The sequence below is a fragment of the Methylocaldum sp. RMAD-M genome, assembly GCF_017832375.1.
GTDB lineage: Bacteria > Pseudomonadota > Gammaproteobacteria > Methylococcales > Methylococcaceae > Methylocaldum.
On record NZ_JAFIBZ010000004.1, the window covers coordinates 229078 to 283259 of the forward strand.

Here is a 54182-nt window from a genome sequence, read left to right on the forward strand (position 1 = left end):
GGCCTATTGCATAGGACATCCCTGGGCGGCCTACCAACTTTTGCGGCCTTACAATCCCGCGCCGTTCAGCGCCTATCTCAACTTCCCGCAGGTTCAGGTGCTGAGTTCCTCGCCGGAGCGCTTTCTCAAAGTGACCAACGGCATCGTTGAAACCAAGCCGATCAAGGGCACCCGCCCTCGGTCGCAGGACCCGCACGCGGACGCCGCCAAGGCGCAGGAACTTCGGGACAGCGTCAAGGACCGCGCGGAAAACCTGATGATCGTGGATCTGCTGCGCAACGACATCGGCAAGAACTGCGAGCCGGGCTCTGTCCATGTGCCTAGTCTGTTCGAGATCGAAAGCTACGCTACCGTGCATCATTTGGTGAGCACAGTCCGCGGTCGATTGTCCGAAGGACATAGCGCCGTGGATCTCTTGCGCGGCTGTTTCCCCGGTGGTTCCATTACGGGAGCGCCGAAGATTCGTTCCATGGAAATTATCGAGGAGCTCGAACCGCATCGGCGGGGCGTCTATTGCGGCTCGATCGGCTATGTCGGCTTCGACGGCAACATGGACAGCAACATCGCCATCCGTACCTTGGTGCACTCGGACGGTACGATCCGCTTCTGGGCCGGCGGCGGTATCGTGGCCGATTCAGTCCTGGACCAGGAGTACCAGGAGTGCTACGACAAAGCTACCGCCCTCTTGCATCTGCTCGAGCAATTCCAAGTCCAGAGGACCGGTGCCGATCACATGGGTCGTTAAGCTGGGCGGCAGCCTGGCCGACTCGGATACTCTCCCGTTCTGGCTGGATGCTTTGGCCGATGCGAACCTCGTCATCGTGCCGGGAGGCGGGCCTTTCGCCGACCAGGTCCGGTCGGCGCAGCAACGCTGGTCGTTCGGCGACGAGGCGGCTCACGCCATGGCGCTCTTGGCCATGGGGCAATACGGTTTGATGTTGAGCGGATTGTGCCCGAAGCTCGGAATCGCGAGCGATGTCCCTGCGCTTCGAACTTTGGTGGAATCCGGCCGCTCCACGATTTGGCTGCCCGGTTTGTCCCTGATGAACGATCCGGGCATTCCCGCATCTTGGGAGGTCACTTCGGACAGCCTCGCGGCTTGGCTGGCCGGACGTTTGAATGCCGCGAATTTGCTCCTGGTCAAATCGGTGGCGATCTTTTCAGACGATACTTCGTACGGCGGACTTGTCGCGCAAGGCGTGGTCGACGCCGCTTTCGAGCGCTTTTCCGCCAAGGCCGCGTTCGCAGTCTGGCTCGGTCACCGGCAAGATCACCCGCGCGTGCGGGCAGGTCTGCGAGAGCCATCCCATGTCTTTACGCGCGTTAATCGCTCCGCCGGATAAAAAAGTTCCGGGTTTGATCGAAGTAAAAATGAATGCCCGTGGAAAGTGTGCACGCGGAACAGCCGGAATGTGCCGAGCGAACGAAGACCGGCGTGTTCCGTTAGGGATCTACTTTCTTTGCGCTCAGTAACACGATGGCGGCTCTTGGATGGTTTTTGGTGAAGACAGAGATTAAATCGCATGTCGATTAGAGTGCGTTATTTCGGAAGCCTCCGGGAAAAAATGGGGCGAGTGGACGACAGTCTTGCCGCGGAAGACATCGATACGGTAAGCGACGTGTGGAAAGCGGTGAGCGAAGGCCAATATCTGCCGGATCGTATCCTCTGTGCGGTGAATATGGACTATGCCGATCCGGACGCGCCGGTCAAGGACGGCGACGAAGTGGCTTTTTTTCCGCCGGTGACCGGGGGCTGAAGTGCTGATCGAGCTGCGCCCGACCGGAATCGACCCTTACTCGGAACTACAGCGCTATCAAACGGAAACACTGGGCCACACCGGAAAATACGGTGCGACCTGCTCATTTGTCGGCACCATGCGCGACTTCAACGAAAATGAGACAGTCCGGCACATGTTTCTCGACCATTATCCCGGCATGACCGAGCGGCAGCTCGAGAAAATCGTCGAAGAAGCCCAGACCCGCTGGTGTTTTTTGGATGCGCTCGTCATTCACCGTGTAGGCGAGATACTTCCCGATCAGCCCATCGTGCTGGTCGCGGTGTGGTCCTCCCATCGCGGCGCGGCCTTCGACGCCTGCCGCTACATCATGGAAGAGCTGAAAAGCCGCGCGCCGTTTTGGAAAAAGGAAACCCTGAAGGAAGGCGAGCGCTGGGTGGAAAAGAATACCAGCGGCTATTGACGAGTTCCGCCGGATGCGCGGATCGTAGGTCGGCAATCCTTTGTCGACGCCCAGTCATGTTTTTCCAGCCGCGTCATGTCGGGAAAGGATTCCCGACCTACATATCCGGATCCCTTACACTGAATCGGAAAACGCTCTACCGGCCGGAATTCGACAGCGGAGCGGCCAAGACCATCGCCCAATAAGGCGAGCCTCCGCCGCCGCTGCTCGCACAGGCGACACCGACTTCGTCGAAATCAGCCTCCATGATGGCGGAACAATGCCCGGTGCTGTCGAGCCAACTCCGCATGACTTCCCCCACCGTGCGCTGCCCCTGGGCGATGTTTTCGCCATAAACCTCCCAGTCATAGCCGGCTCGGGTAATGCGGTCCCCCGCCTTTCGTCCATCCCGGCCTCTGTGCGAGAGTCGGTCGTTGCGGCTCATCTCCTCGGCCTGTTTTTTCGCCGCTTCGAACAGCTTTTGATTCCACCGCAGCGGCTTGGCGGGTCGAAATCGCTTCCGGCCGCAGTATCTCGGCTTGGCACGAACGGCTTTTAGTTCCTCGAGGATTTCGCGCCTGATGGTGTCGGCGGAAGGGCATCGGGCTGTTGGAGCTTCGCGGGCGAAGACGGGCAGTACCAAACCAGCGGTCAAAATCAGGCTAAGGACGAGTCGTGTCATATCGGTTTTTTGGGCTGCGCCATCTCCAAATACTGTTGTTCGATGTTCAGAAAAGCCGTTCCCAGTTCGCCTACGGCTCGATAGAAACGAGCGGACCGGGCTTCTTTCAGATCGCTGAAGAAGCGCATGATCCAAGGCGCCAAGTGTTTAGCGAAAAAATCCGCCTCGCGTCCGTCTGCCTCGATAATCAGAAGGCTCATCGCTTCGCACAGCGCGGCGACATGATCCTCGGGTTCTTTCGCCGATGCCTGCCGTTCTAAACCTAAGCTCCGAAGCTCGTCGCGCAAGGCGGCCAGAGGCTTTTCCATGAGAAAGCCGGTGAGATACCAGGAAGCATAGGGTAGCAACTCGCCGCGGGTCGGGCCTATGAACGCCGCTTGATATTCCTCGGCGAGCTCGATTTCGCCGGCGTCGCGGGCGGCAACCGCCAGCCTTTTCCAGGCTCGCGCCAGCGGTGGGTCGTTGGGACTCTCCTCGCATGGAATGGCGGCGATCCGTTCCAGCAGTTCCCTATCCGGTGCGGCAGCCAGAAGCCGGGCCAGCAGAGCGTAGGTTTCCGCCCGCCATCGATCTTCTTCGGGAATAGGCGAGGGCATGGTGTCGTTCATGGTTTTTGCGACAGGTGTTCGAAATGGGCCTTGACCCGGCAGTCGTCGCACATCAGAAGCCGACGGAGGTTCGGCCCCTGAAACATCGGGTGGTGCTGCAAGCGCTGGGTGATGGTCTTGATCATGGCGGCGGTCGCGAAGGGCTTTCCGCACTCGACGCAGCGGAATACCGCCTCCTCATGCAGCAGGCGCACACGCCGCGCCTCCTGCTGATCGAAGAGATAACGCGGCGCCAGCGAGATGGCGTGTTCCGGGCAGGCTTTCTCGCACAATCCACATTGGACGCAATTGGCTTCGATAAACTTGAGTTGCGGGACGTCGTGTCCGTCGGCCAAGGCGCGTTCCGGGCAGACCGAGACGCAGGCGAGGCACAGCGTGCATTTTTCCTTATCCACCCGAATCTCGCCGAACGGCGCTCCGGCGGACAGGACTGTCGATTCCGGCTGCGACGGCGCTTGCCGGTATAGATGCTCGATCGCGAGGCGGATGACGGTGCGCTTGTCATCGTCCGCGGCGAAACGGGCGTGTGTCCGGCATGGCGAAGCAGGGAGCGGTTCAAGAGCACTCGGCCAATCCTCCGCGCAAATCAGGCGTATCGAATCGGACGGATAACCCATGCCGGACAGGATTTCGCCGGCGTAACCGATTTGCTCGGCCAGAACTCGCCGGGTCGGCTCGGTCAGTTTTCCGGCCGCCAATAAAGTCACGCGCTCGAAGCCGTAAGCCAAGGCGGACAGCCAAAAGTCCATGCCGCTCGCTCCCAGAGCTTCCAACTCATAGGGCAGAACATTCTCCGGCAGTTCGGATTCGTACTCGGCTATCCAGGTCGCGCCCGCGCTGCTGTCGTGCAACAAGAGTTCGGGTCGGTCGCCGCCCGCCTCGAAAAAAGCGTCCAGCATGAGCCGCAAGCACTTCAAACTGTCTATCCGGCGCGGATACAGGTAATTCATCGCTCCCGAGGGACAAACCGTGGCGCACTCGCCGCAGCCCTGGCAGCGATAGGGATCGACCGAGACGCGATCGCCGCGGGATTCGATAGCCCCGGTTCCGCAGGCATCAAGACATGATCTGCAGCCCTCGATGCGGCTCGCGCCGTGAGCGCAGAGTTCGGGCCTATATTCGAAAAACTTGGGCTTGTCGAACTCGCCGACCATTTCGGCCAGCGCATTCAGGGCCTGTTCCCGCTTTTCCGCGTCTCTGCCCGGTGCGAAATAGCCGATCGGCGGGACGGGCAGATCGATAGCCGGTGGGTTTTGCAGATCCAGGATCAGATCGAAAGCGGTTTCCGGCGGCAGCAGCGCAACTCGGGCATCGATGCGTATCCCGCCACAGCGTGTTTCCACCCGAAAAGCCCCCAAATGGCCTTCGATGTTTATGTCCGCACACGGCTCCAAATAGGGAATTTCCCGGCTTTTCAACGACTCGGCCAGCGGCTCTGGCGGACTATCGGTAAACAGGACAAAGCGGCGCAGCATGGCCGGAAGGCGTTCCGTTACCGGGACAACGGCATCGCTGTCCCCGATGATCAGCAGGCGTCCGTTCGACCGGTACGATACCCATGTAGTCGGTTCGGTCTCGTAAGCGGATGCTTGCCGCGGATTCGGCCGGCAACTGTCGGGTGATTGGGGCATTCGGGAAGAAAAATCAGCTTGAAGATTCCGCCTGGTCGGTGCTGTTCGGAGCGTTGTCCGCCATTGCCGTTGCAGGGGACGATTCCGGGGAGCGGGCAGTATCGGACGTGGTCGCCTGGGCGCGTTCCAGGGCCCAACGCATGTCGGAGGTCATGAATTCGCCGCGGGGCTCGAAAACGGTGTAGTCGCCGTCGTAGTCGTCCAGCCCGTCGCGCACGGCAAATTCCGGCCGTCGAAACAATTCGCGCAGGGCGAAAGCGTCGAACGACGCGTTTTCCGCAGCCTCGGCCGACCCATCGCTAGCGACTTTCGGCAACTCGGCCACATCGTTATTCTTTGTCGCGTTAAGCTTCGCTTCAGCCCAACGCCTGAAGAAAGAATCGTGTTTCTTCATTTCGGCAAACTGCGGTTAATTCGGTTTTCGGAACTGCGTTGGAGATCTGTTTCTGTCCCCTGTGACAAGGCGGAAGATCGGAACCGTGAACATTACCACCGTAGCCATGGGCCTGGAAAGAACGTGTTCGGACCCAAGCCTGTTGCTTGAATCGTAGGAGTTCGCTTCATGCCGCCGTTCGGCAAATCCGTCGCCCGGAACGTTTATTTCCACGTAAGCCTGCTGGACACATTGGAGCCGGAATCGCGCGACGCGATTCACGCCGCCGGCCGCGTTGCTCAGATCCATCCGGGCGAGGACTACAACGTCGTCAAGCTGAACCGGGAGCAGAACAGCGTTTCGCTGCTCGATTATTCGGGTTTTTTCGAAGAAGGCTTTCCGGTTCTACGCCGCTACTGGACGGTCGACCTCGAAAAGCACACCGTCCGCTTCCGCACCTACGAGAACTCCCTCAACCCGCCGATATTGCATCGCAAGGAACTGCTTCTGCCCGCAAGCCATCCGCAACGGGAAATGTTCGAGGCTTTGACCTCAGCTGCCGAGCAAATCGGCCTGTTCGACGACCCTTGTCGCATCGGGTTCAAGCAAGCCTGGGAAATCCTGCTGGCACAGCGCGGGTTCAGATTGGCCGGGCATGAACTGGTGCCTATCGGTAATGACGAATCGGATTCCCCTGGTCTCCTTACCTCTATTCCCCCCTTTGGAAAAGGGGGGCTAGGGGGGATTGGCGGCATCGCCCGCCACCTCACTGCGCTCACCCGCTACGGATTCTCCGCGCCGATCCAAACCCTCGCCCGGTTCGGCTTTCTGGACGGTTCGAAAACAGTGTTCGACTACGGCTGCGGACGGGGGGATGACGTGCGCGGACTCAGGGAAAACGGCATCGAAGCCGCCGGTTGGGACCCCTATTACGCGCCCGAGGAAACCCGGCGGAACGCCCATATCGTCAACCTGGGGTTCGTGATCAACGTCATCGAGGACATGGGCGAGCGCGTCGAAGCCCTGCAAGGCGCCTATCGGCTGGCGGAGGAACTGCTGGTGGTTTCGGCCATGCTGGCCAACCCGGACGCCGTGCGCGGCACGTCTTACGGCGACGGCATTCTGACTTCGCGAAATACCTTTCAGAAATACTATACCCAGTGCGAACTCCGCGCCTTCATCGCCGAAGTATTGGACGAAGAGCCTTTGCCGGTCGGCCCCGGCATCTTTTACGTCTTCAAGGACAAGGACGCCGAGCAGCGTTTCATGGTCGGACGGCTGGAGAATCGGCGGAACATCCTGCGACTCTCCCATCTCTCCCGCCCGGCAAAGCCGGCAAAAATCGGCAAGGCGGAAGCCAAGTATGAAGAACATCGCGAGCTCCTGGATTCGCTGTGGGAAAGCTGCCTGAAGCTCGGCCGCGACCCCGATCGCAGCGAGTTTCCACATTCGGGCGCCGTCGCCGCCCAGTTCGGCTCGCTGCCGGCGGCCTTGCGCTTCGTCAAGTCCCGCAAGGAAAACGCCGATGCCATCCTGGAACAGGCCCGGCGATCCCGCATCGACGACCTTCGCGTCTACTTTGCCTTGTGGCAGTTCGAAAAGCGGAAACCCTACCGCCATCTCGAAACCCGCTTGCAAAAGGACATCAAAGCCTTTTTCGGCGACTACCGGACCGCCCTCGAATCGGGCCGGGAACTCCTGTTCGCCGCGGCCAGCCCGGAGACCATCGAACGAGCCTGCCGGGAAGCCGCCGAGCAAGGCATCGGCTGGCTGGAGGAGGGCGAATCGCTGCAACTTCCCACGCGGCTGGTGGTGCAACTGCCCGCCATCCTGCGCGCCTATGTCGGCTGCGGCGTTCTTCTCTACGGCGACGTGAGCAGCGCCGATCTCATCAAGATTCATATCCGTTCCGGCAAGCTCACCCTGATGAGTTTCGACGATTTTTCCGGCAAACCGCTGCCGCGAATGCTGCAACGGATAAAGATCAACCTTCGCACCCAGGAGCTCGACATCTTCGATTACGGCGAGCCGTACGAACCGCCTTATCTTTACCGGAAATCCCGCTTCATCAACGAAGAGTTCCCCAATTACGCCGAGCAGCTGGCTTTCGACGAAGCGCTGGAAAACCTGGGAGTAGTCGACTTCAGCGGCTACGGCCCCAGCCCCGCGGAATTTCACGGTCGCCTCGAAGCCGCCCGCTGGACCATCGACGGCTTCCGCCTCGTCCGCAGCGGCAGCATTCCCAATTTAAACGCCCCTTGCGGACGTTATTTCACCTACCGCCAACTGATCGAATGCGGCGAGACTCAAGCCCGCACCGGCTTACCCAACCTGCCCAAGGAACCCGACAGCTATTCCGCGCTGTACGATCTCGCCGTCAACATTCTCGACCCGGTGATCGGCTATTTCGGGATGATCGAACTCACTTACGGTTTCTGCTCGCCGGAACTCGCCAAAGAGATTCCGGCCCGAATCGCCCCGGAATTGGACCAGCACGCCGCCCACGAACTGAACCGGAAAGGTAGACCGATCTGTCCTCGGCTCGGCGCGGCGGCGGACTTTTTGGTGCGGGACGAAAACACGGAAGAAGTCGCCCGCTGGATCATGGCGAACCTTCCCTACGACCGGCTGTACTACTATGGCCCGGACAAGCCGGTGCACGTCAGCTATTCGCAGAGTCCGGCGGGGGAAGCGTACGAGATGAGAGTGGTTGGAGGAAAAAGGGTGCCTAGAATTTTTGAGTGACGAAGTGTCAGATTCGTAGCGCTGTCCTGAGTACCTTTCCGTGGTACTATGCCTCCAGCTAGACTAAGGTTAGTCCACCTGCCGGGAGCACAGCATGCACCACGTCAACATTCACGAAGCGAAAACCCATTTCTCCAAGCTGGTGGATGCGGCAATGGCCGGCGAGGAAATCGTGATCGCGAAGGCCGGCAAGCCTGCCGCTAAGCTTGTCCCTTATCGCACCGAGACTCGAAAAACCATCCGATTCGGCGTGATGAAAGGCGAGATCGAAATTGCCGAAGACTTCGATGCCCCCTTGCCCGATGAGATCGCCGCTGCTTTTGAAGGTAGCGGCCAGTGAGATTGCTGCTCGACACTCATGTGCTTCTGTGGGTATTGGCCGATGATGCTGCCTTATCCAATACGGCGCGTGCCGAGATCGATCGGGCAGAGGCGGTTTATGCAAGTGCGGCTTCGATATGGGAAATCAGCATCAAATCAGCTTTGGGAAAGCTCAAGATCGATCAGCGTTGTCTGCCGGATCGTCTGATCGAGGCGGGCTTTCTCCCATTGCCCGTCACCTGGGAGCATGCCAATGCCGTGCGGAAACTTCCCAATCTCCATCGCGATCCGTTTGACAGGATACTCATCGCCCAAGCGATTACCGAACCCTTGCGGTTCATGACCGCGGATCGGGCCTTGGCAGGCTACTCTGAACTGGTCGTTCTTATATAGGTCGGCCGGCTCGGTCGTTTTCGATTTCCGATACTACGGAGACAAACGAATTTCTCCGTCCTTGAAAACCGCCATCATCAGAGCGGCTCTTGCTCTGCAATTCCTCGGTGCTCAGCCCCACGTCACAACCCAACCGCAACATAGTGCCGATGCCAGGACAAGCGGCCAAGGTCCGGCCATAGGGCTTGGTCCTTTGGCCCAATGATAGGACGACCCGCCAAAGTTATGAGGAAACCGGCGGCGTTCGGGGCAGCAGTCATTTGCCGGGACGTTAAAACTCTGTAGTCACCGTCTACGCTCATTAGGCCTTCATCGAAAGCCCAATGGCAGAGGCGGCATAACGCCATCCCGTTTTGTACATCATCGTCCTTGAACTGACTCCACGGTTTGATATGCGCGGCTTCCACCGCAGTATGGCCGTCTGGCGTCACGATACGCACGCCACACAGCGCGCAGCGATGGTCATAACAGTTCACGATCACTCTTCGGAATCCTTGATCCCGTACGGCGTCGGCATAGGGCACTTCCGTGGATGGCTCTTTGATTTTGTGCGCTTTGGCCTCCAGCTCCAAGCTGTATCGAAAGGCTTGGTGTTGCACACCAAGCTCCGCCATCAGGATGGTTTGGCCTTGATCCGACAAACAGGCACGCAGGAGGGCGTCAGTCAGCTTGGTGCGACTCTCCGCGTACGTCATGTAGCGAAATAAGTCTTCATCCAAGTTAGCCCCCAAAGCCAACTGACGTAACTGCGAAACGCTAGAGACGCCATTGATAGCCTCGCGGCTGATTTGCCTTCCTGGCAAAGGTACCAATTCCCAAAATGGCTCACTGTGCAGGCGGGAGAATGGAAAAGCGATACTGCTGGTTTGGGTAATAGGCATCAGCGCCCGCCAGTAAGCGGAAAATAAGTCATTCAGCTCGGTAATTTCATCGGCAATGCTGATGAAGCGGGAAGTAATCTCTCCTCGCGCGATCATCTCCATGATGGCCAAGAGCAAAAGTGGTTTGTGCGGCGCTTTGTGGCGCGTAGTTTCCGGAAAGATTCGGTTCGGGGCACGCTTTAACTGGGCAAACTGGCGGTAGTAGTCTTCTAGTTCCATATCACTTTTTCCAATACGCTGCCTTGTCCGGCAGTATCCAGCGCACACCACCGCGCGGGTCGGCTTGGTCCCCTAGGTAGCGGGGGATGAGGTGGACGTGCAGGTGGAGGACGGTTTGGCCGGCAGCAGGCCCGTCGTTGATGCCGATGTTGAAACCGTCGGGTTGGAAGTGACCTAAAACGTCTTTCTTAGCCAAGTCGAGGAACTGCAACAGGCGCGCGCGCTCGTCGGCAGAGGTTTCGAAGAATGAGCCCACATGACGCCGTGGCATTATTAGCGTGTGGCCGGGGGAAACGGGATAAGCATCCCGGATTACGACACAGAGATCGTCACCTACGATTATGCGTTCAGGCGACAATTGGCAGAAAGGGCAGTCTTCGCTCATGGATTTTTACTCAAACGCTTCGGTGGCAACTATTGCCACTTAAAGTTTCCGCTAGGACTGAACCGCCTGCGCAACAATCAGCCAATACTTGACGACCGAGGCCATATCCCTGCCGACCCCGAGCCGAACCTTGGCCTTGTCTTCGAGCACGTTTGGGTTCTCGCACCAGGCTTGATAGCGTTTAGTCAGCGAACCGAAGCGCACGGGAATGGTTTCATGGCGTCCGAGGGTATATCTATCCGGGTTAAGCGGGATCATCTTTGTGGTACCGGTCATAGTTGCTTCGGATCTGCCTGCAATGTCCCCAAAACGACCTGGAGCTGTTTGATCAGGGGCGGCAGGTCGACGCGGATCAGGGCTTCGACGATGTCGTAGTCGACATCAAAATACTCGCGGATGATACGGTTGCGAGTGTCGGCTATGTCTCGCCAAGGCACGACCGGATGCTTGGCTTGGGTTTCCTGGGTCACGTGTTTGGCCGCCTCGCCCAGGATCTCCAAAAGCCGCGTTAAGGCCAGGGCGGTCTCGCAGTCGGGGTCGAGACGGCCCACCTCCTTGCCTTGGGCCAACTCGCAGGCCCGGCGTGCTGCATCGAGCATATGACGTATGCGGGCCGTGTCGTCGAGCTTAGGGCGTTTGCGTTCTACGCTCATACTGCACCTCGGCTTCTCTTGCCACTTCATCGCGGAAGTAACGGCTCAGACTCCGGTAGGTGTGTAGGTCCACGGGGCGCCCCAACAGATCGGAGAGATTGCGCTGTAACCGAACGAAACCCAAGCCCGGCGTGTGTCCCGGCTCGAATTCCACCAATACGTCTACATCGCTTTCTGGCCCGAAGTCCTCGCGCAGCACCGAGCCGAACAGGGCGAGCCGCTGCACGTGGTAACGCCGACAGAGGGATTGCAGAGCCTTTTGGGGAATTTGTATATGAACGGTCATTTGCCTATCCCGTACAGCGTAAACGCGAATACTCCAACAACCTCCAGCGGCACTCGGTCCACGGCTCCATTCATGAAAATTTTAGCGGTCTTGGGCATAGGAGATCCCTGTTTCGATATAAAACAAGCGTATACCGCAGATGTGGGACATTCACAACTTCAGGACGACAACACGAGCGGAAGCACGCCGTATCAGAACTTCCGTTACTCGTCGGCGGCAAACCTTCATCTTCTACCATGGAGGAATGGCGGGGCAGAAACTTGTATTCGCCTTTCGGCGGGCCGGACGGAAACTGCACATCGTCCTCGTCGAACCGAGATCAATCGGGATTCGGTCTGCAACAGCGGCGAAAATACTTGACAAGCACGCTCGGAATTTGACCCGGTGTGCCGCAGATTGTTTAATTGGCACACGTTTACAGCTTTCCTTGAGGCTTGTTCATGAGCGATTCGAACCCTATTCCCGCATCGAAACCGCGGCGAAGTTTCATTCGGAGAATGACGGCTTTGGTCGGGGGGCTGTTTGGTGCGTTTGTGTCGCAGCGCAGCGCTTGCGGCGGGGAGATTGAGGCTCCTGGGAAACCGGCGGTCGACTCCGCCAAAAAAGGCTATCGGGAGACCGAGCACGTCCGCGCCTATTATGATGCAGCGCGGTTTTGAGCCCGGTTTGCTTCGTCCAATTTCCTCTAAGAATTAAAATTCGATCATGAAACTGTTCAAGCGGCCCGCTTCCGAAAACGATTCGTCTTCCAAGTCGCAAACCTCGGGGCACGGCATTGACCGCCGCGAGTTTCTGCGGCGGTCGGGGCTGTCCGTGGGCGGCGCGGCCTTGGCGGGAGCCGTGCCTCTATCGATGATGAAAAAGGTCGATGCGACGGGCGCTCCCGCGCAGCCGTCAGGGGAAATCAAGAAGGTCAAAAGCGTCTGCACCCATTGCTCGGTGGGCTGCGGGGTCATTGCCGAGGTGCGGAACGGCGTGTGGATCGGCCAGGAGCCGGCTTTCGACCATCCGTTCAACCTGGGGGCGCATTGTGCGAAAGGGGCGTCGGTGCGGGAGCACGGCCATGGCGAGCGACGGCTCAAATATCCGATGAAGCTGGTCGACGGCAAGTGGCAGCGCATCGGCTGGGATCGGGCCATAGACGAGCTGGGCGACAAACTTCTTGCCATCCGCGAGCAATACGGTCCCGATTCCGTCTATTGGCTCGGATCGTCCAAGCACAACAACGAGCAGGCTTATCTCTTTCGGAAATTCGCCGCCTTGTGGGGCTCCAACAATATCGACCACCAGGCCCGCATCTGCCACTCGACCACGGTCGCCGGCGTCGCCAATACCTGGGGCTACGGGGCGATGACCAATTCCTACAACGACATCCACAACGCCAAGTCGATTTTCATCATCGGCGGCAATCCGGCGGAGGCGCATCCGGTGTCGATGCAGCATATCTTCCGCGCCAAGGAGCGCGGCGCGCCGCTGATCGTGGTCGATCCGCGCTTCACCCGCACCGCCGCCCATGCCGACTTGCACATCCGCATTCGGCCCGGAACCGACGTGCCGTTCATTTGGGGCCTGTTGTGGCACATTTTCCAAAACGGTTGGGAGGACAAGACGTTCATCGAGCAGCGGGTGTTCGGGATGGACGAAATCCGCAAGGAAGTGGCGAAATGGACGCCGGCAGAAGTCGAGCGGGTTACCGGAGTGCCGGAAGAACTCGCTCATAAGGCCGCGCGGATCATGGCGCAAAACCGGCCCGGCACCTTCATCTGGTGCATGGGCGGGACGCAGCACACGATCGGCAACAACAATACCCGCGCGTACTGCATCTTTCAGCTCGCGCTCGGCAACATGGGGCTAGAAGGCGGCGGCACCAACGTGTTTCGCGGGCACGATAACGTGCAAGGGGCGACTGACGTAGGCCCGAACGCCGACAGTCTGCCGGCTTATTACGGTTTGAGCGAGGATGCCTGGCGGCACTGGGCGAAAGTGTGGGACATCGATTTCGACTGGCTCGCCGCCCGCTTCGACCAAAGCGAGTATGACGACGGTGCGGGGAAGAAGATCAAGCCGATGTTCAACAACGGCATCCCGGTTTCCCGCTGGATCGACGGCGTATTGGAAGCGGGCGAGAACATCTCGCAGCGGAATCCCATCAAGGCCATGGTGTTCTGGGGCCATGCGCCCAACAGCCAGGTGCGCGGCCCCGAGATGAAAGCCGCGATGGAAAAACTGGACGTTTTGGCCGTAATCGATCCGTATCCGACGGTCACCGCCGTGATGCACGACCGCACGGACAACGTCTACCTGCTTCCGGCCTGCACCCAGTTCGAGACTTACGGTTCCTTGACCTCGTCCAACCGGTCGATTCAATGGCGCAGCCAGATCATCGAGCCCCTGTTCGAGTCGCGGCCGGACCACATGGTCATGTACCAGTTCGCCCGCAAGTTCGGGTTCGAAAAGGAGTTGACCAGGAACATCCAAGTCGAGAACGACACGCCGCTGATCGAGGACATCCTGCGGGAGATCAACCGGGGCGCCTGGGCGGCGGGTTATACCGGCCAAAGCCCGGAGCGGCTCAAGGCCCATCAGGAGAACTGGCACACTTTCCACACCACGACCTTGAAGGGGCAGGGCGGCCCTTGTGACGGCGAGTATTACGGCCTGCCCTGGCCGTGCTGGGGTACGCCGGAAATGAAGCATCCCGGTTCGCATATCCTCTACGACACCAGCAAGACGGTGGCGGAGGGCGGTTCGCCGTTCCGCGCCCGTTTCGGCACGGAATACCAGGGCAAGAACCTTTTGGCGGAAGGCTCCTCGAACAAGGGAGCGGATATCCGGGACGGCTATCCCGAATTCAGCGCCGAGCTGCTGAAGAAACTGGGCTGGTGGAAGGATTTGACCGAGCAGGAAAAGAAACTGGCCGAGGGCAAGAACTGGAAGACCGATCCTTCAGGCGGCATCATCCGGGTCGCGATCAAGTACGGCTGTGCGCCTTACGGCAATGCCAAGGCCCGCTGCATCGTGTGGAACTTCCCCGATCCGGTGCCGATCCATCGCGAGCCTTTGTACACGCCGCGCCGCGATCTGGCGGAGAAATACCCGACCTACCAGGACCGCAAGCGCTACTGGCGTCTGCCCACCCGTTACGTCTCGATCCAGCAGCAGGATTTCAGCAAGGATTTTCCGTTGATCATGACTTCGGGACGCTTGGTCGAATACGAGGGCGGCGGCGACGAAACCCGCTCCAATCCCTGGCTGGCAGAGTTGCAGCAGGAGATGTTTGTCGAAATCAACCCGCGCGACGCCAACAATGCCGGGGTGCGGCACGGCGAACAGGTGTGGGTCGCCGGCCCCGAAGGCGGAAGGATTAGAGTCATGGCTTTCGTCACCGAGCGGGTCCGACCGGGCGTGGTCTTCATGCCTTTCCATTTCGGCGGGCACTACGAGGGGCAGGACTTGCGGCCGAAATACCCGGAAGGCAGCGCGCCGTATGTGCTGGGCGAATCCTGCAACATCGTGTTCACCTACGGCTACGATTCGGTGACGGCGATGCAGGAGACCAAGGTGTCGCTGTGCCGGATAGAGCCGGATTTAGTGACTGAGAAATGAAGTTTGAATGGGATGAAGAGAAAGCTGCCACCAATAAAGCGAAGCACGGTGTCTCATTTGAAGAAGCCTGCACGGCTTTCAGCGATCCTTTATTTATCGACTTTTACGATCCAGACCATTCCGAAGACGAACATCGTTATATCCTCGTGGGGGAAACTCAAAACGGGCGTTTGTTATTGGTGTCCTATACGGAACGAGAGGATAGTATTCGCTTGATTAGTGCGAGAGAGGCAACCAAAGCGGAGCGAAAAGCGTATGAGCAAGGTGGATACGGAACTGAACGATGAACTTCGGTCGGAGTACGACCTGAAGAGTTTACGAGTAAGACGGTTCGGGCCGAAACGAAAAGCGTTTGGTGACGTGGTTCGCTTGGAACCTGATGTAGCGGAGGCGTTCCCAAATGCCGATGCCGTAAACGAAGCGTTGCGCCTCTTAATCGAGATTGCCAAGCGTTCGGAGCGTCCGACCAAACCAGAAGTAGATTGACATGACTCAGGGTCACAGCGCTGCTGTGCCGACGTCGTATGAATGTCTGCTCGCCTTGCCGGAAAATCTGGTCGGGGAAGTGCTCGGCGCTCGGTTGTATACCGAAACCCGCCCCACAGGCCCACAGCATCTGGTGAAAGGTGGATTGCTCTGCTCACTCGTACCTCCTTTTTGCAAAACTCGAAGCGGCTCCGGTCGTTGGCAGATTCTTCCGGAACCCGAGGTCCACTTCGTCCGAGATACCGAGGTCGCCGTGCCCGATCTGGCCGGCTGGCGGCGCGAGCGGATGCCGGAGATTCCGAGAGACCATCGCTTCGAAGTGGTGCCCGATTGGGTGTGCGAAATCCTCTCGCCCGGCACCGAGAAAAAAGATCGCGCCATCAAGCTGCCTTTGTACGCCCGCTACGGCGTGGCTCATGCCTGGCTGGTCGACCCGCTCGAGCGGACCCTGGAAGCGTTCGAGTTGCGCGAGGGCTTTTGGGTGCTGCTGGCTACGCTGAAAGACGAAGACCCTGTATCGATGCGGCCGTTTGACGCCATCACTTTTTCGTTGGCGGAGCTATGGACGTAAGGACTCCGAGGGGACGGGTTTTGAAGGGGTAAAGTAAAAGGTCAATGCCTTTAAGTTGCGGGTATGGCTGAAAACAACGTTCCGATTCGTGTTGTAGGGTGGGTTAGGCGCGCATCGCACGGAACCAGTAAAGTTCCTGTGGTGCTTTCGCGCGCCGTAACCCACCACGCAAGGCCGCGGAACCGGTGGGTTACGGCGCGCAGAGGACCGGTGGCCGCGAAATGGTTCGCGGCAGTGCGCGCCTAACCCACCCTACTCTCGAATTTATTGTATCCAAACGTATTTGAACCATGGCCCGAATGAAGTTTCTTTGCGACGAAGAGCGCTGCATCGAATGCAACGCCTGCGTCACCGCGTGTAAAAATGAGCACGAAGTCCCTTGGGGCGTCAATCGTCGGCGGGTGATCACGCTGGACGACGGATTGCCTGGAGAGAAAACCATTTCCGTCGCGTGCATGCATTGTTCCGATGCGCCTTGCCAGGCGGTCTGTCCGGTGGACTGTTTTTACACCACCGAGGACGGCGTAGTGCTGCACGACAAGGACCTGTGCATCGGTTGCGGCTACTGCTTCTACGCCTGTCCGTTCGGTGCTCCGCAATACCCGCAGGACGGCGCTTTCGGCGCGCGCGGCAAGATGGACAAGTGCACGTTTTGCGCCGGCGGTCCGGAACAGGATCATTCCGAGGAAGAGTTCAAGAAATACGGCCGGAATCGTCTAGCCGAGGGCAAGCTTCCCCTCTGCGCCGAAATGTGTTCCACCAAGGCGCTGCTCGCGGGCGACGCCGACATGGTGGCAGACATCTTCCGCGAACGGGTGGTTCGCCGCGCCGGCAACGACAATCCGGATTTGCAGCGCCAGCCGCAGGGCAAGCCCTGGGGCTGGGAGACCGCTTACAAGGAAGGGTAGGCAGCATGAGACGGCTTGGCCTGTTCTTGCTGATCATTCCAATCCTGCAAGGCTGTTACGAAGATCCGGACGTGACTCTGCACCGGGCTCATGAATATAAAGGCAAGGAAGACCGCCACATGGGCGATGCGGGCTACCGGCGGGAACAGTTGAGATTGCGCTTCAAGACCGTACAGAGCGACCGTTAGCATGATGACTCAAGTTCAAAAAGCGTCGTTTTGGCGGATTTTGTCGGCTTTCGCGCTCATGCTGGTTCTGCTGGCGATCTCTGGAACGCTGCGAGCCCATGAAGGCGAGAGACACGAACTGCACAAGGCTGAATCGGTGGTGAATCCCAGATCCGACTATTGGCGGCAGGTGCGGGAAGGCGTTCAGGGCTACACCGCGGTCAAGGGACAGGAGACGAACGTTCTGATCCAGGGCGGCGGCCAGAATTGGCGGCGGCTCCGGAACGGCCCCATAGCGAGCTACGGCGGCGTTCTCTTGGGAGTTGTGGTTTTCGCGCTCGGAGCGTTTTATCTCTGGCGCGGACAGGTAAAGCTCAGCCAGCCCCGATCCGGCGAAACCCTGGTGCGCTGGACGCTCGCCGAGCGGGTTCTGCATTGGTACGCGGCGCTGCTGTTCATTTTTCTGGCGATTACCGGTTTGAGTTTGCTCTATGGTCGAGCGCTGCTGATTCCGCTCGTGGGGCATAAGGCCTTTTCCGTCTACGCCGAGATTGCCAAGCTGCTGCACAACTTCATCGGCCCCTTGTTCATCGTCGGTTTGTTGCTCATGTTTGTCGCGTGGGTCAGGGACAATCTTCCGAGCCGGATCGATATCGACTGGCTCAGGGCCTTCGGAGGCATGGTCGGCGATCGCCATCCGTCCGCCGGACGCATGAATGCCGGCGAAAAAATGTGGTTCTGGATTTTGGCGGGCGGCGGGCTGGCGGTGAGTGCGAGCGGTCTGCTGCTGGATTTTCCCAATTTCGGCCAGGAACGTTGGCTATTGCAACTGTCGCATCTGATTCATGTCGTTTTCGCTTTGGTTCTGATGGCGGGAGCCTTGGGACACATCTATATAGGCACGATCGGGACGGAAGGAGCACTCGAAGGCATGGTGCGCGGAAGAGTCGACAAGAGCTGGGCGATTCAGCATCATGATTTGTGGTGCGAGCAACTCGCCGCGGACGAATCCGGCTCTTCGGTTCCCGACAGGCCGCCCCTTCCGGAGACGAGCCACATCGCCTCGTGATGTCTCTTTATTTTCTTACCTGAAGGAGTGATGGCTATGACGGACCGTGTCTATAAACTGATCGAAATCGTCGGGACTTCGCCGCACGGAACGGACGAGGCCACCCGAAATGCCATAGAAAAAGCATCGAAAACGGTCAAGAACCTGGACTGGTTCCAAGTTGTCGAAACGCGGGGGCAGATTGCCAACGGCAAAATCGCCCATTATCAAGTGGTCTTGAAGGTCGGATTTCGGATCGAAGACTGAGTCAACCGCTACATTCGTATGGACGTCCAAAATCGCCCTTCGTGGTCGAAGGCTTTCTAATTTTCGGGAATTCACATGGTTTTCAAGCCCAGATTCTATTTTCTCGTTGGTTTTCTGTTTTGCATGGGGCTGCTCGCGGCCGCTCTTTATTTCCAATTTTCCGGCGGGCTGGAGCCCTGTCCGCTATGTGTGTCCCAGCGCATCATGGTTTTCGCCGTCGCATTGGTGATGCTGGTTGCGGTTCTGCATAATCCGAAGAGGACTGGGGTCAAGGTCTACGCGATTCTTGGGTTCGTCATGGCCGTGCTGGGCGGAACGGTTTCGGCCCGGCATGTCTGGCTGCAGCATTTGCCGCCGGAGGAAGTGCCGGCCTGCGGTCCGGGATTGGAATACATGTTCCAGTATTTTCCCTTGACCGAGACCCTCAAGGCGATGCTGAACGGGACCGGAGACTGCGCCAAAGTCGATTGGACGCTGCTCGGGCTCAGTATGCCCGCCTGGGTGTTGATCAGCTTCTTCATCTTGGCGCTGCTCAGCCTTACCCAATTCTGGAACAGTTCGGCTGTGCGTGGAGATCAACGATATTTTTCGACTAAGAGCGAACTGCCGTTTCGCTGAAGGCGTTAACGCGAAGCATTAAGGCATCATTAGATAATGATGGCGAGATTCGACAGTTGTGGCTTTGCCGATACACATGTCACGGAAAGGTCACATTTGCAACGTACATTGAACGATTATCCGAAGGAGTGAGTATCGAGAATGTCCGTGATAAACGTGCTCGTTGTCGAAGATGAAGATGCGATTCGTGAAATGCTTGGTTTGGTCCTGGAACAGGCCGAGTTCGCCGTCAGGGCCGTTGCGGATACCCACCAGGCGCAATCGGCCTTGAATGAGTCGGTTCCCGATCTGATTTTATTGGACTGGATGTTGCCCGGCTTGAGCGGCGTCGAATGGGCTCGCCGTCTCAAGAAAGACAAACAATATAGCGAAATTCCCATCATCATGATCACCGCTCGCGGCGAGGAAGAAGATAAAATCCGGGGGTTGGATGTCGGGGCCGACGATTATGTCACCAAACCGTTCTCGCCGCGCGAATTGATAGCGCGGATCAAGGCGGTTCTTCGGCGTAGCAACAAGTACGGCAAGGGCGGAAGAATCGAGATTGGCGGGATCGCGTTGGATGTCGACGAACATAGGGTTAGCATTGCCGACAGCCACGTTATTCTGAGTCCGACTGAGTACCGATTATTGGAATTCTTCCTCACCCATCCCGACAAGGTCTACAGCCGTAGCCAGTTGCTCGACCAGGTTTGGGGACGAAGTTCATTCATCGAGGAACGCACCGTCGATGTCCACATCCGGCGCCTGCGCAAGATCCTGGCCGAACATGACCGCGAGGAGGTTATCCAGACGGTGCGCGGTTTCGGATACCGTTTTTCTGAGAACTTGTGAAAAACCTACTGCGCGGTTCGAGTCCGCACCTGCGATGCTCAACGTACCCCTTTGTACGCCTGCGCTTTTCATGCCGGACCTCCGTGTCCGGCACCCTGTGGGCGGCAACTGCCGTGCAAATCGGCATTCCTGCCGATTTGTCGGCGCGGACTCGAACCGCTCGCGACGGTTTTTTTACAACCCCTGACCAAACCTGATTCATGTCGAGCCCCTGGCGATCGGAATTTTCCTTTCTCTTTTTAACACTGTTAGTTGGCACTTTCCTCGGTAAGGTCCTGAACAGTTTCGCCGTCGTGCTCTGGTTTTGTCTGCTGGCCTATCTGGCGAGACAGCTTTTTTATGCAAATCGGCTGCTGGTTTGGCTGCGCAGCGGCAGATCCGGCCAGCCGCCTCAGGGCAACGGCGTCTGGGAAGAAATCTATTACCTCATCTATCGCTTGAGGCGACGCAACAAGCGTCGCAAAAAGCAGCTCATCCGGATGCTCGAGCGTTTCCGCACGGCGACGGCGGCATTACCGGATGCAACCGTGGTGCTGGGGCCTCGGGATGAAATCGATTGGTTCAACGAAGCGGCCGAGCGCCTGCTGGGGCTGCGCCGTGGCGATATCGGCCAGCAGATCGGCAATCTGCTGCGCCATCCGAAGCTCAGCCAATACCTCCAGACTGCCGATTATCGTGCTACGGTCAGCATTCCATCGCCCCTCACCGAAAACATGCAGCTTGAAATTCGCATCGTGCCTTATGGAGAAGATTTGCGCCTTCTGGTCGCGCAGGATGTGACTCAACTGCGATTTATGGAGCGCGTGCGCAGCGATTTCGTGGCGAACGTGTCCCACGAACTGCGCACGCCGCTGACGGTCTTGAAAGGTTATCTTGAAACCTTGGGCCAGGTGGATGGATCTCTGCCGGAATCGCATCTGAAAGTGTTTCAGCGCATGGAGGAACAGACGGCCCGGATGGAAAGCTTGGTCGACGGCCTTCTTGCACTGACGCGATTGGAGTCGGCGGCGCATCAGACGGTGCAAAAGCGGATAAACGTTCCGGCGATGCTGCAAGACATTTGCGACGAGGTCAAGCTCTTGGCCGACGAACACCCCGCCATCGAGCTGGTCCTCGAAACCGACGCCCATTTGCTGGGCGCCGAGCAGGAATTGCGCAGCGCGTTTTCAAACCTGATCGTCAATGCGGTGAAATATACGCCAGCCACGGGCCGGGTTACCGTGCGTTGGCGCTGCGAGGGCAAGGGAGCTAGGCTGGACGTCGAGGACACCGGGCCGGGCATCGCGCAACACCATCTGCCGCGGCTTACCGAACGGTTTTACCGGGTTGCCGTTGACGGATGTAAGAATAAAGGCGGGTCCGGGCTTGGATTGGCTATCGTCAAGCATGCGCTGTCCCGGCACGGCGGAGAGCTCAAAATTGCGAGCACGCTCGGGCGGGGCAGTTGCTTCAGCTGTAGTTTCCCCGAAGATCGAATCGTGCGGGTCGACTCCCGCACCGATGCCAAGCTCGCGCAAAGAATGTGATATCCAGAGCGGATAGACGAGTTGCCGGTTCCGTCCGTCTCGGCTCGCGTGGGCAGCCGAGCCGTCGGTTTTCGGGTTTGATACGGCAGGGAATTCACCTCTTTCTCGCTGCGGTGCTTTTGGCTGGAGGCGCCGGTGCCGTCTACGGATCATCCGAAGGGGCGGAGACCATCAGCGGGGATGCCGGCAGCGACGAGCTCGGGGCGAGTGACCTCGGCAGGCTGATCCGGGATTGGACCAGCGCGTTTCAGCGAGATCATGCCGGGGCTACGCTTCGCTTGCGCCCGGCCCGCTCGCTCGCTTCACCGGGCGCATTCGACGAGGCGCGCGGCGATGCGATTTACGTCGGCTATCGGCTGAACCGCGAGGCAATCGATGGTTTTTCGCGAAAACTCGGTTACAAGCCAACCCCGATTCGAGTCGCTCTCGATGCGGTAACGATTTTCGTACACCGGGATAATCCGATCCGAGGCATGACGCTGGCCCAGGCCGGCTCAGTTTTCTCGCGTTCGCCGATGTGTCGAGGTGCTCAGTACCTGGCGACCTGGGGAGCGTTGGGCTTGATCGGGGAATGGCGAACCCGGCCGTTACAGGTATTTGCGATCGGATCCGCCGACGATGTGTACGATTATTTTAGCGAGCAAGTCCTGTGCGGAGGCGCACTGGGTGAATTCGTTCAGGTGCGGCCCGATTCCGGATCGGTCGCCGGTGCCGTGAGTGAATCCTTGAATGCCATCGGTTACGGCCGAGGCGACTCAACAACTGTATCCGTGAAGCCAGTACCGCTGGCGGTAGACGCGAATATGCCTTTTGTTGCGCCGAGCGAGCGCAATGCCGTTAGCGGTGCTTACCCGCTGACGCGGTTTCTCCATATATATGTCAATAAGAGCCCGAATAGACCGCTAGCGGGTGTGCAAGCGGACTTCGTCCGATTTGTGCTGTCGGCGGAAGGTCAGCAAATTGCCAGCCGCTACGGATACATCCCGGTTACCCCGGATGTTGCAAAAAAGGAACAGAAATTGATTGGCACAGGGCAACCCTGAGGTTGGGCCGAACTATTGAATTGAGCATTTTCCTTCAATTCAGTTGCGCCGCGGCTGATCCGCGACTAAGATTGTGCCTGTTGTAAGTTTTCAAATCTTGTTGGTATTCCAACTACAGGGAGATGGATATGTTGAAAAAATTTCTAATTGCTTTGGGCATAGCAAGCGTCGCGGCGACAGCAGTGCAGGCCGAGGAGCATTTTATGGATGATCGGTGGTATGTCGCCCCGTTCGGCACATACTTCAATCCGGGCGGCGACCGTAATGCGAAAGACGATTGGGGCGCTGGCTTGGGAATCGGTAAGATCATCAACGAATATTTCAATGCCGAGGTCAGAGGTTTTTGGCAACACCTGAATGGCAAGGGCTATAACGGCGATCTTACCGGCGGCACCGTGGACCTGCAGTATTACTTCATGCGCGATGTGTTCTCGCCGTATGCGGTTATCGGCGCCGGTGGCATGAATACCAGCGCAGCCGGCAGAAGCGGCGCATCGTTCATCGGCGAGGCTGGCGTCGGTGCGACTTATGAGTTGCACGACAACTTCCTGCTCCGCGGCGATGTCCGTTATCGCTACGTCTACGAAGGAAATGGCGGCGTATACCGGAACGAAGACGATTTCCACGACATGGTCGTCAATCTCGGCTTTGTTGTTCCCTTCGGCGAGAAACCGAGAGCCGTGGCAGAAGCAGAACCTACTCCCGCGCCCGCAGACGATTGTGCTGCCCGCGACTCTGACCGTGACGGCGTGAACGATTGCGACGACAAGTGCCCCGGCACCATGGCTGACTCGAAAGTCGACGACCAAGGCTGTCCGATCAGAATCGAGCTTAAGGGCGTCAACTTCAAATATAACTCGGACGAGCTCACCGAGAACGCGAAAAGCATTCTGGACGGTGTTGTTGAGCAGCTCGTTGCTTCAAACGAAATGCGCGATATCGAAGTCCAGGGACACGCCAGCAGCGAAGGAAGCTCTCAGTACAATCTGAAGCTTTCGCAGCGCCGTGCTCAATCGGTGGCAGATTACCTGAAGTCCGCAGGCTTGAAGAACCGACTGTATGCGAAAGGTTACGGCGAGGACTATCCGATCGCCGACAACAGCACGGAAGCCGGTCGCGAGCAGAACCGCCGCGTTCAGCTGGTCTTTATGGGTGAATAAATACACCGCAATATCAAGCGGCATGGTTGCCTAATAGCAACCGCCGTCAATCAAAAACCCGCTCCCCGGAGCGGGTTTTTTCTGCTCGTTTTAATACTAAAATGTCGTGGAACTAGGCTATTGTGCTGGTTCGTTCCTCGTGCAACCCGTCCGCAGGTAAATTGTGAATAAGCGTGTTAATTTTTTCGCTGCATTGTTTGCAGCGCCTCTGATGATGCAGGCTGCATCCGCTGCCGAAATGCGCGGCTTTGTGCATATTAACGGCTCGAATGTTGTTAGGCCGTTTGCCGATGCAGTGGCCGACCGAATCAGCAAGTCCGGCAAGATCAAACGGCCATGGGTCGAGTCGAACAGTACCGGCGGTGGAATTCAGTTGTTTTGCGAGCCCGAAACCGGCGAATCTCCCGATATCGTCAATGCTTCGAGGCCGATGAAAAAATCGGAATTCGAAGCCTGTCAGGCATCCGGCATAAAGAACATCGTCGAGGTAAAGATCGGATATAGCGGCCTAGTGCTCGCGCACTCCAAGAAGGTGCCGGCGCTGGATATCACCCGGAAAGAGTTGTTTTTGGCTTTAGGAAAAAAGGTGCCTGATCCTAAATGCAAGAATTGCGACACGCTGGTCCCGAATCCCTATAAGACCTGGAAAGACATCAATCCGTCGCTGCCCGATACGAAGATCGAAGTCGTCGCTCCGCCGATCGGTTCCGGCATACGTGAATTGTTCGAAGAGGCCGTCTCGAAGGCTGGGTGCGAGAGTTTTCCCTTCATTGCCGCTTGGAAGGAAACGCAGAAGGCCAAGTATAAGGAAGTCTGCTTCACCGCCCGCAGCGATGGCGCCTATATCGAAGAAAGCGGAAATGCGATAGCGGCCATGTTGGCCAAGAACCCCGGGCTGTTGGGGTTTGTGTCGTACAAACAATATGCGGGCAATACCGATCGGCTGAATGCCGCTCGTATCGACGGAGCCGTCCCGAGTGTCGAGAGCATTGCGGCAAACCGTTACCCCATCGCCAGACCCTTGTTCCTCTATTTCAAGGCGGATCATGTCGGCAAAGTGAAGGGGCTGCAACAATATCTCGCCGAGTTTACGAATGACAAAGCGTGGGGCGAGAAAGGCTATCTTGCTCAGCTGGGATTGGTCCCGATGTCCGCGGAAGAACGTAAACTCTACGCAGCAGATGTGAAGAAGCGAAAGCCGATGTCGGCACCGATCGACACGGTCGCCGCAAGCCGAAGCTTGCCGGATGCGCAGCGCGTGGCTCGCTAAGGTCGTGCTGTTCGCCTTGACGGCGTTAGCACTGGGTCGAGGAGGTTCCATGGCTTCGTCGAGAATTTCAGATTGTCCGGATAGTCCCAATTGTGTGTCCAGTCTCTCTCGGGATCAGGATCATTACGCGAGTCCCTTTCGCGTGGACATAGCGCCTGACGAAGTTTGGGCGGCCCTGAAGCGCGTATTGGGGGCGGAACCCCGCACCCGGGTTGTCGAGGAGGACAACGAGCGATGGTATCTCCGCGCCGAGGCCACGAGCCGTCTTTTCCGATTCGTGGACGACGTGGAATTCCAGCTTATTCCGGAGGAGCACCTCATGCACGTTCGCTCCGCGTCGCGGGTCGGCTATTGGGATTTGGGCGTCAACCGCCGGCGGGTCGAGCGCTTGCGCGAAGCGCTGAAGCGTGAGGGCTTGTGGCGATAACCGCGACGCGGTGGAAGTGACGATGTATCCGTTGGATTTAAGCGAAATCGACCGTTTCTTGGAAGAGGATGTCGGTTCAGGCGACTTGACCGCTCCGATTGTTCCGAAGCACGCAACGGCGAGAGCGCGCGTGATCACCCGCGAGTCCATGGTGCTGTGCGGGCAGGCCTGGTTCGCCGCCGTTTTCGCCCGGCTCGGCGGTTCGGTTCAAATCGATTGGCTGGTGACGGAGGGCGAACAAGTCGAGGCGGGCGCCGAGCTGTGCGCGATGCGCGGCCCCGCCCGAGCGCTCCTGACCGGCGAACGCTCGGCGCTCAATCTTCTACAGACTCTGTCGGGCACCGCGACCTTGGCGCGTGCTTATGCCAAAGCCGTGGACGGCACCAAGGCGAAGGTCCTCGACACTCGCAAGACCATTCCCGGCCTCAGGAAGGCACAGAAATACGCCGTCCGCTGCGGCGGCTGTGATAACCATCGGATGGGACTCTACGACGGCATTTTGATCAAGGAAAACCATATCCTGGCTTGCGGGTCCATCGAAAAAGCCGTGCACGCCGCGAAAGCCCTGGGCGCTAACGTGCCGATCGAAGTCGAAGTGGAAAATCTCGATGAATTGAAGCAAGCCTTGGCGGTCGGCGCCGAGCGGATTCTTCTGGATAATTTCACGATTGCGATGATGCGGGAAGCGGTTACCACAACCGCAAGTCGTGCCAAGCTCGAGGTATCCGGCAACGTGACCCTGGATACCATCCGGCAGATCGCCGAGACCGGGGTGGATTATATTTCGGTCGGTGCCCTGACCAAGAATGTTCGAGCAACCGATTTGTCGATGCGGATCTCGATTACCGCCTGAGCTCTGCGAGTCAGTCGGCCAAAGGCAAGGTTTTGTCGGGATTCAAAATGCCGTTCGGATCAAATTGACGTTTGACGGCGCGCATCAATTCCAGGGCGCCGGTGTCGATTTCCCGGTCAACGTAATCCCTCTTTTCGAGACCGACGCCGTGCTCGCCGGACAAGGTACCGCGCAGCCGCAGCACCAGCGAAAAGATCTCCCCCAGGCATTCGTGGGCCTTTTCGGTTTCGCCGGGTTTGGCGGGATCGAACAGCAGGTTGACGTGAATGTTCCCGTTTCCCGCATGGCCGAAGTTGACGATCGCCAAGTCATACCGTTGCGACAGCTCGTTTAGTCCGGCGATCAGCAAAGGCAACTCGGTGACGGGCACTACCACGTCTTCGTTGATTTTCTTCGGCGCGACCTTCCGCAGCGCCGGCGACAGTGCCTTGCGCGTTTGCCATAAGGCTTCGACTTCATCGGCGGTCGCCGCAACGCGAAACTCCAGAAGCCCCTCGTTTTGAGCAGCGCGCCGCACGCTCTCGATCTGTACCGCCATTCCCTCGGCAAATCCGTCCACTTCGACCATTAGTAAAGCACCGGCGCGCTCCGGCAAGTCGGCGCGAGAGTAACGGCGAATCAGTTCGATTGCGTTTCCATCGATGAATTCGAGGGCGCAAGGAACCGCAGGTTGAGCCATGATTCGGGTGATGGCTTCCGTAGCATGGTCCAAATCGGCATAGATCGCCCGCATGGTGCGTTTGGCTTCGGGCAACGGCGTCAGCTTGAGCGTCGCCTCGGTAATCAGCGCAAGCGTTCCCTCCGAGCCCAATAGCAGCCGGGTCAGATCGTACCCGACGACGCCCTTGGTGGTGAAGACGCCCGTACGGATCTCCGTCCCCAAACCGGTCACAGCTCGCAAGGCGAGGGTGTTTTCGCGGGGAGTGCCGTATTTCACCGCGCGTGGGCCGGCGGAATTGTAGGCGAGATTCCCGCCTACACTGCAAAAGGCGGCGCTGGTCGGGTCGGGCGGCCAGAAGAAGCCGTGCGGTTTGAGAAAGTCCTGTAGCGCCTGATTGGTCAGGCCCGGTTCGACGACGATGTAGCGGTTGCCCGGCGAGAATTCCACAATCTGGTTCATCCGCTCGAACGAAGCCACAACTCCACCCCGTAAAGGCACTGTCGCGCCGGTCGTGCCGGTGCCGCGGCCGCGCGCGGTCAAAGGCACCCGATGCTCGTTGCACAAGCGGGCCAGTTCGACCGTCTGGGTGTGGCTGGTCGGGAAAACGACCGCTTCCGCCAGAGCTTGACGGCGGCTGTTGTCGTAGCCGTAAGCCCAGCAATCGGCGGGGTCCGTGTAAAGCGAGCCGGGTGGGAAAATTTGCGCCAACCGGTTCAAAAAGGCGCTGGGTAAAGCCAAGAAATCAGTCCCCGAACAATTGGTGGTCTATCAAATCGCACAGGCAGTGCGTGATCAGCAGGTGGACTTCCTGTATTCGGGCCGTCGTCTCCGAGGGTACGCGGATCTCGATATCGGTTTCCAGCAGCAAGGGCGACAGCGCTCCGCCGTCCCGGCCGCTCAGGGCCAGCACCGACATGTCCCGATCATGGGCGGCAGTAACCGCGCTCAAAATACTGGAGGAATTGCCGCTGGTGGTGTAGACGACGAGAAGATCGTTGCTGTGGCCCAAGGCTCTGATTTGCTTGGCGAAAACGTCGTCGAACCGATAATCGTTGGCAATCGAGGTCAAGGTCGATGTGTCGCAAGTGAGCGCGATAGCGGGCAGGCCGGGGCGCTCCCGCTCGAAGCGATTCAGCATCTCGGAAGAAAAATGCTGCGCTTGCGCTGCCGATCCGCCGTTGCCGCAACAAAGAATTTTGCCGTCGCTGAGTAAACACTGAGCCAGCCTGACTCCGGCAATTTCGATGATCTCTCCGAGCCTGGCCAGCGATTCGCGGCTTGCTTCAACGCTGGTCTCGAATTGACGAAAGACTCGTTCTTGTAAATTCATGCCCTGCTATCAAGGTTGCGTAGCGAAAACCTTAAAATCGGTTAAGTCGCCTGAAAAGCATCTTTCACCCATTTTACAGCAAGCCCGCCGTTTGCGGGGGCCAGCGCCGCCACATCGAAACGAGCCGGCCGATCTATCCGCTTTTCCCGAAGAAAGTGGGCGGCGCTTGCCAACAGCTTTGCTTGCTTGCGCCGATCCACGCTCTCCAGTGCACCGCCGAACTGGATACTTCCCCTATAGCGGACCTCCACAAACACGATGGCGCACCCGTCTTCCATAATCAGATCGATTTCACCGTATCGGCAGCGGTAATTGCGCTCTATCAGCCGCAGGCCATGGGTCTGCAAAAAAGTCAGCGCTTCTTCCTCGGCGATACGCCCTTTGGCCTGGCCAAGGGTGGTCATTTCAGCGCCTTTACCGGAGCCCCGGAGCACTATCGCCCGGTTTCAGAAGCGGTGCGATTCCCCGTGGTTGCGGAACTCCGTCTTCAAATTGGGCGCAATGGAGCTGGCGCTGAATGCGGTTGCCGGTGCCCAGCGAGAGCGTGCCGGTCGCGCCGGTGTACCGAAACTGCGGTTCTGTCTTGAATCGTTCGAGTTCCGGAAGCAAACGGTAAGCATCGATCCCCAGCGCGACAAGTCTCACGTAATCCGACGGCGTTTGTTGAATCTGCTTGCTCAGCGCTTGATGGGACAGTGGACCACTTTCGGCCGGATCGAGTAACCACGGAATGTCGCAGAAAATCAGTCCGTTCAAATCTCGATCGGCTTCCGAGTCGGCCCTGCCGCCGTACACGTGAGAAGTAGCGTAGACCGGGAGATGCTCGCCATTGTGAAAGGCGATTTGAGGCAGAATCAGATGAGCATCGCGGGCGTCGCTGATGAGAAAGATGAAATCCGCGCCTTGTTTGGTGACCGACGGAACGGTCGGGAAGGAAAGCTGGGCATGCGTGGCAGAAGGTGCCGCGGAAATCAGTTCTCTTACCGAGGCGGTGAAATCCTCGCCGTGATACGGATAGGTCTTGATCGCACGAATGTTCCCCCCGAGCTGGTTCCAATAGGCCGCAAAGTGCTTGATCATGCGCTGGCCGAACTGATTCGCCGGCGCCAGCACCAGTGCACTCTGACGACCGTCGAACCAGGCGCTCCCGGCTGCTTGCTCGACCTCGTGCTCCGGGGTGAGGCCGAACTGATAGACCCGGTCATTGCTGACCTCCGGCGTTTGGTTGAGTCCTAGGACGGGGACGGGCAAATCCCCAGCTTTGGCCAAGACGGCCACGTCGTCCTTGATCAAGGGGCCGACGATCACTTTCGCGCCCCCATCGGCGAATTTCCGATAGAGCTGATAGATGTCTCCCGACTGGGTGTCGACGAACCGCAAAGGCGGCTTTGCGGTATTGGTATCCGCATAGTAGGCGGCAAGCATGCCCGTGCGCAGGGCCTGGGCAGCGGGAGCATAGGAACCTGACAGAGGCAGCATTACGCCAATGAACGCTCCGGAGCCGGGCGCGGCTGCCGTAGGCGGTGTCGTTCCCGTTTGAGCCTGGCCCGGAGGCGGGCTTTGACGTTGGCTCAATAGCCCTTGCAGGAATGCCCCGTCGGCGGGATGTCCGGGAAAGCGAATCCGCCACTTGGCCAATTCCGTGTTCAATCCGGCCGGAGGCGTGGACTTGACGATCTGGGTCAAATTCATCCAGCCGCCCAATATATCGGGCGGGGGAGGTTGCATGGCGGTCAGGACTTTTTCGGGAATCCGGCTCAGCGCGTCATAAATGGCCTCATTATTTTTCTGCACAGCGTCGGGACGCGTGAGAAGTTGGCCGAGCCTGACACGCTCCCTGGCGCTTTCCAGCATGTTGCCCAGTTGGTTATAAGCCGAAGCGCGCAGTGTGTGATAATGCACCTTTTGCGACGGCTCCAGCCGCCCTGAGGGCAGGTTATCGAGCTTGGCCAAGGCCTCCCGTGCTCGGCCCACGTTGAGATCCAGTCTGCTTTGCAGAAGCGTGTAATCGTACCGGTCCACGGTCTCCAGTTCGTCGGGAGCGACGGCATCGGCCAGCCGTTTCGCCGTTCTTCCATCGCCCGCCCGGAGAGCCGAATCGGCGGCTCGAAGCCGGTAGTAATCGGGATCGCCCGACGTTTCCGCGAGCTGCTGAAATAATCTCATCGCTCCTGCAGAGTCGCCGCTCTGGAGCAGGCTTTCGGCCTGCGCGGCGCGCGCATCCATGGCTCCGCGTCTGGTGGTGTCGCGGGCGCAAGCGGCTGCCATCAGTATGAGGAGAGCGAGACAGAGGCGGATCAATAGAGACATAGGCGGGATTCCGTTCGAGAAAGCGAGGAGTTTGATAGTGAGGCAAACAGAACCCGGCATACTATACCTAGTAGCGACGCCCATCGGCAATCTAAGGGATATTACGTTCCGCGCCATCGACGTTCTGCAGCAAGTCGATCTCATCGCTTGCGAAGACACCCGGCATAGCCGGCCGCTTCTGGACCACTACGGGATTTCCACGCCGACCGCGGCATTCCACGAGCATAACGAGGATGTCGCTTCGCTGCGGCTGGTCGAACGCTTGCAGCGGGGCGAGTCCATTGCCCTTATCTCGGATGCCGGAACGCCGCTGATCAGCGATCCCGGATTTCCCCTGGTGCGGGCGGTTCGGGCCGCAGGTATTCGCGTCGTTCCGATTCCGGGGCCATGTGCTCTCATCGCAGCCCTTTCGGCGTCCGGCCTCCCCGCCGACCGTTTTGCCTTCGAGGGATTTCTGCCGCGAAAATCGTCGGCGCGCAAGGCCAGCCTGGAGGTCCTGCGGAATGATTCGAGAACGCTGATTTTTTACGAATCCAGTCATCGCGTGTTCGAAAGTGTAGCGGACATCACGGCGATTTTTCCGTCTGATCGGCGATTGGTCATTGCCCGAGAGTTGACCAAGCTATTCGAAACGATAGTGGATACACGGGTCGGCGAGGCGCTCTCGCTCCTCGAAAGCGATCCGAATATGGAAAAAGGGGAATTCGTCCTGGTACTGGAAGGCGCGCCCGATCTCGGCAGGACGGAAGGGCTTACCGTGGATGAGGAACGAGTATTGCGGATTCTGCTCGAGGACTGTTCGGTCAAGACGGCAGTGTCCTTGACCGTAAAGATCACCGGAGCGCGTCGGGAAACGGTTTACCGGACGGCGCTCCGATTGACTGAAGAGTGGCGTAAGACCGATTGACTAGCCGTGTCTAGCGAAACTGTGAGTGGAGGTCGATCTTTGAGCCGATTTATTGAGGACGATCCGGACGCTCGGAGTCGCGTAAGGAGTGATCGGAAGAGGCATTGGGACGAGCGGACGGCTTCCTTCCATTACCATTGGTCAGCTTCTGAATCATATCGTCCCACGAGGTGTATTGCTTGAAATCGGGATGGCCGGCTGCAATCTTGGTGTTGACCTCTTGCTTCGCCATTTCGATGACTTCGTCGGGTGTCTTTCCGTCCACGGTGTTGACGAAGGCATCCGGTCCTTCTTCCGATTTGATTTTGTCTAAAATTCCCAAGGCGGTATCGAACAAAACGCGTTCGTCCGTATTGAGGTAGCGTTTGACTTGGATTGCCGATTTATAAACCGCTTCCCGCGAGGTCCCGTTGATTTCGTCGGACCGCGACATAAACGCGGGCAGAAAGTAAATGACGGCAAGCAATGCCAGAAAAAGACCGGCTAGTATTTTCATTGTTTATCTCCGAAAGTATTGGGGGCGAACATTATATAATCTCGCTGCAACATTGATGTCAAAAGCTCTCGCAGCGTCACGCCGAAGTCAAAGTCCTGCCTCGCGCCTTTTTATCATTTATTAATTTGGGGTACTTCTATGGCTCGAGATCGCGTTTTCAGGACAATATGGATCGGTTTAAGTTTTGCGCTTGTAGCATGCGCCCACGACATGAGGGTGATGAAAATGGAGGAGGCACTGAACAGCTATGGTTCAGCTATTCGATGGGGAGCTTTCCAAAAAGCCTGGGATTTTCAGACCGACAAACAGAAACGGGCGCCTGATTTCAAGGCGCTCAAAAATATAAAAGTTACCGGCTACGATTCAGTATTCCGGAAGGTGCAGAACGAGGGGACAATCGTGCTGCAAACCGTCGAGATTCGCTATATCGATAATGAGCGGCTCGTGGAAAAAAGTCTGACCGACGAGCAAAAATGGCATTTTGACGTCGAAAAAAAGCAGTGGCTATTGGATAGCTCTTTTCCAAAATTCGAATAGCGTGATTCAAGCGTTCAAAATCTAAAGCCATATCCCATCGCGTGACGAGCCAGCAAGCGCTTCGCCGGCGGGAAGCAATCCAGGGCGATCATGGCGGCATTACGCGCCAAGGCGAAGGGTGGAAAATCGGTGCAGAACGCCCGTATCAGGCCGTCGGTAAAATGGATCGTATTGGCCAGATCTCTCTGCCGGGCTCGGGCGTAACGATCGAGGAACGCTTTTTCGCCGATATCTTCGTTGAACGCCAGTTTGGTGAGCAATCGCTCCGCCAGGGATGCCGCATCACGGAGACCTAAGTTGAAGCCTTGACCGGCAACGGGGTGAACCTGATGCATCGCGTTGCCGATCAAGAGGACACGGTCGTCCGCCATCTTCTCTGCCCGGATCAGCTTGAGCGGAAAACCTTGCCGTCGCGATGCCAGTTGAATTTTCCCTAGCCAATAACCGAATGCCGACTGCAAGTTTGCGGTGAAGTTCGCGTCGGATTCACTCAAGAGTTCGTCGGCCTCCTGATCCTTCATCGTCCAGACCACCGAGCATTTTTTGCGCTCCAAGGGCAGCAGGGCCAACGGGCCGGCGGTCGTGAAACGCTCGTAAGCCGTGAAGTTCACATCTGCCTCCGTGCTGACTTCAGTCACGATCGCCGTCTGTCCATAGTCCCGGACGTTTTGTTCTATTCCCAGGAGCCTTCTCACTGTGGAATTTCCGCCGTCGGCGGCAACCACCAGAGCGGCCGTGAGATTGAGGCACTCCTCGCCTTTCTTGAGGGTGACGCACACGCCATTCGGGCCTGCTTTGAGACCGATGACCCTCGCCGGGCATATCAGCTCCGCATCGAGTCCGCGCAGTTCCCGAGCAATGCGATCCTCCAGCGTTCGGGCGACGATGACATGGCCCAGCGCGTCGACTCCTTTTTCAAGAGCATGCAGCCGCGTTTTTCCGAAACGGCCGCGATCGGAGACATGGATATGACGGATGGGCATGGCTTTGGGCGCCACGTCTTGCCATACGCCGAGCCGGTCGAGAATTTGGACCGTGCCTCGCGCTAGGGCCAAGGCGCGATCGCCGGCCGTCAGGGCCTGTCGTTGGGTTTCCGTCAGCGCTTCGACGATTCCCACGCGAAGCGGCGCGTCCCGCAGGGCCAGAGCGAGACTACCTCCGACCAGTCCGCCGCCCACGATCAATAGATCGAAATCGTGGTTCATTCGGGATTCGCCATGAATGCTTCGATTTCCGCTGCCGTTTTGGGCAGTCCGGCCGTGAGGATTTCACAACCGTCTTTGGTGACCAAAACATCATCTTCGATTCGGATGCCGATGCCGCGCCATTTGGGATCTACGTCATGGCAGTCCGGCGCGACATAAAGGCCGGGTTCCACCGTCAATACCATTCCGGGCTCCAGCGAACGCCATTCGCCATCGCTCCGGTATTCCCCGACATCATGCACGTCCATGCCCAGCCAGTGGCCGGTTCGATGCATATAGAACTTCTTGTAGGCTTCGTCCTTGATCAGCTTCGAAACACGCCCTTCCAACAAACCCAGCTTGACCAGCCCTTTGGTCAAGGTGTGTACGGCAGCATCGTGAGGCGCATTCCAGCGGTTGCCAGCACGCACCTGCTCGATAGCGTCGAGTTGGGCCTCCAGAACCAAGTCGTAAAGGAGTCGCTGACTTTCGCTGAATCTTCCATTGATGGGAAAAGTACGGGTGATGTCAGCAGCATAGTTTTCATACTCTGCCCCGGCGTCGATCAGAAGAAGGTCGCCGTCCTTCAGTACGTCCTTGTTTTCGGTGTAATGGAGTACGCAAGCGTTGTGTCCTCCTGCGACGATGCAAGGATAGGCAGGCGCTCGCATGCCATGCCGGGTGAATTCGTAGAGCAACTCGGCTTCGATTTCATATTCGTACTTTCCCGGTTTACAGACTGACATCGCGCGTTTATGAGCGCGTACCGAAACCTCGGCGGCCTTCTGCATCAATTGGATTTCATGCGACGTTTTGATCAGGCGCTGCTCATGAAGCAGATGCTCCAGAGATACGAATTCGAACGGCGCACGTACACCGGTACGGACTCTCGCCCGCACGTTGTTTACCGCGGAAAACACCTGACGATCGATCTTCGGATCGTGCCCGATGGGGAAATAAACCCGCTCGCGATTTTCCAGAAGGCCGGGCAAAACCTTGTCCAGTTCATCAATGGGGAATGCTTCGTCCGCTCCGAATGCGTTGCGAGCGCCCTCGAGCCCGGCATGCCTTCCGGTCCAGATCGCTTTTTCACGATCGAATTCGCGACAAAAAAGAATGTACTCCCCTTGTTTTCGGCCGGGGGCGAAGACGGCCACCGCTTCGGGTTCGTCGAATCCGGTCAGATAATGAAAATCGCTGTCTTGACGATACGGATATTCCACATCCCGGTTGCGTACGCTCGCAGACGCACTCGCGATCAGAGCTACGCTTTTCTTCTTGATACGGCGCGCTAGCTGTTTACGGCGCTGTTTGAATTCGCTCGGTTGAAGCATGAGTTTGCAATATCAGTGAAGTCGCGAGGGCGGTTGCTGTTGCAATTCGGTACGGATCAACTGTACGCCGATGCGGACATATTCCGTGATCTCGGCATAAGCCACTTCGTCCGACTCTCCGGCGGAATCCGGACTCAGGCGGGAGATTTCCAGAAGGTCGTGGAGGACTTCGGTGCTTTCTCCCGGCCAGTCGGCACCATCCGATCGATAACCGAGGCCGTATAAAAAACCTTGGCACCATTCTCCCAAAGCATTGGCGCGGTCACTCAGGGGGAGCGTGTCATCCGGCAGCAGCAACTCGAACGAAAAGTCGAAATCGTCCAATTGGTGCCGAGTCGTCTCGCACAGCGCCGAAAGCAAGGCATGTTCCGCCGGGTTAAGGTTGGTCCTGCTTTCGCCGAAAACGGCTTCCAGCCACTGATCGCAATCGGTCTGGCTGTTCAGACACAGCAATCCCGATAGCACCCCATGCACTTCGGCTGCGCTAGCCGCCGAGTCGTTGTTCAGGACGACGTCCTGGACATTCTGATAGGATAAATCGTTGCTCATTCCAGCCTTGTCGACCCTGCTCTAATTCTTTATGCTAACACTTCGAATAGCCGGATCGAAAGCTAGCACCGAAGTTTAACCCCATCTTTAAGGCTCCAAAATCATGATAGCCGATATGTTTGATTTGGATGCCGAGCTAGTACGATTGGAAAATAAGATCGATTCACTGGCCGCCATGTGCGAAAGGCTACGTGATGAAAATCAGGTGCTGAAGTCCACGTTAGACGAATGGATGCGAGAGCGGGTGCAACTATCCGATAAAACCGAGATGGCGAAGAGTCGCGTTGAAGCGATGATTTCCCGCCTGAAATCCATAGGACACGAATGATGAGCGAAATGAATCCGCCGATTAAAGTTCAGATCCTCGGCAAGGAATATCCTATTTCCTGCCCTGAAGACCAACAGCACGATCTTTTGATTGCAGCACGTTATTTGGATGAAAAAATGCGTCAAATACGCGGTACCGGCCGCGTGATCGGCACCGAACGCATTGCCGTGATGGCAGCGCTGAATATCGCGCATGAGCTATTACAAGCGCAACAGCAGAACAAATTGTTATCGCAGGATTTGCGGGATCGCTTTTCGTCGCTGCACGAAAGGCTAGACGCAGCCCTGGATACGGATTAAAGCTGTTTCGGCGCTGATACGTATTGCATCAATTTGTCGACCTAGTAGAATTTGATTCACGTATTCCCTGCGGCGTGCGAAAGCAGCTGGGTTACTTCTTGAGCCTAATCTAAAACCCCGGGAACCATCGAACGAGCGATGTGCGCAAGTCCGCTCCGAGCGGAAAGCCTAATTCGCCGTTCCTACGCTCCCACCTGAACCTTCCGGTTCAAGGGCGAAAGCGGTTTACGGCGCAGGCGGGGAATACTTCACTTCTCCTCGTTCTAGAGGAACTCCCTTTGCTGGATGTGCGAATATGCACTCGCCAGTTTCATCCGATCTATCTGAATGAATCTTCCGGCGGATATCCGGCGCCAGAGTCGAGCTCTTCGACAAAGCATGCCGCTCGTATTGGCTAGTAAGAAGAGTCTCCGCATCGCGGAACGCTTCATTACATCGCCGATTGCCGAACGCGGCCAGCATGTCGCGGCTTATCTCAGTAACGACGGCGAGGTCGAAACCCAGGCTATTATCGAGAGCTTGTGGGCATGTGGCAAAGCGTGTTACCTACCGATTCTCCGTTCGTCGCCCCAGCGTTCGCTATGGTTCGGGCATTACGGGCCGGGCACGGCGTTGACTCCGAATAAATTTCGGATTCCCGAGCCGTCTATCGGGGAAGATACGATTACTGAGCCGTGGATGCTGGATATGGCGTTCGTTCCCCTGGTGGCTTTCGATCTTTTCGGTAACCGCATCGGTATGGGCGGCGGCTATTACGACCGTACGTTCGCTTATCTTAAGAATGCAAATCAACCGCGCACGCCGATTCTCATCGGCCTGGCGTTCGAATGCCAGAAATGGGACCAAATACCGGCGCAGCCTTGGGATGTGCCGCTGAATGGCGTGATTACCGAAGAGGCTTATTACCTGTTCGACGACCTCTGTCGTTAAGATAAAGTGCAATGTGGCAGCGGCTGACGCGCTGGAGGCGGGACGAAAAGAGGTGGTCAGGAACCGGCCCACAGGTCGCTGAGGGCGATCGTGACGGCCTCGAAGGGTGCAGCGGAAACTTCGTCGTGGTCCTGGTATAAGCCGGTTACGGTCCACTGCCCGTCGGCCAAGGCATAGGTTTCCGAAATCCGCGCCAGGGGATCAACAAGCCACAAAAACGCTACGCCGTAGCGCGCGTAAGCTCTCGTTTTTGTGACCCTATCCTTTTTCTGGGGCGTCGGCGAAAGGATTTCGCACACCCAGTCCGGAACCACCTCGAAGCGATGGTCTTCCGGCAAGCTCGACATGCGCTCGCGGCGCCAACCGGCGATATCGGGGACCAGCACTTCGGTATCGCGGACGAAATGGAATTCCGGCTCATCGATGATCCACCAACCGCCCGGACCGCCCCGGCCGCGATGATAGGCTGAACCGATATCGATCCCGAGCACAGGGGCGACTGAAGCATGAGGCCCGGCTCGGCCGGGCTGGGTGTACAGTTCTCGGCCGATGATTTCTCCGACCAGATTTTCCGGCAGCGCCAGCAAGCGCTCATACGGGCTCGATTCCTGAATTACGGCGGACATCAGTTACCTCCGTTCTTTACGTCAAACATAGTCATTATCCACCGGCTCGACCAACAGTTGAGTCCCCGCTGTATCGGCCTCCCAATGTTCGACGGGCCGCTGGGACGGAAATTCGAGCAGCGTCGGACCATGCTGGCGGACTACAGCAGCCATTTTCCACAGATCTCTTTTTCGCGTGAACAATGGGGTTTTTGCTGCCGCGTCAGGATGTTTTAAGACGGCCACTTCCGCTAACATGCTGTAGTTAATAACGTTATTGAGAAATTACTTTTCGCGGGGGGAAGACAGATGCGTTACTGGTTGATGAAATCCGAACCTTCGGAGTTCAGCATCGACGACCTGGAGAAACGGCCTCATCAGATCGAGCACTGGGACGGCGTGCGCAATTATCAGGCGCGAAATATGATGCGCGATGAAATGAAAGTGGGGGACCTGGTGTTTTTTTACCATTCTAATTGCGATACGCCGGGCATCGTCGGCATCGCGAAAATTTCGCGTGAAGCCTATCCGGATTTCACCGCGTTTGACGCCGATAACAAGCATTACGATCCCGGCAGCAAGCCGGATGATCCGCGGTGGTTTATGGTGGATGTGCAGTTCGTCCGCAAGCTCAAACGCACTATCACTTTAAGCGAACTAAAAGACCGGCCGGAACTCGACGGTCTGGCGCTCGTTCGCCGCGGCAACCGGCTGTCCGTCATGCCGGTTACCGAGGCGCAGTGGACGTATATTTTGTCGCTGGAATAAACACTCCCACTGGATGCCTTTGTGCCGGGATATGATATGGCTTGCCGTCTTCTCCAGCCGTACCCGAAAACAATGGTGTGTCTGGGCGGGACGAGAAATCAGATGATAGAAATCGTGCTTGAGGTAATCGCTCTGGAAAGCCTGATCGTCCGTTTCTGCCGAATGACCGGCTGCAGCGCCGAACATATGCCAGATCGTGGAATACCTCGACGATGCGGTCGGTGTGAAGAAATTCGGAGTAATAGATTTTTTCCGGTACCTCCCGGCCCGGTAGTTCCCATTCGGCATAGAAATCGACCGAATTGAGATTCCCGTCGACCCAAGCGAAAAGGCACCCCGGGGAAACGGCACCAGTTCGCGCAACGCTCTCAAGCTCGGGTACGAATACACGGTTGTCCAATCCCAGCGAGCAGAGCTGTTTAATGTAACTTTCTTTTGCCGTGAAGACGCGAAAGCCGAAAAATGATGAGGCGTTCGGGCTATCTCTTCGATCTTGCCACCATGTTGCGGTGAAGCAAAGGAAATCAAGAGGTCGCGTTTCCGCCTGCGAACAGTCGATACGCCGGGTTGTCCGTCTCCTCCCGATAGGCGAAGCCGATGGCGTCGAGAAATTCCTTGAAGGCTCGCCGTTCCGTCTTCGGTACCTGAATTCCCATCAGCACCCGCCCGAATGCAGCACCGTGGTTCCGGTAATGGAACAGGCTGATGTTCCAACGTCCGCCCATAAAAGATAAAAATTTCAAAAGCGCGCCGGGGCGTTCGGGAAACTCGAAGCTGTATACGGTTTCGTCCAACAGGCGCGGTGCATGGCCTCCCACCATGTAGCGGATGTGCTCCACCGCCAATTCGTTGCCGGTCATATTGGTAACCGTGAAGCCGTGTTCGCGCAGTTGTGCGATCAGTTCCTCGCTGTCCCGGCTGCCGTTGGCGATCGCGACGCCCGCGAAGATATGGGCGGCATTGTCGTCGAAATAGCGGTAGTTGAATTCGGTAATGCTGCGCCGACCTAGAACGCGGCAAAATTCGAGAAAGCTGCCGGGCTTTTCCGGAATCGTTACCGCCAAGAGCATTTCCTGGTGTTCACCAACCTGGGCACGCTCCGCCACATGGCGCAGCCGGTCGAAATTGATATTGGCCCCGCTTTCGATGGCGATCAGGCACTGATCCCGCACCCCGGTCATCGATGCGTATTTTTTCAAACCCGCAACACCCAAAGCGCCCGCGGGTTCGGCGACCGATCGGGTATCGTCGAAGATATCTTTGATGGCCGCGCAGATCTCATCCGTATCGACCGTAACGACGTCATCCACGTATTGATGTGCGACGTGGAACGGTTCCTTGCCGATTTGCCGCACGGCGACGCCATCGGCGAACAGTCCGACTTGTCTCAGGATGACCCGGCGTTTTGCCTTCAACGCCCGATTCAAGCAATCCGCATCGTCCGGTTCGACGCCGATGATCTTGATATCCGGGCGAACGAATTTCACGTAAGTCGCCACGCCCGCGATCAATCCGCCGCCCCCCACCGGGATGAAGATGGCGTGAATGTCGCCCGTGTGCTGCCTCAGAATTTCCATGCCGATGGTGCCTTGGCCGGCAATAACCTCGGGATCGTCATAGGGGTGGACGAAGCTCAATTTTTGCTCTTCGGCAAGGTTCATAGCGTGCTCGTACGCTTCGTCGTACGAATCGCCGAACAAAACGGTTTCCGCCCCGAAATTCTGCACCGCCCGCACTTTGATGGCCGGCGTGGTGCAGGGCATCACGATGACCGCCCGGATGCCCAGTCGCTGGGCCGAGAGCGCAACGCCCTGAGCATGATTGCCGGCCGAGGCTGCGATTACGCCGGCCCGTTTTGCTGCATCATCCAGTGAAACGATCTTGTTGTAAGCGCCTCGAAGTTTAAAGGAAAAGACTGGCTGAAGGTCTTCGCGCTTGATGTAAACCGAGTTGTCGAAGCGGCGCGTTAGCCCCGGCGCGAAGTCTAGGGGAGTTTCCGAAGCAACATCGTAAACTCGGGCGCGCAAAATGCGCTCGATATACTTATGAATCATTTTTTAGTCTTAAAAGATACAAGTGAGAAACGCGGCCGGGACCGCTATGAAGCATGACAGCGCCGGCATGATCACGCTATTATCCCGCAATTTTCAAGTAACCACATGATGGAGCGACGAAAATGACCCAAGACGAGCTTAAGAAGAAAGTGGCGGAAGCCGCCCTAGACTATGTAAAGGGCGTGTCGGTGCTAGGCATCGGCACAGGATCGACGGTCAATCATTTCATCGATTTGTTGGCCGATTTCAAACAGGATATCGAAGGTGCCGTATCGAGCTCGGAGACGAGCACCGCTAAGCTCAAGAAAATCGGTATACCGGTTCTGGATTTAAATGCCGTGGGCTCATTGGAGGTTTACGTCGATGGAGCCGACGAGGTCAATCCTCACAAACAGATGCTCAAGGGCGGCGGCGGAGCCTTGACCCGGGAGAAAATCATCGCGGCGGCCAGCCGTAAATTCGTCTGTATCGTGGACGAGAGCAAATGTGTGGATGTCCTGGGCAAGTTTCCGCTGCCCGTGGAAGTCATCCCTATGGCCCGGAGCTATGTGGCCCGTCAGCTCGTAAAGTTGGGCGGGCAACCGCAGTGGCGCGAAAACTATATCACCGATAACGGCAACCAGATTCTCGATGTGCACAATCTGAACATCCTGAATCCGGTGGAGATGGAGCGGGAAATCAACAACATCCCCGGTGTCGTGACCGTCGGCCTTTTCGCTTTGCGCGGCGCGGACATCGTTCTTCTCGGCGGCGAAAGCGGCGTTAGAAAGCTGGATTAGCCATCTTGTTTTGGCGGGTTACGCCCTTCGCCTTCGCTACTGCTACGCTCAGGGCTAACCCGCCCTACGATATTTTCAAGACGATTTTGCCCGTGGTATGTCCGGTTTCGATCAGGGCGTGCGCGGCGGCGGCTTTTTCCAGCGGCAATACCTGGCTGACATGAATGTCCAACACGCCTTGGTCGATCCATTCGCCGCATTGCTGCAGAATTTCCACGTGGTGATCGCGGGCTTCGTGCAGGTTGCGCAGCATCGGGGTCAGCATCAGCTCGAAGCCTATCCGGAGATTGCGCATCCGCGCTTCTTGCAAAGAGATGTTGCCCGGGTCCAGCAGCGTGACCAGATCGCCGAAATGGGCGGTGCAGTCGATGCTATGTCTGAACACATCGGGTCCGACCGTGTCGATCACCAGATCCGCGCCCTGTCCGTCAGTCAGCTCGTTTACGCGCTGTGCGAAGTCTTCCTGTCGGTAATCGATCGCCGCATCCGCGCCCCAGTTCTTGGCGAGTTCGGCTTTCTCCGCCGAACCGACGGTGGCGAGCACCCGCGCATCGCGGAGTTTTGCCAGTTGGACCGCCACATGACCGACGCCGCCCGCTGCGGCGTGAATCAGAACGGTTTGGCCGGCTTGTAGCCGTCCACGGTCGTAAAGGGCGCCCCAAGCGGTAATCAATACCAAGGGCGCTGCGGCGGCGTGTTCGAAATCGAGCGATTGCGGCATGGGAGCGGCCCAGCGCTCGTCCAACACGGTGTACTCGGCATAATTGCCCTGGTCGCCGCCCAGTCCGCCATGGCAAAACCATACCGAGTCGCCGATGTTGAATCGGCTCACGGCTCCGCCGATTTCGACCACTTCTCCGGCACCGTCGCAGCCGAGCACCGCCGGTAAGGGATTTGGGTAAAAAAGACCGTTTCGCCGTATTTTGGTGTCGACCGGATTGATCCCGGCCGCCCTGAGCCGGACTTTGATTTGGCTGGGCTCGGTGATGGCCGGTTCTTCGATATCCCGCAGTTCGAGCAGATCCGGCAGTCCCGGTTGCGTCATCAAGATCGCTTTCATGGCTTTCCTACCCTGTGATGATTAAGTTCGTGTCTCTCGGCACTAGCGGCGACTGACGCACCGTCCGGGAGGTAAGGTCTGCGTACGCCCAAAAAGCGCTCCAGCCAATAAGGACGTTCAAGACTGGAGACGATCACTTTCCCTTTTACGCTGCTGGAATGTACGAATGTATCGTTACCGATATAAATCCCGACATGGGAGAACGGCTGTCCGGTCGTATTGAAGAAGACCAAGTCGCCGGGTCGTCGGTTCCGGCTGTCGACACGCGGGGTCGCAGCAGCCATTTGATAAGCGGTTCGCGGCAGGCGAACGCCGTATTTTTCATAGACGTATTTGACGAAGCCGCTGCAATCGAATCCTTCCCGCGGCGATTCGGCACCGTAGCGATAGGGTGCTCCTTGCAGGCTGAGGGCGTAACGTGCCACTTCGTTCGAAGCGGGAAAATGGACCGTCCGCTTGACTTCCCGTGTCCCGGCGCATCCAGCGAGCAGAACCGAGACGGCGGCTAGTGCGAGCAGTTGCGAAATGACGGGTTTGCGGAAAAGTTGATAGATAGCCGACTCCATGTGTTGGCTCCGGGTGTTTGATTCGGGCTGGCGAAGTTGCCTTAAATTTAGTCTCGGCTGCGATTGGCGGCAAGATCGGGTTCGGAGGCCATCCATTGGGTTCGGTAGTCTTCGTACCCGAAACGCTTCATTGCCTTGACTCGGCCATAACGATCGGATGCGAAAATCGCGGGCAAATCGTAACCGTTGAAGCGGTTGGCCTTGATCAGGCTGTAAGCTCCGACATCGGGAAAGACCACACGGTCGCCGACTCTCAAGGGTTCGCGAAATCGATATTCGCCGAAGACATCGCCGGCGAGGCAGGTGCTGCCGACGAGCAGGCATTCGAATGCCCCATCCGGCCGATGTTCAGCAACCGGAGGGACCTTCTGATATTCGAAGATCTCCGGAAGGTGGTTTACGCCCGTATCCAGGACGGCAATGAATTTGCCGCCCCGCTCGAATCGGTCGACAACGCTCGCGACGAGATAACCGGCGCGACCGACGACGGCCTTGCCCGGTTCGAAATAGATCTCGACGTCGCGTCGCCGTTTCACAGCGGTAACCAACTCGGATAATTCGTCCAGATCACCGCCATTTTCGAAGAGATAGCCGCCGCCCAGATTGATCCATTCGAGCCTGTTCATAAGCCCGCCGAGTGCGACTTCGATCCGGTCGAGAGTCGCCTTCAGGGGAGCGAAGGAACGCGATTCGAACGAAGTATGAAAATGGAGTCCGGCAATACCGCTCATTAAAGACGGATTCCGATCCAGAATGCTGGCGAGATTATCGACAGGAATGCCCAATTTCGAATACGGCCGGCAAGGATCGTAGCGGCCATCGGCGAGGAACGAAAGCTGCGGATTGACACGCAGCCCGATGCTCGCCCGCCCGGCCACGTGCGGTCCGAGCCGTTCGAACTGTTCCAGAGAATTGAAGCTGATGAAATCGCAATGTGCGGCGACCTCCTCGATTTCGTTTGTTCTGAGGCCCGGCGTGGTGATGTGCAGAGAGCGCTTCTGAGGCGGATGACCGCTCGTTTCGACAATCCCGGAGGCCAGGCGGGCTTCGAACAGAGAGCTGACCGAAAAACCGTCGATTCTGGGCTGAATCAGGCGCAGTGCCCCGGCGAAAGGAAATGCCTTGATCGAGTACAAGACACGTAAGCCGGAGGTTTCGCGTACTCGATCCAGGAGGTCAAGCATTTGAATGACCCGCGCTTCGTCGTAGACGAAGGCCGGGGTTTCCGGCAGGGCATTTTTGAGGCGCTCGATATCCAAGGTGCTGCGGGAAGAAGCGGGTTACGGCTCAATAATCTTCCAGCACCGTAGATGCCTGCAAATCGGCATGATAGGACGAGCGCACCATCGGCGCGCTGGCGACCGCGGAGAAGCCGAGATTTCGGCCGGTTTCGGCGAGGTGTTCGAATTCCTCGGGCGTCGCGTAGCGGGCTACCGGCAAGTGGTCTCGGCTCGGTTGCAGGTATTGGCCGACGGTCAGCATATCGCAGCCGTGTTCGCGCAAGTCCGCCATGACTTGTTTCACTTCATCGAGCGTTTCGCCCAGGCCCAGCATCAATCCCGACTTGGTGGGCACTTCCGGATGGAGCTGCTTGAAGCGGGCCAGCAAGTTGAGAGATACATGGTAATCCGCGCCGGGGCGCGCTTGTCGGTAGAGGCGTGGTACGGTTTCGAGATTGTGGTTGAAGACATCGGGGGGCGTCGCTGCCAATCGATCGAGCGCGGCATCGATGCGTCCACGAAAGTCCGGCACCAGTATCTCGATTTTGATGTCCTTATTCCGATGGCGGACGGCTCGGATGCAGGCGGCGAAATGACCGGCGCCGCTGTCGCGAAGGTCGTCCCGGTCTACAGAGGTGATGACGACGTATCGGAGCCTTAGCTGCCGAACGACCTCCGCTAGGTGTTCGGGTTCGTTGGGGTCCGGCTCCGAGGGGCGGCCGTGGGCCACGTCGCAGAATGGGCAGCGGCGGGTACAGATATCGCCCAGGATCATGAACGTGGCCGTGCCGTGGCCAAAGCACTCCGACAGATTCGGGCAAGCGGCTTCTTCGCAGACCGTATGGAGATTCTGTTCGCGCAGGATCTGCTTGATCCGATTCACGCTCTCGCCGCTCGCCGCCTTGACGCGTATCCAGGCAGGCTTGCGCAAAGGGGACTCGCTTGGAATCACCTTGATCGGGATACGCTTCAGCTTGTCGGCTTTGCGTTGATGGGTGTCGGGGCTCAGCCTGGAGGGGGCCAAATAGGAATCTTTGTCAGCCACGGATAGGGACCACTCGCTCGTAATTCAAAGTTTGCATGATTTCCACAGTCAATGGCGCGGCCGCCTCGTGAGGTTGAATCGCCACATCGAGCGCGGTCAGGCTGGTGACTTCGAGACCTGCATAGCCACAGGGGTTGATGGCCGAAAACGGCGACAGATCCGAACTCACGTTAAGACTTAGACCATGATAGCTACAACCTTTGCGCACGCGCAGACCTAGCGACGCAATTTTACGTCCGTCGACGTAGACGCCGGGTGCGTCTCGCCGCGCCTCGGCCGTGATGCCATACTGCTTGAGCAGGCCGATCACCGCGTTTTCCAGGGCGCTGACCAAGCGCCTAATTCCCAGGTTTTTCCGCCGAAGATCGACCAGCACATAAGCGATCAATTGGCCGGGGCCGTGGTAGGTGATCTGCCCGCCACGGTCGGTTTTCACTACGGGAATGTCCGTCGTTCGAATCATGTGCCGGACATCTCCATTTAGCCCTAGGGTATAGACCGGATGATGTTCCAATAGCCACAGCTCATCCGGCGTTTCCTCATCGCGCTGCTCGGTGAAGTCTTGCATGGCGCGCCAAGTGGTTTCGTACTCTGTAAGGCCCAGATTGCGCAGGTGCAGGACTTCGGTTGTGTCGCTCATGGGAGAGGTGTTACAGGAGAACCAGTGTCGCGAGACCCAGAAAGATGAAAAAGCCCATGCCGTCCGTCATGGCAGTCAGCAGTACGCTGGTGCCGACCGCGGGATCGAGCCCCAACCGGTCGCGCACCAGAGGCACGGCGATCCCCATGATCGCCGCCACCAATAGATTTAGCAAGGTGGCGCCCATCATGACCAGTCCGAGCTCGACGTCACGGTAAAGCAGATAGGCGATCAAGCCCAGCACGGAACCCCATACTGCTCCGTTGAGGAAACCGATGGCCAGTTCCTTGAAAACCAGCCGCTTCACATTCGAGGGATTGATCACCCCGAGGGCGATGGAGCGGACGATCATCATGCTGGTTTGATTGCCTGTGTTGCCCCCGATGCCGGCGACGATGGGCATGAGCGAAGCCAAAGCGACCACCTTGACGATAGTGTCCTCGAAAAGGCCGATTACCCGGGTGCTGATGAAAGCCGTGACGAGATTGATTGCCAGCCAGAACCAACGGTTTTGTGCGCTTTTCCAGACGCCGGAGAAAATGTCCTCTTCTTCCAACAGGCCGGCCTGGGACAGCATCTCTTCGTCCGATTTTCGGCGAATATAATCGACGATGGCGTCTACGCCGATACGCCCCTGCAGCTTTCCCTCGCGATCCACCACCGGTGCCGACAGGAGATCGTAGCGCTCGAAGGCTCGGGCCGCCTCTTCGGCGTCGTCATCGAGATGAAAGGACACCACGTCCTTGCTCATGATTTCCGAGACCGGCTTTTCGGGAGAGGTGGTGAGCAGGCGTTTCAGAGGCAGCACACCCTTCAATACATTGTGCTCATCGACCACGAACAGCTTGTCGGTGTGTTCGGGCAGATCGCCGCGACGTCTGAGATAGCGCAACACCACGCCCAGGCTGATATCTTCCCGTATCGTGACCATGCCGAAATCCATTAGGGCTGCCACGGTGTCCTCTTCGTGCGACAGCACCGATTGCAGACGTTTTCGGTTCTGATCGTTCAGTTTCTCCAGAAGTTCCTGCAAGACTTCTTCCGGCAAGTCCGGTGCAAGATCGGCGATTTCGTCCGTTTCAAGCTGTCCCGTGGCGGATAACAGCTCATCCGTGTCCATATCGGAAATGAGGGTTTCGCGCACGGCGTCGGACACGTCGAGCAGGATCTGTCCGTCGAGTTCGGACTTGACCAGGTTCCAGACCAACAGCCGCTGTTCCAGAGGCAGCGCCTCAAGAATGTAGGCGATGTCTGCTGCATGGAGTTGGTCTAGCTTTTGTTTCAGTGCCGCCTGATGGCGCTTGTGCAGCAGGGTTTCCACCAGGTCGTGGCGGGGCATCGCGCGCTGTTGGAGAATGGTCTCCTCGAGCTTCTGTTTGTTAAGCAGCGTGATGACCTCTTCCAGATGATGCTTGAGTGTTTCTTCGGGAGGAGTGGTATTCGGTTCGGCCATGAAACGCTCGGTCGGTGCTGCTAAGCGGGTTCGGAAGGACAATGCGAGGTGGGCGAAGTCGAGCGGATCGGTTATTGCATAAGGCGAGATTCCTCTCAAATATTAAATATTAGGTTACGGCAGGCTCTTGCCCGGACTGTCCGAGCACCGCGCAACGCGGCCATCGGGCTGTTGCGTAGTAGCTTTACATCTCACAGAGCCATGATGACCTCGGTGCAATGGGTCAGATCCTGATAAATTGCATCCAGTTGCGCTTTGCTTTCGGCCCGGATAGTCACGGTGACTGCCGTGAACCTCCCTCCTTGGCTGGGACGAGCGGTCACGGCGTCTTCGGTCAGGTTCGGAGCGTGACGGCGCACAATTTCGGCAATCAACCCGTCGAAGTCCGGTCGGCTGTGGCCGAACGCCTTGATCGGAAAGTCGCAAGGGAACTGGAGCAGCGCAGCGGGAGTTTCGGTATTCATGCCGTGCGTAACCTCTGTTTATATGCTTGGTAAATGGCTTGCATTCGCGACCAAAGGGGCCCTGGTTCACCGCCGCCGACGGGTACGCCATCGAGTTCGATGACGGGGAGAATCTCCCGGGTCGAACTGGTCAGCCAAATTTCTGAAGCACGCTTCAAATCATCCAAACGGATGCGCTGTTCGACCGCAGGCACGTTGTTTTCCAGTGCCAGTTCCAACACCAGATCGCGGGTGATCCCAGGCAAGAGGTCGTTGCCCTTGGGGGGGGTCACCAGGATACCGTCGACAACCGCGAATACATTGCTCGCGGCGCCTTCGGTGACCCATCCGTCACGGACCAGGATGGCTTCCGCTGCGCCGCGATCCACGGCCTCTTGCCGCAACAGCACATTAGCGAGCAGCGTGATGGCTTTGATATGGCACCACTGCCAGCGGATATCGTCCATGGTGACGGCGCATACTCCGCTGGTGGGAATAGGCGCGATAGGCGAGCACATGACGAATACGGTCGGATTGACGTCCGCCGGGATGGCATGGTCCCGTTTTGGCGCGACTCCGCGCGTGACTTGTAGATAGAGATATTGATCATGCGCCCCGGCAATAAGACGGTCGAATATGTCCGCCCATTGACTATCCGAAAGGGGATTCGTCATCCGAATGCCGCGCAGGCTGTTATCTAGCCGGCGCAAATGTTCGTCCAGCCGGAACGGACGTCCCCCGTAGACGGGAATGACTTCGTAAACGCCGTCGCCGAATAGAAAGCCGCGGTCCAAAACGGATACCTTGGCGTTGTTCGGTGGTAAATAGTCCCCGTTCAAATAGACGAGGCAGTCGTTTTGTGCCATTTAAGCCGGCTCCCCGTGATTATTTGAAGAACAATCGGGCTTGGTCGAACGTTCGACGGAAAAATCCGCCTTGGTTGACGACTTTCAGGGCCACCAGATCCTGTTGGCCGACGGTCTGATCATTGAATGTCACTTTTACCATGCCGAGTTTGTCGCCTTGTTTCACCGGAGCGACGACCATGCCGTTGACTTCTATGCCAGCTTTGAGATTTTGGTACTGGCCGCGCGGGAACGTGACGTAGAAATCACGGTTGAGACCCAAAGCCAGTTCGGTGTCTTCGCCCTTCCACACTCGGGTTTCGGATAATTTTTCGTTGGCTTTGTAGATCGGCCGAGTTTCGAAGAAACGGTAGCCGTAATTGAGCAGAGCCTGGTTGGCATTGGCTCGATCATTATCGCTTTTGGTGCCCAAGACTACGGAGATCAGTCTCATGTCTTCTCTTACCGCGGATGTCACCAAACAGAATCCCGCGCCCTCGGTATGTCCGGTTTTCACGCCGTCAACGGTCGGGTCGCGCCATAATAGGCGGTTGCGGTTATGCTGCTTGATGCCGTTGAATTCAAATTCCTTGATGGCGTGCCATTTATAGAACTCGGGGAATTCGTCGATCATGGCACGAGTGAGAATAACCAAATCGCGAGCGGTCGTATAATGCTCGGGATCCGGCAAGCCCATGCTGTTCTTGTAATGGGTGTTCTTCATACCCAGCCGTTCGGCCTGTTGGTTCATCATCTGAGCGAACACGGCTTCGTCGCCGGCAATATGTTCGGCCAAGGCCACGCTAGCGTCATTTCCGGACTGAACGATCATGCCCTTGAGCAGCATTTCGACCGGAATCTGGGCGCCGACCTGGGCGAACATGCGCGATCCTTCGGTGCGCCAGGCTTTTTCACTCACCATGACCATGTCATCCAATTTTAGATGGCCTGCGGCCAATTCCCGGAATACCACGTAGGCGGTCATGATCTTGGTCAGGCTGGCAGGCTCGAGGCGTTCATCCGCATTGCTCTCGGCGAGCACTCGTCCGCTGTTGAAATCCGCCAGAATATAAGCCTTGGCGCCGATTTCGGGGGGCGCCGGGATCAAAACCTGATCGGCGAGGCTGAGACGGTAAAATCCGAGCAAGGCGAAAAGGAAAAGCAAGCTGGGTAATTTTATTTTCACGGCTTTCTGCTTTCGGTCAGGTTAAAAATCGGCGCCGCATTGTAACACGGGCATGCGGCGTTCCGGGGCCGCCGGATAAGGCATTGGAGTCTTTGGGTCAGGACGAACTACCGGCGCTACGGCGAGAAACCAATTCACGACTCAGTTCGTAGGCGGCCATCGCGTATAGCGGGCTATGGTTGTAGCGGGTGATGACGTAAAAATTGTGAAGCCCCAGCCAATAGACAGGCCCCGTTTCTTCATCGAGTTTGACCAGAGCAGCCTTGACGTTGGCGGGCAAGGACGCGCTGGAATCGATGACGCCAAGCGAAAGCCATTCCTGCAAGGTTCGGCTCGGTTTTAGGTTGCCGTTTGCCAGCCGCTCGTGTACAGCGCCGTTCACCGAAGCGGGGAAGGCTACCGGCTCGCCCGACTGCCATCCATGAACGGAGAAATAACGGGCGACACTGGCAATGGCGTCGGCCGGATTGTTCCAGATGTCGCGTCGTTGATCGCCGTCGCCATCGGCGGCATATCTCCGATAGCTGCTCGGCATGAACTGCGGCATACCCATCGCGCCCGCGTAGGATCCCGTGGGACTGCCGGGATTCATGTGTTCTTCCCGGCATAACACCAGGAACTCTTCTAACTCGCGCCGGAAAAACTCGGCCCGTTTCGGATAGGCAAAGGCCAGAGTTGAAAGTGCGTCGATCACCCGGTACTTGCCCGGCGACTGGCCGTAGCTGGTTTCGATTCCGATAATGGCGACGATCACCTCGGCGGGAACGCCGTATTTACTGGCCGTGGCCTTCAAAGCGGCAGCGTTCTTGCCCCAGAAGTCGACCCCGCTTTGTATGCGTTTCTCGGTGAGAAACAGCTTGCGGTAGACATGCCAAGGCTTGGCTTCATATGGTTTGGCCATGGCTTCGAGAATCTTTTCCTGGATGGTCACGTCCTGGAATATCTTGTTGAGTTCTGAGGCGCTGAAGTGATGTTTGCGGCTCATATCCCGAATGAAAGTTCGGACGTCCGGTCGCTGCGGCAGACTTTCCGCAGCCTTCCCGAGTGAAGAAAAGCCATAAAGAGAAGCAATGAGCAAAATGAGACTGAGGGATCTCATAATCATCCGTTCGGCAGGAGTTTACGATGGGTCTGGACGGACATTAGCATACCGAACCCGGCGAGCAGGGTCACCATTGACGTGCCGCCGTAGCTGATCAAGGGCAGGGGTACTCCCACCACAGGGAGAATGCCGATCACCATGCCGATGTTGACGAATACATATACAAAGAAAGTCACGGTCAGCGCCCCGGCCAGGAGTCGGCTATAGTTGTCCTGCGCCTGGACCACGATGTAAAAACAACGCCCGAGAACAAACAAATAAAGCCCCAAAAGGCCCAAGCAGCCGACCAATCCGAACTCCTCGGCGAACACCGCAAAAATGAAATCGGTGGAGCGCTCCGGCAGAAATTCCAGGTGCGCCTGCGTGCCGTGTAGCCATCCTTTGCCGTAGATGCCGCCGGAACCGATCGCGATTTTGGATTGAATAATGTGATAACCGCGTCCTAAAGGGTCCCCTTCCGGGTTCAGGAATGTCAAAACCCGATCCCGCTGATAGCCGTGCATAAAGTGCCAGCCTACAGGTAGCAAGCTTCCACCCAAAATTGCAAGGGCCAGTATGTAGCGCCACGGGATTCCCGCGAGGAACACCACGGCGGAGCCGGCGCTGGCTACCAATACAGCCGTGCCGAGGTCCGGCTGCTTGGCGATCAGCGCCGTGGGAATCAGAACCAATACACCGGCAAGAACCAATTGCTTCAATCGTAGCGGAGATGTATTTCCGGACAAATACCAGGCGATCATCATGGGGGTGGACAGCTTGGTCAGTTCGGATGGTTGAAAGCGAATGATTCCGAGGTCTAGCCAGCGTTGGGCGCCCATGCTTATCTTGCCCATCACCAGAACGGCTGTCAGAAGCAGTGCTCCGAGCAGATAAAGAACCGGACTATAAAACTTGAAGTGACGCGGGTGAATTTGCGCGATGGCGATCATGATGGCCATCGCCAGCCCGAGGCGCGCCGACTGACGTAAGAGTACGTTTATATCTTGGCCGCCGGAGCTATAAAGGATGATGAAGGCGAGAGTGCACAATCCTCCCAGTCCGGCCAACAGCGGCACGTCGATATGGAACTTTTGCAGCGGCGAAACGTGCTGAGGCGGCGTGATCCGGAGTTGAGCGAGAACGGGGTCTATGTTCATGGGTTTTCCAGTAGATACTGATCCATGATGGCGCGGGCGATCGGGGCAGCGACGGACCCGCCATGCCCACCGTTTTCGGCAAGTACGGCGATCGCGATGCGAGGCGCTTCCGCCGGCGCGAAGGCTATGAACCAGGCGTGATCGCGCATAGCCTTGGTAATCTTCAAGTTCTTGTATTCTTGATCTTGCCTCACGGTGAACACCTGTGCGGTCCCGGTTTTGCCGGCGACGGTATATGAAAGCCCGTGGGCTATTCCTTTGGCTGTACCCCGTTGACTATGGACCACATCGACCATAGCATCAATCACCGTACGCCAGTGCTCGGGTCTGAGATCGGCGACAAATTCGTCACCGCTCTTAGGGTAGGGGTTTTGGATCTCGTACGGAGCTTTCATGGTGTCCACGACCCGAGGTTCCACGTTTCGCCCTCGACTGGCGAGTACCGCCGTGGCTCTGGCTAGTTGGACAGGCGTAACTTGGACATAGCCCTGTCCAATGCCCGCGATGACCGTCTCGCCGGGATACCATACTTGCTTGCGCTTTTTTTTCTTCCATTCCTTCGAAGGAAAGAGGCCTGATTTTTCGCCGACGAGATCGATTCCGGTTCGCTCCCCGAAGCCGAATAGCTGCATGAAATCATGTAGCTGGTCGATGCCGATATGGTGGGCGAGGTCGTAGAAGAAAACGTCGCAGGATTGGGTGATGGCCGATTTGAGATCCACTGAGCCGTGTCCTTGCTTGCGCCAGTCCCGGTACTTGTGGTCCGCGTTGGGAAGGCGGTAATAACCGGGGCAAAGCACTCGTCTTGCCGGACTTATGTCCAGGATTTTTAAACCCGCCAAGCTCACGAACGGCTTAATCGTCGAGCCCGGGGGATACGCGCCCCTCAGTGCCCGGTCGTATAGCGGCCGCTCCGGTGCATTCTGAAGGATATCGTAGTCTTCTTTGCGGATGCCGTGGATAAACGGATTAGGATCGAAGCCTGGTTTACTAACTAATACCAATACTCTGCCGGTAGCAGGATCTAGGGCGACTACCGATCCGTCATACTCGCCGAGCGCATCGAACGCGGTTTTCTGCAATCGGATGTCCAGCGAAAGATAAAGATCGGCTCCCGCTACGGGATCAGTGGTGTTCAGCACCTGGATAGCGCGGCCCTGGACGTTGGTCTCGTATTCCTCGTAGCCAGTCTTGCCATGCAAAACGGATTCGTAGGCCTTTTCGATGCCGCTCTTTCCGATATGGTAGGTTCCGCGGTATTGTGCCGGATCCAGTGATCGGAGCTCAGCTTCGTTAATGCGAGCTACGTAGCCTACGACATGGGATGTCAAATGGCCGTAAGGGTAACTGCGCATGAACCGAGTTCGGATTTCGACGCCGGGGAAATAAGGCATCTTGACAGCGAAGCGGGCAATTTCTTCCTCTGTCAATTCCAGGCGCAAGGGTACGCTTTCGAAACTTTTTCGTTGGCTTTTTTGAGCTTTGAATCGGCTTATATCTTCGTCGCTCAGATTGAGCAGGTTCTTGAGTTCGGCTAAGGTGGCGTTCAGATCCGGAACCTGCTCGGGAATGATTTCCAAACTATAAGTGGCCGTATTGTCTGCCAGAACTTCGCCATTACGGTCGAGAATCAAGCCGCGCGACGGCGCTAATGGGGATATCTTGACCTGATTGTCTCGCGATAAGGTGGTGTAGTGCTCGTGCCCCATCACCTGGAGATAAATCAGGCGAATTACAAGTCCCGCGGTAGCCAGCAGCATGAATAGCACGCTGGCGGCGATGCGGTTGAGAAACAGTCGGTTCTCGTAAAACTTGCCTTTGAGGTCGAAGGGGCGGCTCATAGCGATCACTTACCGCATAGCCGAACGTTAGAAGATGCTGAAATGGCGCCTGATTCGCCGTAGCGTCATCAAAACCGCCGGCCAGGCGAGTGCGCCGGTGAATGATGGTAGCCAATATGTCCAATTTAGGACACTCATGTTTTTGATGTTTTGCGTCCAGAGGATCAGAAATTGGCTGATCAGCAGGAGCAGGAGTATCCAGAGGGATTGCTGGGGGAGCGGGTAAAGGCGCAGTCGGCGATACAATCGCAGACTGACATAGGCAATGACGGAGTAAGCCAGGGCATGCTGACCTAACATGCGCCCGGTTAGGGTGTCGACGAAAAGTCCGGTGAGCCAGGCCGTGCCTACCCCTACACGGTCCGGTATCGCAATCGTCCAGTAAATCAGGAACAAAGCGGTCCAATCAGGGTTGAGTACGAATAGCTCGTGAGG

63 protein-coding genes and 1 other RNA gene (2 of these 64 only partly in view) are annotated in these 54182 nt (G+C 57.5%); 31 read left to right on the forward strand and 33 right to left on the reverse strand.

Annotation, left to right across the window (positions count from 1 at the left end; translation table 11 throughout):
- From pabB to JOD69_RS06180, 4 genes are all read left to right on the forward strand, one after another.
- A protein-coding gene (gene pabB, locus JOD69_RS06165) for an aminodeoxychorismate synthase component I (protein WP_077732045.1) crosses the window boundary here: on the forward strand, positions 1 to 745 show its 3' portion. 662 nt of this gene lie to the left of the window's left edge; the window shows 745 of its 1407 coding nt (coding positions 663–1407); the start codon falls outside the window, past its left edge; the stop codon is at positions 743 to 745.
- Positions 723 to 1343 carry an amino acid kinase gene (locus tag JOD69_RS06170; RefSeq protein ID WP_156881143.1) on the forward strand — a complete coding sequence of 207 codons (621 nt, stop codon included), beginning with the start codon at positions 723 to 725 and terminating at the stop codon, positions 1341 to 1343. Before pabB ends, JOD69_RS06170 begins: the two co-directional genes overlap by 23 nt.
- A gap of 180 nt (positions 1344 to 1523) precedes the next feature.
- Positions 1524 to 1757 carry a molybdopterin converting factor subunit 1 gene (moaD, locus tag JOD69_RS06175; RefSeq protein ID WP_077732044.1) on the forward strand — a complete coding sequence of 78 codons (234 nt, stop codon included), beginning with the start codon at positions 1524 to 1526 and terminating at the stop codon, positions 1755 to 1757.
- A gap of 1 nt (position 1758) precedes the next feature.
- Positions 1759 to 2199 (forward strand): molybdenum cofactor biosynthesis protein MoaE, encoded by a 441-nt coding sequence (locus JOD69_RS06180; RefSeq protein WP_077732043.1) that lies wholly within the window; start codon positions 1759 to 1761, stop codon positions 2197 to 2199.
- Positions 2200 to 2335: 136 nt separating this feature from the next.
- On the opposite strand, the gene JOD69_RS06185 is transcribed toward JOD69_RS06180, so the two are convergent.
- Genes JOD69_RS06185 through JOD69_RS06200 form a run of 4 tightly spaced genes read right to left on the reverse strand, consistent with a single transcriptional unit; the run spans position 2336 to position 5493 of the window.
- Positions 2336 to 2860 carry a CAP domain-containing protein gene (locus JOD69_RS06185; RefSeq protein ID WP_086133687.1) on the reverse strand — a complete coding sequence of 175 codons (525 nt, stop codon included), beginning with the start codon at positions 2858 to 2860 and terminating at the stop codon, positions 2336 to 2338.
- Entirely contained in the window at positions 2857 to 3468 is a 612-nt protein-coding gene (locus JOD69_RS06190; protein WP_086133686.1) for a molecular chaperone TorD family protein, read from the reverse strand. The genes JOD69_RS06185 and JOD69_RS06190 overlap by 4 nt, the downstream gene beginning before the upstream one ends.
- Positions 3465 to 5099: a 4Fe-4S binding protein gene (locus JOD69_RS06195; RefSeq protein ID WP_086133685.1), complete on the reverse strand. Its 1635-nt coding sequence runs from the start codon at positions 5097 to 5099 to the stop codon at positions 3465 to 3467. The genes JOD69_RS06190 and JOD69_RS06195 overlap by 4 nt, the downstream gene beginning before the upstream one ends.
- Before the next feature lie 13 nt (positions 5100 to 5112).
- Positions 5113 to 5493 (reverse strand): DUF3306 domain-containing protein, encoded by a 381-nt coding sequence (locus JOD69_RS06200; RefSeq protein WP_086133684.1) that lies wholly within the window; start codon positions 5491 to 5493, stop codon positions 5113 to 5115.
- A 168-nt stretch (positions 5494 to 5661) separates the two neighbouring features.
- On the opposite strand from JOD69_RS06200, the gene JOD69_RS06205 reads away from it, so the two are divergent.
- The 3 genes from JOD69_RS06205 to JOD69_RS06215 all read left to right on the forward strand — a co-directional run bounded on the left by JOD69_RS06205 (position 5662) and on the right by JOD69_RS06215 (position 8931).
- The gene (locus JOD69_RS06205) at positions 5662 to 8217 is read left to right on the forward strand and encodes a DNA phosphorothioation-associated putative methyltransferase (RefSeq protein ID WP_086133683.1); all 2556 of its coding nucleotides are present in this window, start codon (positions 5662 to 5664) and stop codon (positions 8215 to 8217) included.
- A gap of 94 nt (positions 8218 to 8311) precedes the next feature.
- A complete protein-coding gene (locus JOD69_RS06210) occupies positions 8312 to 8557 on the forward strand; it encodes a type II toxin-antitoxin system Phd/YefM family antitoxin (RefSeq protein WP_077732038.1) in 246 nt (81 codons plus the stop codon).
- Positions 8554 to 8931, forward strand: coding sequence for a type II toxin-antitoxin system VapC family toxin (locus JOD69_RS06215; protein ID WP_077732037.1), 378 nt, complete (start codon positions 8554 to 8556; stop codon positions 8929 to 8931). Before JOD69_RS06210 ends, JOD69_RS06215 begins: the two co-directional genes overlap by 4 nt.
- 122 nt (positions 8932 to 9053) lie before the next feature.
- Here the strand turns inward: JOD69_RS06215 and JOD69_RS06220 are convergent, their stop codons facing one another.
- Genes JOD69_RS06220 through JOD69_RS06240 form a run of 5 tightly spaced genes read right to left on the reverse strand, consistent with a single transcriptional unit; the run spans position 9054 to position 11355 of the window.
- A complete protein-coding gene (locus JOD69_RS06220) occupies positions 9054 to 10031 on the reverse strand; it encodes an HNH endonuclease (RefSeq protein WP_077732036.1) in 978 nt (325 codons plus the stop codon).
- A gap of 1 nt (position 10032) precedes the next feature.
- Complete coding sequence (locus tag JOD69_RS06225) at positions 10033 to 10416, reverse strand: HIT family protein (protein WP_077732035.1); 384 nt, start codon at positions 10414 to 10416, stop codon at positions 10033 to 10035.
- Between the two features lie 51 nt (positions 10417 to 10467).
- Complete coding sequence (locus tag JOD69_RS06230) at positions 10468 to 10692, reverse strand: DUF4007 family protein (protein WP_077732034.1); 225 nt, start codon at positions 10690 to 10692, stop codon at positions 10468 to 10470.
- Positions 10689 to 11069: a HepT-like ribonuclease domain-containing protein gene (locus JOD69_RS06235; RefSeq protein ID WP_077732033.1), complete on the reverse strand. Its 381-nt coding sequence runs from the start codon at positions 11067 to 11069 to the stop codon at positions 10689 to 10691. Before JOD69_RS06235 ends, JOD69_RS06230 begins: the two co-directional genes overlap by 4 nt.
- Positions 11044 to 11355, reverse strand: coding sequence for a nucleotidyltransferase family protein (locus JOD69_RS06240; protein WP_077732032.1), 312 nt, complete (start codon positions 11353 to 11355; stop codon positions 11044 to 11046). Before JOD69_RS06240 ends, JOD69_RS06235 begins: the two co-directional genes overlap by 26 nt.
- Positions 11356 to 12060: 705 nt before the next feature.
- Between JOD69_RS06240 and JOD69_RS06245 the strand changes: the two genes are divergently transcribed.
- The 16 genes from JOD69_RS06245 (at position 12061) to nadC (ending at position 26139) form a co-directional block, all read left to right on the forward strand.
- Positions 12061 to 14961 (forward strand): formate dehydrogenase subunit alpha, encoded by a 2901-nt coding sequence (locus JOD69_RS06245; RefSeq protein WP_077732031.1) that lies wholly within the window; start codon positions 12061 to 12063, stop codon positions 14959 to 14961.
- The gene (locus JOD69_RS06250; protein WP_077732030.1) at positions 14958 to 15248 is read left to right on the forward strand and encodes a BrnT family toxin; all 291 of its coding nucleotides are present in this window, start codon (positions 14958 to 14960) and stop codon (positions 15246 to 15248) included. The genes JOD69_RS06245 and JOD69_RS06250 overlap by 4 nt, the downstream gene beginning before the upstream one ends.
- Positions 15217 to 15447, forward strand: coding sequence for a hypothetical protein (locus tag JOD69_RS06255; protein ID WP_077732029.1), 231 nt, complete (start codon positions 15217 to 15219; stop codon positions 15445 to 15447). The genes JOD69_RS06250 and JOD69_RS06255 overlap by 32 nt, the downstream gene beginning before the upstream one ends.
- A gap of 1 nt (position 15448) precedes the next feature.
- Positions 15449 to 16018: a Uma2 family endonuclease gene (locus tag JOD69_RS06260; RefSeq protein WP_077732028.1), complete on the forward strand. Its 570-nt coding sequence runs from the start codon at positions 15449 to 15451 to the stop codon at positions 16016 to 16018.
- A gap of 290 nt (positions 16019 to 16308) precedes the next feature.
- Positions 16309 to 16926 carry a formate dehydrogenase FDH3 subunit beta gene (fdh3B, locus tag JOD69_RS06265; RefSeq protein WP_077732027.1) on the forward strand — a complete coding sequence of 206 codons (618 nt, stop codon included), beginning with the start codon at positions 16309 to 16311 and terminating at the stop codon, positions 16924 to 16926.
- Positions 16927 to 16931: 5 nt separating this feature from the next.
- Positions 16932 to 17114 carry a hypothetical protein gene (locus JOD69_RS06270; protein WP_086133682.1) on the forward strand — a complete coding sequence of 61 codons (183 nt, stop codon included), beginning with the start codon at positions 16932 to 16934 and terminating at the stop codon, positions 17112 to 17114.
- 1 nt (position 17115) lies between these two features.
- The gene (locus tag JOD69_RS06275; RefSeq protein ID WP_086133681.1) at positions 17116 to 18162 is read left to right on the forward strand and encodes a formate dehydrogenase subunit gamma; all 1047 of its coding nucleotides are present in this window, start codon (positions 17116 to 17118) and stop codon (positions 18160 to 18162) included.
- Positions 18163 to 18198: 36 nt separating this feature from the next.
- The gene (locus tag JOD69_RS06280) at positions 18199 to 18408 is read left to right on the forward strand and encodes a dodecin (protein ID WP_086133680.1); all 210 of its coding nucleotides are present in this window, start codon (positions 18199 to 18201) and stop codon (positions 18406 to 18408) included.
- A gap of 75 nt (positions 18409 to 18483) precedes the next feature.
- Positions 18484 to 19026: a disulfide bond formation protein B gene (locus JOD69_RS06285; RefSeq protein ID WP_077732023.1), complete on the forward strand. Its 543-nt coding sequence runs from the start codon at positions 18484 to 18486 to the stop codon at positions 19024 to 19026.
- 141 nt (positions 19027 to 19167) lie between these two features.
- A complete protein-coding gene (gene phoB, locus JOD69_RS06290) occupies positions 19168 to 19860 on the forward strand; it encodes a phosphate regulon transcriptional regulator PhoB (RefSeq protein WP_077732022.1) in 693 nt (230 codons plus the stop codon).
- A gap of 200 nt (positions 19861 to 20060) precedes the next feature.
- A complete protein-coding gene (gene phoR, locus JOD69_RS06295; RefSeq protein ID WP_086133679.1) occupies positions 20061 to 21386 on the forward strand; it encodes a phosphate regulon sensor histidine kinase PhoR in 1326 nt (441 codons plus the stop codon).
- A gap of 77 nt (positions 21387 to 21463) precedes the next feature.
- Positions 21464 to 22429, forward strand: coding sequence for a substrate-binding domain-containing protein (locus JOD69_RS06300; RefSeq protein WP_156881161.1), 966 nt, complete (start codon positions 21464 to 21466; stop codon positions 22427 to 22429).
- Between the two features lie 128 nt (positions 22430 to 22557).
- A complete protein-coding gene (locus JOD69_RS06305; RefSeq protein WP_086133678.1) occupies positions 22558 to 23589 on the forward strand; it encodes an OmpA family protein in 1032 nt (343 codons plus the stop codon).
- Between the two features lie 163 nt (positions 23590 to 23752).
- On the forward strand, positions 23753 to 24859 hold the full coding sequence (locus tag JOD69_RS06310; RefSeq protein ID WP_240502622.1) for a substrate-binding domain-containing protein: 1107 nt from the start codon (positions 23753 to 23755) through the stop codon (positions 24857 to 24859).
- A gap of 49 nt (positions 24860 to 24908) precedes the next feature.
- Positions 24909 to 25286, forward strand: coding sequence for a DUF1499 domain-containing protein (locus JOD69_RS06315; RefSeq protein WP_168183767.1), 378 nt, complete (start codon positions 24909 to 24911; stop codon positions 25284 to 25286).
- Positions 25287 to 25308: 22 nt separating this feature from the next.
- The gene (gene nadC / locus JOD69_RS06320) at positions 25309 to 26139 is read left to right on the forward strand and encodes a carboxylating nicotinate-nucleotide diphosphorylase (protein ID WP_086133676.1); all 831 of its coding nucleotides are present in this window, start codon (positions 25309 to 25311) and stop codon (positions 26137 to 26139) included.
- A 10-nt stretch (positions 26140 to 26149) separates the two neighbouring features.
- On the opposite strand, the gene JOD69_RS06325 is transcribed toward nadC, so the two are convergent.
- The 4 genes from JOD69_RS06325 to JOD69_RS06340 are packed head-to-tail and all read right to left on the reverse strand — an operon-like array spanning position 26150 to position 30440.
- Positions 26150 to 27538 (reverse strand): FAD-linked oxidase C-terminal domain-containing protein, encoded by a 1389-nt coding sequence (locus tag JOD69_RS06325; RefSeq protein ID WP_086133675.1) that lies wholly within the window; start codon positions 27536 to 27538, stop codon positions 26150 to 26152.
- A 4-nt stretch (positions 27539 to 27542) separates the two neighbouring features.
- The gene (locus tag JOD69_RS06330) at positions 27543 to 28130 is read right to left on the reverse strand and encodes a phosphoheptose isomerase (RefSeq protein ID WP_077732015.1); all 588 of its coding nucleotides are present in this window, start codon (positions 28128 to 28130) and stop codon (positions 27543 to 27545) included.
- A 41-nt stretch (positions 28131 to 28171) separates the two neighbouring features.
- On the reverse strand, positions 28172 to 28534 hold the full coding sequence (locus JOD69_RS06335; protein ID WP_086133674.1) for a YraN family protein: 363 nt from the start codon (positions 28532 to 28534) through the stop codon (positions 28172 to 28174).
- 10 nt (positions 28535 to 28544) lie between these two features.
- Positions 28545 to 30440: a penicillin-binding protein activator gene (locus JOD69_RS06340; RefSeq protein WP_168183766.1), complete on the reverse strand. Its 1896-nt coding sequence runs from the start codon at positions 30438 to 30440 to the stop codon at positions 28545 to 28547.
- Positions 30441 to 30477: 37 nt separating this feature from the next.
- Between JOD69_RS06340 and rsmI the strand changes: the two genes are divergently transcribed.
- A complete protein-coding gene (gene rsmI / locus JOD69_RS06345; protein ID WP_240506860.1) occupies positions 30478 to 31347 on the forward strand; it encodes a 16S rRNA (cytidine(1402)-2'-O)-methyltransferase in 870 nt (289 codons plus the stop codon).
- Between the two features lie 49 nt (positions 31348 to 31396).
- Here the strand turns inward: rsmI and JOD69_RS06350 are convergent, their stop codons facing one another.
- Entirely contained in the window at positions 31397 to 31843 is a 447-nt protein-coding gene (locus JOD69_RS06350) for a hypothetical protein (protein WP_077732618.1), read from the reverse strand.
- 225 nt (positions 31844 to 32068) lie between these two features.
- Here JOD69_RS06350 and JOD69_RS06355 point away from each other — a divergent pair, with 225 nt between their 5' ends.
- Positions 32069 to 32380, forward strand: coding sequence for a hypothetical protein (locus JOD69_RS06355; RefSeq protein ID WP_210023815.1), 312 nt, complete (start codon positions 32069 to 32071; stop codon positions 32378 to 32380).
- Positions 32381 to 32394: 14 nt separating this feature from the next.
- On the opposite strand, the gene ubiH is transcribed toward JOD69_RS06355, so the two are convergent.
- The 3 genes from ubiH to JOD69_RS06370 are packed head-to-tail and all read right to left on the reverse strand — an operon-like array spanning position 32395 to position 35447.
- Positions 32395 to 33585 carry a 2-octaprenyl-6-methoxyphenyl hydroxylase gene (gene ubiH, locus JOD69_RS06360; protein ID WP_077732616.1) on the reverse strand — a complete coding sequence of 397 codons (1191 nt, stop codon included), beginning with the start codon at positions 33583 to 33585 and terminating at the stop codon, positions 32395 to 32397.
- A complete protein-coding gene (gene pepP / locus JOD69_RS06365) occupies positions 33582 to 34898 on the reverse strand; it encodes a Xaa-Pro aminopeptidase (RefSeq protein ID WP_077732615.1) in 1317 nt (438 codons plus the stop codon). Before pepP ends, ubiH begins: the two co-directional genes overlap by 4 nt.
- A gap of 12 nt (positions 34899 to 34910) precedes the next feature.
- On the reverse strand, positions 34911 to 35447 hold the full coding sequence (locus tag JOD69_RS06370) for a UPF0149 family protein (RefSeq protein WP_077732614.1): 537 nt from the start codon (positions 35445 to 35447) through the stop codon (positions 34911 to 34913).
- A gap of 103 nt (positions 35448 to 35550) precedes the next feature.
- Here JOD69_RS06370 and JOD69_RS06375 point away from each other — a divergent pair, with 103 nt between their 5' ends.
- From JOD69_RS06375 to JOD69_RS06390, 4 genes are all read left to right on the forward strand, one after another.
- Entirely contained in the window at positions 35551 to 35775 is a 225-nt protein-coding gene (locus tag JOD69_RS06375; RefSeq protein WP_077732613.1) for a TIGR02449 family protein, read from the forward strand.
- Complete coding sequence (locus JOD69_RS06380; RefSeq protein ID WP_077732612.1) at positions 35775 to 36074, forward strand: cell division protein ZapA; 300 nt, start codon at positions 35775 to 35777, stop codon at positions 36072 to 36074. The genes JOD69_RS06375 and JOD69_RS06380 overlap by 1 nt, the downstream gene beginning before the upstream one ends.
- A gap of 61 nt (positions 36075 to 36135) precedes the next feature.
- Positions 36136 to 36321: non-coding RNA, 6S RNA (gene ssrS / locus JOD69_RS06385), on the forward strand.
- 80 nt (positions 36322 to 36401) lie between these two features.
- The gene (locus tag JOD69_RS06390; protein ID WP_077732611.1) at positions 36402 to 37004 is read left to right on the forward strand and encodes a 5-formyltetrahydrofolate cyclo-ligase; all 603 of its coding nucleotides are present in this window, start codon (positions 36402 to 36404) and stop codon (positions 37002 to 37004) included.
- Between the two features lie 56 nt (positions 37005 to 37060).
- On the opposite strand, the gene JOD69_RS06395 is transcribed toward JOD69_RS06390, so the two are convergent.
- A complete protein-coding gene (locus JOD69_RS06395; protein WP_077732610.1) occupies positions 37061 to 37630 on the reverse strand; it encodes a Uma2 family endonuclease in 570 nt (189 codons plus the stop codon).
- A 21-nt stretch (positions 37631 to 37651) separates the two neighbouring features.
- Positions 37652 to 37867, reverse strand: coding sequence for a hypothetical protein (locus JOD69_RS06400; RefSeq protein WP_077732609.1), 216 nt, complete (start codon positions 37865 to 37867; stop codon positions 37652 to 37654).
- A gap of 51 nt (positions 37868 to 37918) precedes the next feature.
- Between JOD69_RS06400 and JOD69_RS06405 the strand changes: the two genes are divergently transcribed.
- Positions 37919 to 38377: an EVE domain-containing protein gene (locus JOD69_RS06405; protein WP_077732608.1), complete on the forward strand. Its 459-nt coding sequence runs from the start codon at positions 37919 to 37921 to the stop codon at positions 38375 to 38377.
- A gap of 524 nt (positions 38378 to 38901) precedes the next feature.
- Here JOD69_RS06405 and ilvA read toward each other — a convergent pair.
- Positions 38902 to 40431: a threonine ammonia-lyase, biosynthetic gene (gene ilvA, locus JOD69_RS06410; RefSeq protein ID WP_086133767.1), complete on the reverse strand. Its 1530-nt coding sequence runs from the start codon at positions 40429 to 40431 to the stop codon at positions 38902 to 38904.
- A 122-nt stretch (positions 40432 to 40553) separates the two neighbouring features.
- On the opposite strand from ilvA, the gene rpiA reads away from it, so the two are divergent.
- Positions 40554 to 41210 (forward strand): ribose-5-phosphate isomerase RpiA, encoded by a 657-nt coding sequence (gene rpiA / locus JOD69_RS06415; protein WP_086133766.1) that lies wholly within the window; start codon positions 40554 to 40556, stop codon positions 41208 to 41210.
- A 64-nt stretch (positions 41211 to 41274) separates the two neighbouring features.
- On the opposite strand, the gene JOD69_RS06420 is transcribed toward rpiA, so the two are convergent.
- The 13 genes from JOD69_RS06420 to mreD all read right to left on the reverse strand — a co-directional run.
- Positions 41275 to 42270 carry a zinc-dependent alcohol dehydrogenase family protein gene (locus JOD69_RS06420; RefSeq protein ID WP_086133765.1) on the reverse strand — a complete coding sequence of 332 codons (996 nt, stop codon included), beginning with the start codon at positions 42268 to 42270 and terminating at the stop codon, positions 41275 to 41277.
- Positions 42267 to 42836, reverse strand: a complete 570-nt coding sequence (locus JOD69_RS06425; protein ID WP_086133764.1) for a C40 family peptidase — start codon at positions 42834 to 42836, stop codon at positions 42267 to 42269. Before JOD69_RS06425 ends, JOD69_RS06420 begins: the two co-directional genes overlap by 4 nt.
- 47 nt (positions 42837 to 42883) lie before the next feature.
- A complete protein-coding gene (locus tag JOD69_RS06430; RefSeq protein ID WP_086133763.1) occupies positions 42884 to 44095 on the reverse strand; it encodes a carboxynorspermidine decarboxylase in 1212 nt (403 codons plus the stop codon).
- 28 nt (positions 44096 to 44123) lie between these two features.
- A complete protein-coding gene (lipA, locus tag JOD69_RS06435) occupies positions 44124 to 45101 on the reverse strand; it encodes a lipoyl synthase (protein WP_168183772.1) in 978 nt (325 codons plus the stop codon).
- Positions 45094 to 45741 carry a lipoyl(octanoyl) transferase LipB gene (lipB, locus tag JOD69_RS06440; RefSeq protein ID WP_086133762.1) on the reverse strand — a complete coding sequence of 216 codons (648 nt, stop codon included), beginning with the start codon at positions 45739 to 45741 and terminating at the stop codon, positions 45094 to 45096. Before lipB ends, lipA begins: the two co-directional genes overlap by 8 nt.
- 10 nt (positions 45742 to 45751) lie before the next feature.
- Positions 45752 to 47194 (reverse strand): magnesium transporter, encoded by a 1443-nt coding sequence (gene mgtE, locus JOD69_RS06445; RefSeq protein ID WP_077732602.1) that lies wholly within the window; start codon positions 47192 to 47194, stop codon positions 45752 to 45754.
- A 191-nt stretch (positions 47195 to 47385) separates the two neighbouring features.
- The gene (locus JOD69_RS06450) at positions 47386 to 47658 is read right to left on the reverse strand and encodes a DUF493 domain-containing protein (RefSeq protein ID WP_077732601.1); all 273 of its coding nucleotides are present in this window, start codon (positions 47656 to 47658) and stop codon (positions 47386 to 47388) included.
- Positions 47655 to 48503: an aminotransferase class IV gene (locus JOD69_RS06455; RefSeq protein WP_077732600.1), complete on the reverse strand. Its 849-nt coding sequence runs from the start codon at positions 48501 to 48503 to the stop codon at positions 47655 to 47657. Before JOD69_RS06455 ends, JOD69_RS06450 begins: the two co-directional genes overlap by 4 nt.
- 19 nt (positions 48504 to 48522) lie before the next feature.
- Positions 48523 to 49668, reverse strand: a complete 1146-nt coding sequence (locus JOD69_RS06460; protein ID WP_077732599.1) for a D-alanyl-D-alanine carboxypeptidase family protein — start codon at positions 49666 to 49668, stop codon at positions 48523 to 48525.
- 97 nt (positions 49669 to 49765) lie between these two features.
- Positions 49766 to 50773 (reverse strand): lytic murein transglycosylase B, encoded by a 1008-nt coding sequence (mltB, locus tag JOD69_RS06465; RefSeq protein WP_280858710.1) that lies wholly within the window; start codon positions 50771 to 50773, stop codon positions 49766 to 49768.
- Positions 50770 to 51906, reverse strand: coding sequence for a rod shape-determining protein RodA (gene rodA / locus JOD69_RS06470; RefSeq protein WP_077732597.1), 1137 nt, complete (start codon positions 51904 to 51906; stop codon positions 50770 to 50772). Before rodA ends, mltB begins: the two co-directional genes overlap by 4 nt.
- Positions 51903 to 53747 carry a penicillin-binding protein 2 gene (gene mrdA / locus JOD69_RS06475; protein ID WP_077732596.1) on the reverse strand — a complete coding sequence of 615 codons (1845 nt, stop codon included), beginning with the start codon at positions 53745 to 53747 and terminating at the stop codon, positions 51903 to 51905. Before mrdA ends, rodA begins: the two co-directional genes overlap by 4 nt.
- A gap of 27 nt (positions 53748 to 53774) precedes the next feature.
- Positions 53775 to 54182, reverse strand: partial view of a rod shape-determining protein MreD gene (gene mreD / locus JOD69_RS06480; protein WP_086133761.1) — the 3' portion only. 87 nt of this gene lie beyond the right edge of the window; only the last 408 of its 495 coding nucleotides appear in the window; its start codon lies off the right edge, out of view — the gene reads right to left on this strand; the stop codon is at positions 53775 to 53777.

What these genes read in the sequence shown, in the direction of transcription:
- moaD (WP_077732044.1), top strand. Translation starts at nt 1,524, where the DNA reads ATGTCGATTAGAGTGCGTTATTTCGGAAGCCTCCGGGAAAAAATGGGG.
- JOD69_RS06185 (WP_086133687.1), bottom strand. Translation starts at nt 2,860, where the DNA reads ATGACACGACTCGTCCTTAGCCTGATTTTGACCGCTGGTTTGGTACTG.
- JOD69_RS06190 (WP_086133686.1), bottom strand. Translation starts at nt 3,468, where the DNA reads ATGAACGACACCATGCCCTCGCCTATTCCCGAAGAAGATCGATGGCGG.
- JOD69_RS06195 (WP_086133685.1), bottom strand. Translation starts at nt 5,099, where the DNA reads ATGCCCCAATCACCCGACAGTTGCCGGCCGAATCCGCGGCAAGCATCC.
- JOD69_RS06200 (WP_086133684.1), bottom strand. Translation starts at nt 5,493, where the DNA reads ATGAAGAAACACGATTCTTTCTTCAGGCGTTGGGCTGAAGCGAAGCTT.
- JOD69_RS06205 (WP_086133683.1), top strand. Translation starts at nt 5,662, where the DNA reads ATGCCGCCGTTCGGCAAATCCGTCGCCCGGAACGTTTATTTCCACGTA.
- JOD69_RS06210 (WP_077732038.1), top strand. Translation starts at nt 8,312, where the DNA reads ATGCACCACGTCAACATTCACGAAGCGAAAACCCATTTCTCCAAGCTG.
- JOD69_RS06220 (WP_077732036.1), bottom strand. Translation starts at nt 10,031, where the DNA reads ATGGAACTAGAAGACTACTACCGCCAGTTTGCCCAGTTAAAGCGTGCC.
- JOD69_RS06225 (WP_077732035.1), bottom strand. Translation starts at nt 10,416, where the DNA reads ATGAGCGAAGACTGCCCTTTCTGCCAATTGTCGCCTGAACGCATAATC.
- JOD69_RS06230 (WP_077732034.1), bottom strand. Translation starts at nt 10,692, where the DNA reads ATGACCGGTACCACAAAGATGATCCCGCTTAACCCGGATAGATATACC.
- JOD69_RS06235 (WP_077732033.1), bottom strand. Translation starts at nt 11,069, where the DNA reads ATGAGCGTAGAACGCAAACGCCCTAAGCTCGACGACACGGCCCGCATA.
- JOD69_RS06240 (WP_077732032.1), bottom strand. Translation starts at nt 11,355, where the DNA reads ATGACCGTTCATATACAAATTCCCCAAAAGGCTCTGCAATCCCTCTGT.
- JOD69_RS06245 (WP_077732031.1), top strand. Translation starts at nt 12,061, where the DNA reads ATGAAACTGTTCAAGCGGCCCGCTTCCGAAAACGATTCGTCTTCCAAG.
- JOD69_RS06250 (WP_077732030.1), top strand. Translation starts at nt 14,958, where the DNA reads ATGAAGTTTGAATGGGATGAAGAGAAAGCTGCCACCAATAAAGCGAAG.
- JOD69_RS06255 (WP_077732029.1), top strand. Translation starts at nt 15,217, where the DNA reads ATGAGCAAGGTGGATACGGAACTGAACGATGAACTTCGGTCGGAGTAC.
- JOD69_RS06260 (WP_077732028.1), top strand. Translation starts at nt 15,449, where the DNA reads ATGACTCAGGGTCACAGCGCTGCTGTGCCGACGTCGTATGAATGTCTG.
- fdh3B (WP_077732027.1), top strand. Translation starts at nt 16,309, where the DNA reads ATGGCCCGAATGAAGTTTCTTTGCGACGAAGAGCGCTGCATCGAATGC.
- JOD69_RS06270 (WP_086133682.1), top strand. Translation starts at nt 16,932, where the DNA reads ATGAGACGGCTTGGCCTGTTCTTGCTGATCATTCCAATCCTGCAAGGC.
- JOD69_RS06275 (WP_086133681.1), top strand. Translation starts at nt 17,116, where the DNA reads ATGATGACTCAAGTTCAAAAAGCGTCGTTTTGGCGGATTTTGTCGGCT.
- JOD69_RS06280 (WP_086133680.1), top strand. Translation starts at nt 18,199, where the DNA reads ATGACGGACCGTGTCTATAAACTGATCGAAATCGTCGGGACTTCGCCG.
- JOD69_RS06285 (WP_077732023.1), top strand. Translation starts at nt 18,484, where the DNA reads ATGGTTTTCAAGCCCAGATTCTATTTTCTCGTTGGTTTTCTGTTTTGC.
- phoB (WP_077732022.1), top strand. Translation starts at nt 19,168, where the DNA reads ATGTCCGTGATAAACGTGCTCGTTGTCGAAGATGAAGATGCGATTCGT.
- phoR (WP_086133679.1), top strand. Translation starts at nt 20,061, where the DNA reads ATGTCGAGCCCCTGGCGATCGGAATTTTCCTTTCTCTTTTTAACACTG.
- JOD69_RS06305 (WP_086133678.1), top strand. Translation starts at nt 22,558, where the DNA reads ATGTTGAAAAAATTTCTAATTGCTTTGGGCATAGCAAGCGTCGCGGCG.
- JOD69_RS06315 (WP_168183767.1), top strand. Translation starts at nt 24,909, where the DNA reads ATGGCTTCGTCGAGAATTTCAGATTGTCCGGATAGTCCCAATTGTGTG.
- nadC (WP_086133676.1), top strand. Translation starts at nt 25,309, where the DNA reads ATGTATCCGTTGGATTTAAGCGAAATCGACCGTTTCTTGGAAGAGGAT.
- JOD69_RS06330 (WP_077732015.1), bottom strand. Translation starts at nt 28,130, where the DNA reads ATGAATTTACAAGAACGAGTCTTTCGTCAATTCGAGACCAGCGTTGAA.
- JOD69_RS06335 (WP_086133674.1), bottom strand. Translation starts at nt 28,534, where the DNA reads ATGACCACCCTTGGCCAGGCCAAAGGGCGTATCGCCGAGGAAGAAGCG.
- JOD69_RS06340 (WP_168183766.1), bottom strand. Translation starts at nt 30,440, where the DNA reads ATGTCTCTATTGATCCGCCTCTGTCTCGCTCTCCTCATACTGATGGCA.
- JOD69_RS06350 (WP_077732618.1), bottom strand. Translation starts at nt 31,843, where the DNA reads ATGAAAATACTAGCCGGTCTTTTTCTGGCATTGCTTGCCGTCATTTAC.
- JOD69_RS06355 (WP_210023815.1), top strand. Translation starts at nt 32,069, where the DNA reads ATGGAGGAGGCACTGAACAGCTATGGTTCAGCTATTCGATGGGGAGCT.
- ubiH (WP_077732616.1), bottom strand. Translation starts at nt 33,585, where the DNA reads ATGAACCACGATTTCGATCTATTGATCGTGGGCGGCGGACTGGTCGGA.
- pepP (WP_077732615.1), bottom strand. Translation starts at nt 34,898, where the DNA reads ATGCTTCAACCGAGCGAATTCAAACAGCGCCGTAAACAGCTAGCGCGC.
- JOD69_RS06370 (WP_077732614.1), bottom strand. Translation starts at nt 35,447, where the DNA reads ATGAGCAACGATTTATCCTATCAGAATGTCCAGGACGTCGTCCTGAAC.
- JOD69_RS06375 (WP_077732613.1), top strand. Translation starts at nt 35,551, where the DNA reads ATGATAGCCGATATGTTTGATTTGGATGCCGAGCTAGTACGATTGGAA.
- JOD69_RS06380 (WP_077732612.1), top strand. Translation starts at nt 35,775, where the DNA reads ATGAGCGAAATGAATCCGCCGATTAAAGTTCAGATCCTCGGCAAGGAA.
- JOD69_RS06390 (WP_077732611.1), top strand. Translation starts at nt 36,402, where the DNA reads ATGAATCTTCCGGCGGATATCCGGCGCCAGAGTCGAGCTCTTCGACAA.
- JOD69_RS06395 (WP_077732610.1), bottom strand. Translation starts at nt 37,630, where the DNA reads ATGTCCGCCGTAATTCAGGAATCGAGCCCGTATGAGCGCTTGCTGGCG.
- JOD69_RS06400 (WP_077732609.1), bottom strand. Translation starts at nt 37,867, where the DNA reads ATGTTAGCGGAAGTGGCCGTCTTAAAACATCCTGACGCGGCAGCAAAA.
- JOD69_RS06405 (WP_077732608.1), top strand. Translation starts at nt 37,919, where the DNA reads ATGCGTTACTGGTTGATGAAATCCGAACCTTCGGAGTTCAGCATCGAC.
- ilvA (WP_086133767.1), bottom strand. Translation starts at nt 40,431, where the DNA reads ATGATTCATAAGTATATCGAGCGCATTTTGCGCGCCCGAGTTTACGAT.
- rpiA (WP_086133766.1), top strand. Translation starts at nt 40,554, where the DNA reads ATGACCCAAGACGAGCTTAAGAAGAAAGTGGCGGAAGCCGCCCTAGAC.
- JOD69_RS06420 (WP_086133765.1), bottom strand. Translation starts at nt 42,270, where the DNA reads ATGAAAGCGATCTTGATGACGCAACCGGGACTGCCGGATCTGCTCGAA.
- JOD69_RS06425 (WP_086133764.1), bottom strand. Translation starts at nt 42,836, where the DNA reads ATGGAGTCGGCTATCTATCAACTTTTCCGCAAACCCGTCATTTCGCAA.
- lipB (WP_086133762.1), bottom strand. Translation starts at nt 45,741, where the DNA reads ATGAGCGACACAACCGAAGTCCTGCACCTGCGCAATCTGGGCCTTACA.
- mgtE (WP_077732602.1), bottom strand. Translation starts at nt 47,194, where the DNA reads ATGGCCGAACCGAATACCACTCCTCCCGAAGAAACACTCAAGCATCAT.
- JOD69_RS06450 (WP_077732601.1), bottom strand. Translation starts at nt 47,658, where the DNA reads ATGAATACCGAAACTCCCGCTGCGCTGCTCCAGTTCCCTTGCGACTTT.
- JOD69_RS06455 (WP_077732600.1), bottom strand. Translation starts at nt 48,503, where the DNA reads ATGGCACAAAACGACTGCCTCGTCTATTTGAACGGGGACTATTTACCA.
- mltB (WP_280858710.1), bottom strand. Translation starts at nt 50,773, where the DNA reads ATGATTATGAGATCCCTCAGTCTCATTTTGCTCATTGCTTCTCTTTAT.
- rodA (WP_077732597.1), bottom strand. Translation starts at nt 51,906, where the DNA reads ATGAACATAGACCCCGTTCTCGCTCAACTCCGGATCACGCCGCCTCAG.
- mrdA (WP_077732596.1), bottom strand. Translation starts at nt 53,747, where the DNA reads ATGAGCCGCCCCTTCGACCTCAAAGGCAAGTTTTACGAGAACCGACTG.